This is a genomic window from Actinomadura sp. NPDC048955 (assembly GCF_040649435.1).
Lineage (GTDB): Bacteria > Actinomycetota > Actinomycetes > Streptosporangiales > Streptosporangiaceae > Spirillospora > Spirillospora luteofluorescens.
Genome location: NZ_JBEZJI010000050.1, coordinates 1 through 53,574, shown reverse-complemented (window position 1 = coordinate 53,574; position 53,574 = coordinate 1). Strand labels below are relative to the sequence as shown.

Here is a 53,574-nt window from a genome sequence, read left to right as displayed (position 1 = left end):
CGCTTGCCGTCGCGCAGACCCATCTCGGTGTAGCGGCGGAACTCCCCGGCGGCCTCGCCGTCGTCGCGGTAGGCGTCCGGGAACAGCCGCGCCAGGACCGGATCGTCCGACTTCGTGGCGTTCTCGGCGATGCCGAGGGACGCCAGCTCGCCGTCCTCACCGGCCTCCTCGCCGAGGAGGGCGAGCAGCTGCTCCATGAGGGCGCGCAGCAGCGCGGTCTCCTCCGGCTCCAGCCGCACCCGGAAGCCGTCGCGCTTCTTCTTCACATGGCTCATCGGCTCAGTCGTCCCGTTTCACGGTCGCCCACAGTCCGTAGGAGTGCAGGATCTCCACGTCCCGCTCCATCTCCTCGCGGGTGCCGTTGGCCACCACCGCGCGGCCCTTGTGGTGCACGTCGAGCATCAGCTTCTCGGCCTTGGCCTTGGGGTAGGCGAAGACGGCCTGGAACACGTACGTGACGTACGACATCAAATTGATCGGGTCGTTCCAGACGATCGCCAGCCAGGGCCGGTCGGCGCTCACGTCCTCCGCCGCCTCCGGCCGCTTCGACTCCACCGGTGCGGGCGCCGTGCTCATGGCGCTCATTGGCCGGATCTCCCCTCTCTTCTCTCGCGCGGTCCCGCCCTGGAGGACGCGGCCGCCCGCCGCATCCGATGCTATGCGCCGCTCCCCCGCGCCGTGTGACGGCCCGCGTCACCATGGTGCCCGCAGTCGGCCCTAAAGTTCCACTTGTGGACCTTGGTGACGGCACGGCCCTGCTGACCGACCAGTACGAGCTGACCATGCTGCAGGCCGCCCTGCGCAGCGGGACGGACGGCCGCCGCGCGGTCTTCGAGGTGTTCGCGCGGAGCCTGCCCGCCGGGCGCCGGTACGGGGTCGTCGCCGGCACCGGGCGGCTCCTGGACGCCATCGAGACGTTCCGCTTCGGCGACGCCGAGCTGGAGTTCCTCAGCGAGAACGGCATCGTGGACGAGCCCACGGTGCGCTGGCTGGAGAAGTACCGCTTCACCGGGAACGTCTGGGGCTACCCCGAAGGCGAGTGCTACTTCCCCGAATCGCCGATCCTGATGGTCGAGGGGACGTTCGGGGAGGCGGTCCTGCTGGAGACCCTCGCCCTGTCGATCCTCAACCACGACTGCGCGATCGCGTCCGCCGCGTCCCGGATGGCGCAGGCCGCGCAGGAGCGTCCAATCATCGAGATGGGGTCGCGGCGCACCCACGAGCGCGCCGCCGTCGCCGCCGCCCGCGCCGCCTACATCGCCGGGTTCACCACCACGTCCAACCTGGAGGCGGGCAGGCTGTACGGCGTCCCGACCGCCGGGACGAGCGCCCACTCCTTCACCCTCCTGCACGACAGCGAGCGGCACGCGTTCGAGGCGCAGCTCGCGGCCCTCGGCGAGGGCACCACGCTGCTGGTCGACACCTACGACGTCGAGCGGGCCGTCCGGACGGCGGTGGAGCTGGCGGGCCCGGACCTCGGCGCCGTCCGGATCGACAGCGGCGACCTCGGCGTGATGGCGCGGCGCGTCCGCGAGCAGCTCGACTCCCTCGGCGCGCACGGCACCCGCATCGTGGTGACCGGCGACCTCGACGAGTACGGCATCGCGGCGCTCGGCGCGGCGCCCGTGGACGGGTACGGCGTGGGGACGTCCCTGGTCACCGGTTCCGGCGCCCCCACGGCGTCGCTCGTCTACAAGCTCGTCGCGCGGGCGGACGGCCCGCGGGAGGACGCCCCCATGCGCGCGGTCGCCAAGCGCTCGACGGGCAAGCCGAGCCGCGGCGGCCGCAAGACCGCCGTCCGCCGCGTCGACGGGCACGGCGTCGCCTACGCCGAGACCGTGTTCACGACCGAGCCGACGCCCGGCCCCCACGACCGCGTCCTCCAGGTGCCGCTGGTGCGGGACGGCGAGGTCGTCGGACGCGAGGCGCTCGGCGACGCGCGGGAACGCCACGCGCGCTCGGTCGCCGAACTGCCTCCGACGGCGCGCCGGCTGTCCAAGGGCGAGCCCGCCGTCCCGACCGAGTTCGTCAACGGCGGCCCGCGCCGTTGAGCCGTCCCGCGTGGGGGAACAAGGCTGGGGTACGGTCGGTGCAGATCCGGTGGGGCAACCGGTAAAGGGAGCGGTCATGGGCAAGAAGGCTCTGATCATCGTGGACGTGCAGAACGACTTCTGCGAGGGCGGTTCGCTGGCCGTCGGCGGTGGCGCGGCGGTGGCGACGGCGATTTCCGAGTACGTGGCCGCGCACCGGTCCGAGTACGCGCACATCGTGGCGACCCGCGACTTTCACCTCGACCCGGGCGGCCATTTCTCCACCGAACCGGACTTCGCCGACACCTGGCCGCCGCACTGCGTGATCGGCACCCCCGGCGCCGACTTCCACCCCAACCTCGCCCTCGCCCCCATCGAGGCCGTGTTCAGCAAGGGCCGCGAGACCGCCGCCTACAGCGGCTTCGAGGGGTTCTCCGACGACGAGACCCCGCTCGCCGACTGGCTCGCCGCCCGCGGCGTGGACGCCGTCGACGTCGTCGGCATCGCCACCGACCACTGCGTCCGGGCCACCGCGGTGGACGCCGTCCGCGCGGGCCTGCGCACCACCGTCCTGCTGGACCTCACGGCCGGGGTCGGCAAGGCCACCGTCGACAAGGCGCTGGACGAGCTCGGGCAGGAGGGCGTCGTCCTCGCCGGCGCCCCGGTGGTGACCGCCTGACCATGCCCCCGAACCCCACAGAGCCCCTGGTCATCCTGGTCGCCGGCGTGTCCGGCAGCGGCAAGACCACCATCGGCACGCTCCTCGCCGAACGCCTCGGCTGGGAGTACGCGGAGGCGGACGCGTTCCACTCCGAGGCCAACGTCGCCAAGATGCGCGCGGGCCACCCCCTCACCGACGAGGACCGCCTCCCCTGGCTGCGCGCCATCGCCGCGTGGATCGCCGACCGCCTCGCCACCGGCCGCCCCGGCGTCGTCACCTGCTCCGCCCTGAAACGCGGGTACCGCGACATGCTGCTCGACGGTCACGAGGACGTCCGCCTGGTCCTCCTGGACGGCGACCGCGACACCATCGCCGCCCGCATGCGCTCCCGCAAGGGCCACTTCTTCAAGGCCGACCTCCTCGACTCCCAGTTCGCCGACCTCGAACCCCCGGCCCCCGACGAGAACATCATCACCGCCCCCATAACAGGCACCCCCGAAGAGACGGTCACCCACATCCTCAAGGCCCTCGCCCTGACCCCCGCCTCCCCCTGACCTCATGCCCATGACGGTGATCGCCTGACGTCACTTCCGGGTGCCGTGCAACGAGACCGGGTCGTGGCGGCCCGCACGCCCGGTTCGGCGATCACACCTGCTCCACCACGGCCACGCGTCCCAGATCGGAACGAAGAGAGACCCGGCTGGTGCCGGGCCTCTCGGTGTGCGGGGCTTCGGCCGGCGCCGAAGCCTTGGTGAAGGGTGACGGCCGGCGGCCGTTGCCCGTGGCTGGTCAGGTGCTCTTGCGAAGGGTCTCGCGCCAGCACTCGCCCAAGATCCACAGGGCTCGGTCGTCCCAGTCGCCGTGAACGTCGACGTTCCCTCCCTTGGGGGAGATGGTGAGGGAACTGGGGGCGGCCGCCTCGACCTGTACGGACCCGCCGTTGGTGTAAGCGGCGAGTTCACCGCTGGTCTTGCCGACCTTGATCGAGCTCCACCAGCCCTTGGTGGACAGAACGGCCGTGGAGTTCGTGGGGATCTCCTCGACACTGATGCGCCCGAAGGCGGTCAGTTGGACGCGCCCGATCGGGCCGGTGGTGGTGATCCGACCTCGCGTGTACGCCTGGATGAGGTAGGCGAAATCGCGCGGAACGCGGACGGTGACCGCCGTGACCAGCGCGCCCCATGCCCACAGGCGGTCACAACGGACGAAGCAGTATCCGTTGGTGGTGGGATCCAGGATGACCCCCTCGGGGATCCTGCCGAGTCCGAGGCCGCTCAGGACGACCTGGACGTCCGGGCGGTCTTCGGCGACGATGGTCATCGCACCGAATCCGCCCTCGAGAATCGGGCTGAGGCCGGGTTGCACGGTCAGAAGGCGCTGCTTGAGAAGACGACGCATGTCGTACTCCTTGAGTGTTGTGGTCTGGGTTGTGTCGCACACGCGCCCATGCGCGGTTGCTGATGATCACCGTCCGCATGATGGCTCCCTCCGCAACCAGGCGATCACCGCCCCTTGCCGGCAGCACGAGGGGACGGACGCCGCCCGCGCATCGGAGGTCCCCAACGTGTCCAGACAGCGAGCTCTCCAGGCATCAGTGGCGCCGGTAGCCGGAGAACGCACCTGTGGCCGCGTCGCCCTTATCGCGTCAGTGCGAAATACCCTCTACGCCGGGTGACACAGTGCGCGCTCAGTGGACAGACCGTGGGAAGCTCCAGGCCAGGGAGACTGTTACGGCCGGGTGAGTTTGGCGGCCACGGCGTCGAGGACCCAGTCCAGGCCGGTCGCGAAGGATGTCTCGGCGTCCACGTCCGTGCCGTCGTGCACGGCCTTGGCCAGGGCCGGGAAGCGGCCCGTCGCCAGCATCCTCGTCATGTGCGGGCCGGAGGCGCGCTGCCAGTCGAGTGTGGACAGGCCCGTGGCGCGCTCGGCCCGCAGGTTCGCGATCTCGAGCCTGGAAAGCCCTGGTCGAGTAAACGGCTCGCGATTTCGCACGTCTGGCTCGGACTGGAAGACCCTCAACCGCCCTGGGCCCGGCTTCCCGCTGTCCGCGTCGGCGTCCAGGGCGTAATGATCACTCCGCTGATCTGGAGTGTTCACGCTGCCTGGCGTTGAAGCGCGCCTTCTTCTGGCGGTTGCCGCACGTGTTCATCTCGCACCACCTGCGGGTGCGGCTCTGGCTGGTGTCGAAGAAGGCGGCCCGGCAGGTCGGTGATGCGCACAGGGCCAGCTTCCCGTCTCGTTCACCTGCGAGGATGCTGACCGCATCGGCGGCGATCACGCTGAGGGCGTCCTCCACGCGGGACGCCGGGCCGAGCCGCCATCGCCGCGCGCCCTCGGGGGTCAGGATCGCGGCGGCCCGCCCCTCGACGCTGCGGTCATTGATGACCTGGACGGCGGGCGCGGGGAGAGCGTCCTGGGTCGCGGCCGCCGTCGCGGCGAGGTGAATCGACTCCCTCAACTCCCAGGCGAGGTCAAGTTGGGCGGCGGTGCAGGAGTCGACGCCGAGGCCGTTCACCGCCAGCCAGTCGACAAGTCGTCGCGGGACGGGAATGCGCTCCACAGGGTCGCCACAGCGCTCCGTCAGGGTCGCCGTGAAGCTCGTCGCCAGCACGGTGCCGAGGCGGAAGTCGGGGAACCCAGCGCGCATGGAACCACCTTAGCCGGTTGCACGTCGCCGGAGGCGCTGCTAGAACCGTCTTAGCCGGTTCCGCTAAGGCCAGGAGGTCTCATGCCGCACCCGACCAGCGACGTTCGAGCTTTCGAAGCCCGCGCGACCGACGCCGACCTCGACGATCTGCGCGCGCGGCTGGCCGCGGCGCGGCTGCCGGAGGCCGAGACGATCCGTCGCACCGCGCCCGGCCCTCGCCGATGGGACCAGGGCGTACCTCTCGCCGACCTCGTCGATGTCGTGGACTACTGGCGCACCGGGTACAGGTGGCGGTCGTTCGAAGAGCGCCTCGACCGCATCGGCCAGTTCCGCACGACCATCGATGATCTGGGCGTCCACTTCCTGCACCGCCGATCCGCGCGCGCGGACGCCACTCCTTTGATCCTGACGCACGGCTGGCCGGGCAGCGTCGCCGAGTTCGTCGACGTGGTGGACGAGTTGGCAGATCCGAAAGACGCGGACGCGCCCGCGTTCCACGTCGTGGCGCCGTCGCTACCGGGCTTCGGCTACAGCGACAGGCCGGCCGTCACGGGGTGGGGGACCGAAAAGATCGCGGCCGCGTGGGTGGAACTGATGGAACGGCTCGGCTACAGCAGGTTCCTGGCCCACGGCGGCGACTGGGGAGGCAATATCACCACGGTCCTCGGCGGCAGGTTCCCGGAGCACGTCCTCGGCATCCACACCCTGTTCGCGGAGGCGCCGCCCGGCCTGCCAACGGACGGGCTGACGGCGGCCGAGCGCACATGGGCCGAGGACACCCGCGATTTCTGGCGCCACCGCGCGGCGTACGCGAAGCAGCAGGCGACCCGCCCCCAAACCATCGGCTACTCGCTCGTCGACTCACCGGTCGGGCTCCTCGCCTGGATCCTCGACAAGTTCGCCGAATGGTCCGACACCGAGGACAGCCCGTTCGAGACGATCTCCCGCGACAGAATCCTCGACGACGTCACCCTCTACTGGCTGACGCGGACCGGCGCGTCCGCGGCCCGCATCTACTACGAGAGCCACAACTCGCTCGACCCCGAACTCCGGGTCGACGTCCCGTCGGCCATCACGATGTACCCGCGCGATGTCGAGAAGTGTCCGCGCCCCTGGGCAAAGGAGCGGTACCGCCAGATCGTCCGCTGGAACTCGCCCGAGAAGGGCGGACACTTCCCGTCGCTGGAGGTTCCCGAGTACTTCGTCAAGGACCTGCGGGAAGGTCTCGCGGCGGTGCTGGCCGCCACCCGGTGAGGAGTCAGTGACGCGCCCCTCCCGGGTGGTTCAGCCGTCCAGAGCTAGGCGTTCTTGATGGCCGCACTGAGGCGCCGGAGCGCCTGGGGGGTGAGGAGAAGCTTGGGGCCGTCCGGGTCCTTGCTGTCACGGACGGCCACGACCTCGCCGACGCGGGGGACCTCGACGCAGTCGCCGCCGTTGTTGGAACTACGGGCCGCCTTGCGCCATACGGCGGTACTCAGGTCCACGTTTTCTGTCCTGACTTCGTCGTGCAGAAGATGAGATCGGCCCACGGGACACGCAGCGGACTGTACGAACGCGTCCCAGCTAGGCCCTGTCCGGGCGATCAAGCCGGGTTCAGTCTTCGGGAATCCGCACCGACAAGGCGCTGCGGAGCTACCTCTGCCGGATCAGACGGTGATCGGCTTGCGGTAGCGGACGTGCTCATTCTGGCGCCGGAACCCTACGCCCTCGTAGAGGTCGTAGGATCGGTGCGGATTCGCGGTGCCGGTGTACAACCGGGCAGTCTCTGCACCGTGCTCGCGAAGGCATCGCAGCCCGTCCAGTAGCAGGGCTCGCCCAAGTCCCAGACGCCTTGACTCTTTCCGGACGCTCAATTCTTCGACTTCCCCCACGGTGGCGTCCTGCCGATGGATGGAGCACAGGGCGACACCGGCCATATCTTCCCGATCCCAAGCAGCCCGCCAGCAGGTCGGGTCGGCCGTGGCGAGGAAGCTCTCGAACGTCCACCTCTCGGTGAAGGCGGCCTCCGCATATGAATCGACGACCGTTTTCCAGGCCGCGCGGTAGCTGCTTGGATCGACGGCTCCGACTCGGATGCCGGCTGGCAACGGCTTGCCGTCGGGGAGCTGTCGGAGATCGGCCAGCTCCAGCTCTACCAGGCTGAAGACACGTCGGTATCCCGAGTCGAGCAGTAGCGCCGTTGCATCCTGTTCAGAGGCCATGGCGTTCGCGCCGAGCACGGCCGTCTGTGCGGTTCCATGCTGTTGCACGAGCTGGCGGATACGGCTTTCTGCCCAGTTGAGCATGGCTGAGCCGATGCCCTGGCCGCGGTGCTCGGGCAACAGGTAGCCGCGGTGCAGGTACAACCACGTCCCGTCCCGCTCCTGCCACCGCCTGATCGTCGAGTAGCCGACGACACCACCGTTGTGCTCCACCAATGCCTGGTTCTCGGATGGGTCGTCGAGCTTGGCGGAGGCTTCGGCGATCTCGGCTGCCGTCGGGAGACCTTCCACAACCGAGCGGGCGTCGATCCGGTCCCGCTCTGCACAGCCGAGCCGCACAGCGGCCATGGCTCTGTGGTCTTCGTGGCCGTGATATGGCCGGAGGACGTAGCCAGGCAACTGTTCTAGCGATGCAAGCCCGTTGCCGCTGTTCACGCTCACACCAAGACCCCCGTTACGTTGGATATGCGGCGTCATCGATCACGGAAGCGTAGGCCGTGCCGATCAGACGGCAGAACTCGTTTTCCGCAGCATGACCGTTCGCGGAGATTTGACGGACGAGGCGTGGGACCGGCTGCGGCCGTTCCTGCCCATGAATAACGGTCGGTGCGGCCGGTGGCGGGACCACCGTCAGGTTATCGACGGCATCCTGTATCGGGCACGGACTGGGGTGCAGTGGCGTGACCTGCCGGAACGCTTCGGTCCGTGGAAGACGGTCTACGAACGGCACCGGCTTTGGTCGGCTCTTGGCGTCCAAGGCCGCCGCATGATCGTTGGTTGTCCACACAACACCTGACTATCAACGTCGGCCTCACCCACTTGTGCGCCACCGGAACCAGTAGTCGACTCCGTCGACGCGGTAGCGGGCACCTGCATCGAATCGCACCTCACCCACAAGCCGACGAACACCCTCCGGCAGATGACGGTAGGGCGCGAGGAGGGAATCCAACTCGTCGTAGCGGGGATCGATCCCTCCGTTCCCCGGATGGCTAGCCGACTCGACCGTCCCGGCTTCATACCGTTCGTTCCACCTGGCGAAGATCGCCCACTGCTCGCGCTCCATCGTCATCGCCGCCTCGCTCGCGGGCCACACGAAGTACTCGCCGGCATCATCGGCGTAGTCGAGACTCTCGAAGTAGTGCGAAGCACCATTGATGACCGCGAGCCCTTTGCGCGGCCCGTCGTACCACTCCAACTCGGCGTACACCCGCTCGAAGCCGTCCGCGATCAACTGCTGTTCGTCCCAGGTCTCAGCCACGTCGGGAGGCTACCAACCAGCGGTCTCCGCATCCCTAATCACGATCTACGGCTGGAGTACTAGGCGTGCTTGATGACCTCACCGAGGCGGCGGAGCACCTGGGGGGCGATGAGGAGCTTGGGGCCGTCCGGGTCCTTGCTGTCACGGACCGCCACGGCGTCACCTACACGGGCAACCTCGACGCAGTTGCCGCCGTTGTTCGAGCTGCGGGAAGCCTTGCGCCACACGGCGGTGCTCAAGTCCATTTTTCCTGCGCCACCTTCGCTATCAGTTCGAGAGACTGGTCTACGGGATACGCGGCGGACTGGATTGACGCGAACAACCCGGCGAGCCGATTGAGTTCGGCGCGGTCCGTGGTCGTGTCGCCGTTGATCGGGTTGTCTTTGTAGCCTACCTCGCTTCCGTCCGGGAGGGTACCGATGGCGAATGCGCCGCCGATGCCTTCGTGCAGGCGAAGCGGAATGATCTGGATGCGCACGAGGCGGGACGAGACCTCGATAAGGCGCTGGAGTTGTTCGCGCATCACCTCGGCTCCACCGGCGTCGCGATAGAGCACGCTCTCGTCCAGCACGTAGAGGAGGTGCGGCGGCGTCCGGTCCCCGTTCAGGATGCCCTGCCGCGCCAGTCGGGCCTCAAGGGCCGCCTCGTCGTCGAGGATGGCGGCGGCGTAGGCGGGCACTTGGAGCAGGCCGGGCACGATCAAAGGCTCGTAGCTCCGGATCCTCTCGAACTTCGGTTCCTGCATGGCCCAGTCGACGAACCATGCGGGGACGGCGTTGGTTCCCTTGTAGAGGCCGTCCCACAGGTGGGTGAGGGCTTCGCGGGTGTCGAGGACGCGATCGGCGTGGACGGCTAGGAGCCGATCAGGCCGAGACTCCCCCCGCTCCACGGAGCCGACCGTGCTCTTCGAGTAGGGCGCGCTCTCCTGGATGAGTTCGCAGAAGGCGGCGATGCTCAGGCCCGCCGCCTCTCGATAGCGCCGTAGCTCGGACCCGAGGAGCGCGTTCGGCGACTCCCACGGCCGCAGATCGTTCGGACGCTGTCCCATCGCTGTTTCTCCCTTGCTTCGAATGACCGGCGATGACCGGCATCGACCGGCTATGAACGGCGAATGACCTGCGGATGCGCACACCATGGGCACGCTTTGCAGTTCTGGCGATACTCAGGGTGACATACAGGCGATGATTCGACCACTGGATTTCGGAAACAGATTTCTGGAGGTCGAATTCATGATCGATTCGGGAACGGCGGCAGAAGCCGTCCTGATCGAATCGTCGGAACATGCGCCACAACAGGCGCGCTCCTGGGTCGCCGACGTTCTCGCCAAGTGGCGCCTAGGCGACGACTACATCGCGAGGACCGTGGTCACAGAATTAGTCACGAACGCCTATAGGCACACCGACACGAAAGCCATTCCCGTACGTCTGGTCTTGGAAAACGGCTACTTCGTGGTGGAAGTGGAGGACAGGTCCGATGTGGCACCGGTTCTCCTGGGCGAGGACGACGCGGCGGAGTCCGGGCGGGGGCTGCTCATGGTCGCCCTGCTCGCCACCGAGTGGGGCGTCCGGATGCTGGACGGCGGCGGGAAGGTGACATGGGCTCGGCTTCACGGGTGAAAGTGGCACGCAGCCGCCTGGTGATGGGGTGGTGGCGTGTCCGGTTCGGGCATGCCACCGCCGAACGGCACCTTGACGTCCTGGCCGCCGCGACGCACGCTCACGGCTGGTCCCCACCTCAAAATCTACGTGGAGTCGCCGCCGGTGCTGTGGGTCTTCCCCGAGGGCGCCGGAAGCCTTGCGGTCAGCGTCACGGCGGAACGTGCCGGCGGGCGGTGGGGCTACCGCGTCTCAGGGGCGCTGCGGTACCCGTGCGACGGCCCTCAGCGCGTGGCGGGCGTCCTCAGCGACGTCCTCTGGGATCGCCTGGGCGCGCGCCTCGCCGTCGGCTCTGTCGCGGCGCCGCGGTGACACGGCGGCGCTTGGCTGCCGTTCAGTTCGCGGCGCAGGGCCGCGATGTCCGCGGCGGCGGTGCGGTCCTCGCGGGGGTCGCCGGTCTTGCGGCGGCGCTCGTTGGCGATCTGGTCGGCCTGCCGCTTGCGCAGCAGCGCCGACACCTGGTCGGGCTCCAGCAGGCCGGGGATGCCGAGGAACTCCTCCTCCTCGGCCGACCCCGGCTCGGCGTTCATGCCGAACCCGCCGCCGTCGTAGAGCACGCGGTCGAACGTTGGGTGTGGGCTGACGGAGCCGGAGGCAGCGGCCCGGCTGCGACGAGCCGACCATCACGCAGGTCGACGACGGCGCTCGCGACACGGACGTCCGGCCGACGGGACCGCCTGGATCACCTTGCGCGGGGCGACCGGTCACGGACGGTGCAGAGCAGGCACCTCACCTTGCGAGAGGTGCGACACTCAACCGGAGGGTTCTCATGAACCGCGAAACCGCAGAACTGAAACTCGTGCTTCAGATCATCGCAGGCCTCGGTGGGTTCGCTCTCATCGGCGGCATCATCGGCACCCTGCTCGGTGTCATCATCGGCCTCATCGTCGGGGCGAGCGTTCCCCTGAGCCTCGGCGTCTTCATCGGCGCCGTCGTCGTGGGGCTCGGCGCCTTCGGCGGCGGAAAGTTCTACATCTGGTTCGCATTCCGCAGGCCCCGCTCCAGGAGCAACCAGGCCGTCTGAGAGGACGGCCCCATGTGAGAGGCTCGCGCCTCTCCGCACCACAAACGAGGGCCTGGCTGAGCCAGGCCTCGTTCTGCTTCCGGATGCGAGGGGTCGACCGCTACAGCGCAAGCTCCGACGTCAACGGCCGTAATCGCACAATGGCGTCCGGACGCTGGACGGTGAGGGAAGGCCTGGCGCCGGAAGCCTTGCGGTCGGCGTCACGGCGGAACATGCCGGCGGGCGGTGGGCCTACCGGGTCTCGGGGGCAATGCAGTACCCGTGCGACGGCCCTCAGCGCGTGGCGGGCGTCCTGGACGACGTCCTCCGGGATCGCCTGGGCACGCACAGCGCCGCCGACTCTGCGGCGGGCTCAGCCGCGACGCGGCGGTGACGCGTCAGCTGCGGCGCTTGGCGGCCCAGTCGCGGATCTTGGCTATGCGTTCGCGGATCTCCTCCGCGCTCGCCTGGGGAACGGGCGGGCCGCCGCAGGCGCGGCGCAGCTCGTTGTGGATGACGCCCTGCGGCTGGCCCGTGCGGTGGTTCCAGGCGTTGACGAGGCCGTTCAGTTCGCGGCGCAGGGCCGCGATGTCCTCGGCGGTCGTGCGGTCCTCGCGGGGGTCGCCGGTCTTGCGGCGGCGCTCGTTGGCGATCTGGTCGGCCTGCCGCTTGCGCAGCAGCGCCGACACCTGGTCGGGCTCCAGCAGGCCGGGGATGCCGAGGAACTCCTCCTCCTCGGCCGACCCCGGCTCGGCGTTCATGCCGAACTCGCCGCCGTCGTAGAGCACGCGGTCGAACGTCGCGGACGCCTCCACCGTCTCGAACGGCAGCTCCTCGCCGACGTCGGGGGTGTCCTTCTCGCGGTTGGCCTCGGCGAGGAGGTCGTCGTCGAGGCCGTCCTCGCGGACGGGGCGGTCGAGGACGTGGTCGCGCTCCTCCTCCATCTCGGAGGCGTGGCCCATCAGCGTCGGCACCGACGGCAGGAACACCGACGCGGTCTCGCCGCGCTTGCGGGCACGGACGAAGCGCCCGATGGCCTGCGCGAAGAACAGCGGCGTGCTGGTCGAGGTGGCGTAGACGCCGACGCACAGCCGCGGGATGTCGACGCCCTCGGACACCATGCGGACCGCGACCATCCAGCGGTCGTCGGTCTCGCCGAACGCCTTGATCTTCTTGGACGCGGTCGGGTCGTCCGACAGCACGATCGTGGCGCCCTGCCCCGTCACCGCGCGCAGCATCTTGGCGTAGGCGCGGGCGGCCTCGTGGTCGGTGGCGATGACCAGGCCGCCCGCGTCCGGGATGACGCGGCGCAGCTCGGTGAGGCGGCGGTCGGCCGCGGCCAGCACCTGCGTGATCCAGTTGCCCTTGGGGTCGAGCGCCGCCCGCCACGCCTGGGACGTCTGGTCCTGGGTGAGCGGCTCGCCGAGGGTCGCGGTGATCTCGTCGCCCGCGCGGGTGCGCCAGCGCATCTCGCCCGCGTAGGCCAGGAAGATCACCGGTCGGACGACGCCGTCGGCGAGGGCGGGGCCGTAGCCGTAGGTGTAGTCGGCCTGGCTGCGCCGGACGCCGTCGGGCCCCTCCTCGTACTGGACGAACGGGATCGGGTTGATGTCGGTGCGGAACGGCGTGCCGGACAGGGCGAGCCGCCGCGTCGCCGGCTCGAACGCCTCCCGGACGGCGTCGCCCCACGACAGGCCGTCGCCCGCGTGGTGCACCTCGTCGAAGATGACCAGCGACTTGCGCGCCTCGGTGCGGTTGCGGTGCAGCGCCGGGCGCGCGGCGACGGTCGCGTACGTGACGGCGACGCCGTGGAAGTCCTTGCCGACCGGGCCCTGCCCGTTCTGGTACTCGGGGTCGATCCTGATGCCGACACGGGCCGCCGACTCGGCCCACTGCCGCTTGAGGTGCTCGGTCGGGCACACGATCGTGAGCGAGGCGACGACGCGGCGCTCCATCAGCTCGCGGGCGAGCCGGAGCGCGAACGTCGTCTTGCCGGCGCCCGGCGTCGCGACGGTGAGGAAGTCGCGGGGGCCGGGCGCCGTTCCGTCCACGCCGAAATACGCCTCCAGCGCCTGCTGCTGCCAGGCGCGCAGGGAGGACGCGGTCCCCCAGGCGGCCCGCTCGGGGAAGGCGGGGGGCATGCTCGATGCGGCGAAGGTGCTCACGGTCATTGAAGGCTACCGAGCCGCACCGACAGATCGTGCCGCGCCCGGCGCACCTGTGCCGAGATCCACACGGTGGCGGCCGGCCTTGCGGGACCGGTACGCCGCCCACACCGCCCGGACACGGCGGCCCTGACCTGCGGTGAAGCCGCGCATGCAGGCGTCGTGGGCGTAGTCCATGAAATTGTGGATCGGATCGCGGCCGCGCTGCGGGCACGAGTCGCGTCCCTGCGGGCAGCCCTGCGCCGGCTCCGCTTCGTACGGGGTGTCGGCCACCCCGTCGCCCGGCGACACGCACCCGCCCTCGAACGTGTGCATCAGGCCGAGCCAGTGCCCGATCTCGTGGACGGCCGTGAACCCGTGGTTGAACGGCGCGTACGACCCGTACGGAAGGCTGCGGAAGTCGACGATGACGCCGTCCAGGCGCGGGTCGCGCCGGTACCACTGCGGGAAGGTGGAGAAGCCCAGCACGTCGGACCCGACGGCGGCCGTGTAGAGGTTGAGCGTCCCGCGGCCGCCCTTGCGGAGGCGCCGCTTCATCGGGCCCTCGTTGCGCTGCGGGTTGTGGAACCAGGACGGGTTGTCAGTGCGGTCCAGGGAGTCGAGCCGGAACCTGACGTGGGTGTCGGAGCCGCCGAGGCGTCCGCCGTAGGCCGCGTTCAGCGTGGCGATCTGCCGCTGGACCGCCGCCGTGGACAGCCGCCCCGAACTCCCGCTGTGGACGACGTGGAACCGCACCGGCACGACGAGGCTCCCCGTCGCCCGCCGCTGCGACTCGCGGCGGGCCGAGCCCGCGAGCGGTCCGTCGAAGAGGCGCTGGTCGAGGAGGGCCTCGTCGGACGTCCCGAACCGGTCGAGGAGCGTGCGGCGGAGGTCGGCGAGCATGGCGGCCGCCTGCTCGTGGCCGAGGTCGGCCCGGTCGCGCGCCAGCGCCGACCGCGCCGTCCCGCCCGGGGCGCCCCTCCCGCCGACGGAGGCCGTCCCGCCCCCCGTGCCCGCGCGGCCGGGGGCGCAGTCGTCGCCTCGCGCGGCCGGAGCGACCTTCGCCCGCTCCCACTCCCCCTCACTCACCGAACCCGGAACGGCACACACCGTGACCGACAGTGCGCACAGTGAAACCCCGGCCAAGCGCCGCATTCAATCCCCCGATTGTTCAGGGACGTCCCTTTCGGGGCGTCCCGCGATAAGAAAGGCCGAGGTCCCGCGGCACATGACCGCAGGACCTCACGCGCGCACGCCTACCCGGCGGCGCGCCCTCGGCCGCCGTTCAGCGGCCGGTCACTCCTCGCCCTTGCCCCCGCCGGACTGCATGGACTCGTAGATCTCCTTGCACTCCGGGCAGACGGGGTACTTCTTCGGATCCCGGTTCGGCACCCAGACCTTGCCGCACAGCGCGATCACCGGCGTGCCGGTCACCGCGCTCTCGGTGATCTTGGCCTTCTTCACGTAGTGGGCGAACCGCTCGTGGTCGCCGTCACCGTGGGAGAGGTCCGGTTTGACATCGCTCTGGGTGTCGCTGTCAGGAAGGATCTTCGTACTCACACCGTTCACCTTAGTTCAGCGTCGGGTCCTCGGGGAAAGTGGCGACGAAGGCCAGGTCGCCGCCCTGCCTGCGCAGCACGTTCTGCCACAGCCGCTCCGGGTCGCCGGCGAACACGTCCCCGGCCTCGGCGGGCACCAGGTACCACGAGCCCTCCTCGACCTCGGTGCGCAGCTGCCCGGGCGACCAGCCCGCGTATCCGGCGAACACGCGCAGCTGCAGCAGCTCCGCCGCGAGCAGGCCGGGCGGGGCCTCCAGGTCGACCAGGCCCACCCGGGCGACCTCGGTGCCGCCGTCCAGGGCGCGCCAGCCGAGCGGCTCGTCCTCGCCGGGGAGCCGGGCCAGGGCGAGCGCGTTCTCCAGGGCGACCGGCCCGCCCTGGAACACCACGGCCGGTCCCGTCACGAGCTCCGCCCACGGCGGCAGGACGCGGTCCACAGGAATCTCGGTCGGCCGGTTTAGGACGACTCCCAGGGTTCCCCCGTCGCCGTCGTGCTCGACCAGCAGGACGACGCTGCGCCGAAAGTTCGGATCCTCCAGCTGCGGCGTGGCCACCAGCAGGAGCCCGACCCTGATCCCGTCTTCCATGGATCCCATGATGCGTTGCCCGGACCTCCGGCGGCACGCCTCCTCGCTCGTTAGCCTGTTACGCATTCCTATCGATGGGGATATCGGCACCACAAGGTCCTGGGTTAAGAATGATCTAGGATCATCGGCCACCCGCTTGGTGCGGGCCGGGAGGACAGCGATGCAGTTGCCCAGGGTCGTCATCGCCGCCGTGTTCATCGTGATCGGGGCGCTGATCGCGATCCCGGCCCTGCTGGGGTCGGACGGCTCGGCGTCGCCGACCTCAGCCACGGAGTCCACGAGCCCCAGCCCGAGTACGTCCAGCGGCTCGCCGTCCGCCTCGGGCAAGCCCACGCGGACTCCGACGCACACCCCGTCCCGCACGCCGAGCCGCACGCCGGCTCCGGCGCGGCCGGTGACGGCCACGATCGGATCGGTCTCCTGCCCGGACCGCACCGTCAACGTCAAGGTCCGCAACACCGGAACCCAGACCGAGGACTTCTCCGTCGAGAAGAACGACGACACCGCCGCCGTCCCCGGCAAGATCGGCCCCGGCACCACCCGGACGGTCGCGGTGAAGCTGCGCGAGGACCGCAGCACCCGCATCACCGTCCGGTGGGCGAACCGGCAGATCGGCAGCACCGCCGCCAAGGCGAACTGCAAGAAGGCGGGCGGCGCCGCGCCGCGCGAGACGCCGCCCGGGAAGCTGCCGCACACCGGCCCCGACACCGTCCTGTGGGCGCGGGCCGTGACCGGGATCGCCGTCATCCTGACCGGCGCGATCATCTTCTGGTGGGGCGGCACCTGGCCGCGCCGCCGCGAGCACATGTTCGCGGGCAGGAAGTCGGACTGAGCGCAGCCGCGGGCCCGCCCTCCGGACCCGCCTCCGGCGGCGCCTACGCCTCGGTGCGGGGGCGGCCGCCCGCGGCCTCGCGGACGGCGCCGGCCACGCGGGTGCTGACGTCCGGGTGGAAGACGCTCGGCACGATGTAGTTCGGGCCGAGCTCGTCCGGGGTGACGACCTCGGCGAGGGCCTTGGCCGCGGCGGCGAGCATGTCGAGGGTGACGCCGCTGGCCTGGGCGTCCAGGAGGCCGCGGAACACGCCGGGGAACGCCAGCACGTTGTTGATCTGGTTCGGGTAGTCGCTGCGGCCGGTGGCGACCACGGCGGCGTGCTCGCGCGCCTCGTCCGGCGAGACCTCCGGCTCGGGGTTGGCGAGGGCGAACACGATCGCGTCGCCGCTCATCGTGGCGATGTCGTCGCCGTTCAGGATGCCGGGGGCGGACACGCCGATGAACACGTCGGCGTTCTTCACCGCGCCGCGCAGGTCGCCGGAGTAGCCGCCCTCGTTGGTGTGCTCGGCGATCCAGCGCAGCGAGTCGTCGAGGTCGTCGCGGCCCTTGTGCACGGCGCCGGCGTAGTCGCAGACGACGAGGTTGCGGGCGCCCGCGTGCATCAGCAGCTTCAGGATGGCGGTGCCGGCCGCGCCCGCGCCCGCCATCGTGATGCGCACGGCGCCGATGTCCTTGCCGACGACGCGCAGCGCGTTGGTCAGCGCGGCGAGCACGCAGATCGCGGTGCCGTGCTGGTCGTCGTGGAAGACGGGGATGTCGAGCAGCTCGCGCAGCCGGGCCTCGACCTCGAAGCAGCGCGGCGCGGAGATGTCCTCCAGGTTGATGCCGCCGAACGCGGGCGCGAGGATCTGCACCGTCCGGACGATCTCGTCGGTGTCCTGGGTGTCGAGGCAGATCGGCCACGCGTCGATCCCGGCGAACCGCTTGAACAGCGCCGCCTTGCCCTCCATGACCGGCAGCGCGGCCTCCGGGCCGATGTTGCCGAGGCCGAGCACCGCCGAGCCGTCGGTCACCACGGCGACGCTGTTGCGCTTGATCGTCAGCCGGCGGACGTCCTCGGGGTTGCGGGCGATGGCCAGGGAGACGCGGGCGACGCCGGGCGTGTAGGCCATCGACAGCTCGTCGCGGTTGCGAAGCGGCACCTTCGACTGCATCTCGATCTTGCCGCCGAGGTGCATCAGGAACGTCCGGTCGCTGACCTTGTGGATCTTGACGGAGTCGATCCGCTCCAGCGCGCCCGCGATCGCCTCGGCGTGCTGGGTGTCGCGGGTGGCGATCGTGACGTCGATGCGCAGGGTCTCGTGGCCGGCGGTGTTGACGTCGAGGGCCGTGACGATGCCGCCCGCGTTCTCGACCACGTGGGTGATCTGGCTGACGGCCCTGCCGCCGGCCGGGACCTCCAGCCGGACGGTGATGGAGTACGACACGCTTGGCACGCTCGCCACGACAGCTGCTCCCTATTTATACGGGTTTGTCCATATCCGAGCGCGCTGCTCCCAGGAGACGGTGCGTCCGGGGCGCGGCCGCGGATCCGCCGGATCGGCCCCGTGGAAGTGCTTCACCCGTGGAAGTGCTTCACGTGGCCGCACGGGCGCGGTCATCAGTCAACGAGCATACGCTCACCATCGCGGTCAGGTGTCCCGGTCGCCCCAGCTCGGCCCGCTTCGACGGCCACCCGCGTACGGAACACGCGCCGGAACTGGGCCACGCGCCGAGAACAGCGGCCCGGACCGAAACGTCGGCCCGGGCCGGAACGGCGGTCTGCTCAGAACAGGGCGGACTGGAGGCCGCGGCGGGCCTTGCCGACGCGCGGGTCGTCCGGCGGCAGCAGCTCGAACAGCGACAGCAGGTGCTTGCGCGCCGCGTCGCGGTCGTCGCCCGCGCCGCGCCGCACCGCGCCCACCAGCCGGTCGAAGGCCTCGTCGATGCGCCCGGACACCATCTCCACGTCGGACGCGCTGATCTGCGCCTGGACGTCGCCGGGCTTCTCGGCCGCCTCCTGGAGGACGCGCTCGGCGTCCAGCGACCGTACGCGCAGGCTCAGCTCGACCAGGGCGAGGCCCTGCTTGGCCTCGCCGTCCCTCGGGTCGGCGGCGAGGATGCGCTCGAACGCGAGCTTGGCACCGTCCAGGTCGCCGCGCTGCAGGGCCTCCTCGGCCGCGGAGTACACCGGGTCGGCGGCGGGGGCCTCCTCGCCGGGGGCCGGCTGCTCGCCCTCGGGGGCGTCGGGCAGGATGCCCTCCTTGCGCAGCGCGTCGAAGAGCTGGTCGATGGCCTGGCGGACCTGCGGCTCGGGCGCGGCGCCGTTCAGGAACGGCAGCAGCTGCCCGGCGACGACCGCCGCCACGAACGGGATGCCGCGCACGCCCATCTGCTGCATGTAGGCGCCGAGCTGCGGGTTCGCGTCGACGTCGACCTTGGCCAGGATCCACTTGCCGGCCGCCTCGGTGGCGAGCTTCTCCAGGATCGGGCCGAGCTGCTTGCACGGACCGCACCATTCGGCCCAGAAGTCCACCAGGACGGGGACGGACTGCGACCGCTCCACGACCTCGGTGTTGAAGGTCTGGTCGGTGACGTCCACGACGTAGGGGCCGCCGGGCGCGCCCTGAGCCGGCGCGCCGCCGCCCTGGGCGCGGCGTTCCTGCTGCTTCCTTGACGCGGCCTGGCGCGCTCCCAGGTCGATGGCCCCGTGCAACGAAAAGTCCCGAGAAGGCATGGGTCCATCCTGCCCCATGACCACCCCCGGCCGTACGTCCGTACGCTCCCAGCGGAGCGCGGCGTCCGCGCAGGACGGCCCGCGCGCCGGGACGGCCGCGCACATAGACGGCATATCCAGAGAATTGTCCGCCTTTTTATTCCCTTTCCCGCCACGCCCCGGGCAAAGAGTTCCGTCGTCCTGCCGTAAAGGCGATTAGATTGCTGACAGCCATCACCAAGCCCGGTTATAGTCACGATGTCGATGCATTGCGGCCCGGCAAAAGCGACCGGGTCGGAGCCGCCGGGGGGCGGCCCGGCCTGCGGGCGCGCCGCGTGGCGGGTTGGGGGACCCGAGGCCACCGGCGCGGCAGGCGCCCCGTCCGGCCGCCGCGACAGCATGACGAGCAATGGGGGGAAACTTGTGATCGCGGAGCATTCCGTGATCGTGGCCCGAGGAATGGGTGTCCGCCGCGGGGGGCGGTGGCTCCTGCGCCCGGTGACCTTCGGCATGCCCGAAGGCGTGGTCGGCCTGGCCGGTCCACCTGGTGCCGGTAAATCCACTCTGCTGGCCACGTTCGCGACCTTGCGCAGACCGAACACCGGCGCGCTGCACATTCTCGGGCACGACATCACGAACGCCGCCGGGCAGCGGGCCGCCCGCGCCGGAATCGGTTATCTGCCGGCCCGCTTCTCGCGCGCGGAGGGCATGACGGCCGGCGAGTTCGTCGCCTACGCCGCCTACTACAAGCGGACGAGCGCGTCCGCCGCGCAGAGCATGATCCGCCGCTTCGACCTCACCGAGGCCGCCGGGACGGAACTGGCGCTGCTGCCGCCGGACGTCCGGCTGCGCGCCGGGCTGGCCGCCGCCTGCGTCCACGAGCCCGGCCTGGTGCTGCTCGACGACCCCTTCGGCGAGCTGTGCGCCGCCGCCGAACCCTGGCCCACGGGCGCCGCGGGCCCGGGACGGCACTCGCTCACCGCGGCCATGGCCGAGCTGATCCCCGTGCTGCGCGCGCTGGCGCCGACCGTGGTCGTCACCGCCGACGCCACCGAGACGCTCACCGGCTGGTGCGACCGCCTCTTCACCCTCGCCCGCGGCCGGCTCGCCGAGCAGCCCACGCACTCGGCCACCGCCCGCCGCGGCCGCTCCCCCGCCGACCGGCGCGCCCCCGCCCCGCGGGGATCCGCCGGCCAGCGGGGCCCCGTCGGCCCGCGCGGCGCCCTCCACCCGCAGACCGTCGACGCGATGACCCCGCGCCGCCCGGCCCGCCGCGCGCTGCCGCAGGTGTCCCTGCCGCAGCTCGCGCTGCCGCACCTGTCCCTGCCACAGCTTGCGAAGGCGCGGGCGAGGCGGTCGCCCGCCGAGAGCGCCACCGGTGTCTGACCTCGGGCGGGTGCTCCGGCTGGACGCCCGCCGCACGGCACTGCTCGTCGCGGTGCCGGTCCTCACCGCGCTCGCGACGGCGGCGGCGTGCCTGTCGCTGAGCCCGGCGGTCGCGTACTGGGACAACAGCGTCGTCGCGCTGGTCAACGCCGTCCGCTTCCTCGGCCCCGCCGCCGCGGGCCTGGCCGCGTGGACGGCCGTCCGGGAACGCCCGCTCGACTACCTGCGCGACCTCACCGCCCGATCCCCCGCGACCGGCGTGCTGTTCGACCTGCTGCTGCTGTCGTCGGCCACGCTGGTCGCCTACGTGGTGGCCACGGCGGTGGTCGTCGCCGTCACCCTCGTGCACGCGCACGCCGGGCAGCCCCAGCCGCTCGGCGTGGTCTCGGGTGCGGGCGCGCTCGTCCTGCACGTCGTCGTGGGCTACCTGACAGGACGCGTCGCACCGCACCGCGCAACCGCGGCCCTGGTGCTCGCCGCGACGTCCCTGTGGGCCGCTCTGCGCGTCCCCGGCATGTCCTGGTGGAGCCTGGTGCCCCCCGCCGCGCTCTCCCGCGTCCAGCTGTTCACCACCCTGCGCCCCGAGGTGTTCGCCGTCCAGGTCCTCTGGGCCGCCGGGCTGACCACCGCGCTGATCCTCGGCTACGTGATGTGGGCGACGCGGCGGTTCCTGCTCGTCCTGCCCCTGACGATGGCGCTGGCCGCGACCGTCTCCGCCACCCTCGGCCTGCATCGCTCCGGCGGGACGGTCGCGCCCGCCCAGGCGAAGCCGGTGTGCCGGACGTGGCCCATCGAGGTCTGCGTGCACCCCGCCCTTCGGGACGCGCTGCCCCAGCTGATGGCGGCGGCCACCCCGCTCGCCGCGCGGCTGAACGGCACGCCCGGCGCCTTCAGGAAGGTGGAGCAGCGTCCCGCCTGGATGCCCGCGACGGTGGCGGACGGCGTCGCCTCCGTCCATCTCGACGAGAACCTCTCACCCGGATACGCGTCCCGCGCCGTCCGGCAGATCAGCGAGGCGCTCAAGGACGCGCAGGCCTGCGCGTCCGGCGACGGCTACCGCGCGCTGGTCGACGCGTGGCTTCTCGGCGACGAGCCTCCAGCCGCGGCCGGCACGGGCGCGGGGCACCGGTTCGCGTCCTGGACCGAGCAGCGGCGCCGCGACTGGCTGCGGCTCCACTTCGCCGAGTACCGCTCCTGCGCGCTCGGCCCCCGGGATTTCCGCGCTCCCCGCACCACCGAGAGCCGCCTCCACGACGCGCGGGATTCCCGTCCTGCGTGACCGCGACCGGACCCCCCGGCCGGCCGCGGTCACGCAGGAGGTCAGGCGCCCCGCCCGGCCGGCTCCGGCTCGGCGGCGGGCCGCGTCCAGTGCCGCTCCACGAAGAACGGCGCGACGGGCAGGACGGCGGCGCCGAGCGCGAGGACCGTGCGCCCGAGGTCCCAGCCGAGCTGCTCGCGGACGAGGAAGACCAGGCCGACGTAGGCCATGAACAGGACGCCGTGCACCGGTCCCATCACCTGCACGCCGACCGGCGCGTCCGCCCCGTACTTCAGCGGCATCGCGACCAGCAGCAGGAGGAGGAACGAGAACGCCTCGGCTACGGAGACGAACCGGAAAACACGAATCATGTCCACGCCCCCCTCAACGGCGCGGCATCGGCCCGCGGTTTCCGCGCCTCCTATGACCTCGCTCACACGACCGTGCGCAAACCGTGACGTATGCGGACCCCGCCGGACCTCTAGTGTGTCCGCGTGGACTGGAGCCTGCTGACCTGCGCGCGCAAGGGACACATCACCTACGCGCCGGACGAGGAGAAGCTGCGCGAGCGGCTCGTCGTCTCGTCCCCCATCGGCGAAGCGTGGCGCTGCCTGCGCTGCGGGACCTACGTGCACGGCGAGCCGCACGGGAAGGGCCCGGCCGACCGGGCGCCGCTGGTCAAGCGCGGCCGGGAGCTGCGCGACGCCTTCATCATGCGGTTCTTCGCGGTGGAGCGCGGCATCCGCGGCCTGATCGTGCTGGTCGCCGCGTACGGGGTGTGGCGCTTCGCGGGCAGCCGCGGATCGATCGAGCGGATCTTCGAGAAGGAGATCCCGCTGCTGCGCCCCATCGCCGACCAGGTCGGCTGGGACCTCGACCACTCCAAGGTCGTCACGTCCGTCCGGCACGTGTTCGACCTGGACGCTCGGACGCTGCGCTGGCTGGCCGTCGGCCTCATCGTCTACGGCGCGATCGAGCTGATCGAGGCGGTCGGGCTGTGGCTGCTGAAGCGCTGGGGCGAGTACTTCGCGGTCGTCGCGACGTGCTTCGGGCTGCCGATCGAGATCTACGAGCTGGTGGAGAAGGTCACCGCCCTGCGCGTCGGCGCGCTGGCGCTCAACATCGGTCTCATCGTCTACATCGTCGTCACCAAACGGCTGTTCGGTGTGCGGGGCGGCCGCGCCGCCCACGAGGCGCATCTGCGCAGCGAGTCGCTGATCGAGGTGGAGCAGGCGACCCACGAATCGGACCTGCGGCACCCGTCCGCGCCCGCGCCCGAACCCGCCGGATGAGGTAGCGGACGCCGCTGCCGGGAATGTCGGTTACATGGCTCGCTCGGAAACGAAGAACGACGCGAAGAACGACGCACCCGTCAAGTCGTCCCCCGGCCGGTCCCGCCCCCCGCGGCGCGGCCTGCTCACCCCCGTCGCGATCGTCGCGGCCACCGTCGCGCTCGTCCTGCTCGGCCAGCAGGCGCTGCACGGCCTCCCCCACTGGCTGAACCCGTTCGGGGTGGAGACCAAGGACCGCAGCGGCCCCGTCCTGCTGAAGTCGATCCGCGACCTGCACCGCTACGAGGCGGCCAGCGGCAACTTCCAGGTCGTCGTGGACCTGGAGAAGGACGCCAAGTTCCTGCCGTCCTCGCTGCGCGGCAAGCGGACCCTGTTCGTCGGCAACGGCTCGGTCGACGCCTACGTGGACTTCTCGCGGCTCGGCTCGGGCGCCCTCAAGGTCAACGCGGACCGGACGGTGGCGACGGTCACCCTCCCGCCCGCCCAGCTGGAGAAGACGAACCTCGACACGAAGAACAGCTACGTCTACGCGACCCAGCGCGGCGTCTTCGACCGCTTCGGCGACTTCTTCAGCAGCAACCCGAACAACCAGCAGCAGCTCTACGTCCTGGCGTCCCAGAAGATCCAGACCGCCGCGGACCAGAGCGGCCTGAAGCAACGCGCCGACGCCAACACGAAGTCGATGCTGGAGAACATGCTCAAGGCCCTCGGCTTCACAACGGTGACCATCACCCCCGCCTCCCAGTGAGGCGCACTGACCCCAGCCACCACCGCAACCCCGCAACGACCCCAACACTCGCGATCGCGTCCGAAGGCAGGTTCGAGCGAAGCGAGAACCTGATCGCGCAGCGAGCCGCCAGGCGAGTCGGAGCGATGCAGCGATCGCCCGTGGTCCGATCCGGCGCGAGCCTCTAGGCGAGCGCCGGAGTCGGGACACGAATAAGCACGGCATCACCCTGGCCGCCGCCGCCGCAGAGGGCGGCGGCGCCGGTGCCGCCGCCGCGGCGCTTCAGCTCGTAGGCCAGGTGCAGGAGGATGCGGGCGCCGGACATGCCGACCGGGTGGCCGACCGCGATGGCGCCGCCGTTGACGTTGACCTTCTCGGGGCCGACGCCGAGGTCGCGCATCGACTGGATGCCGACCGAGGCGAAGGCCTCGTTGATCTCGATGAGGTCGAGGTCGTCGACGGTGAGGCCCTCCTTGCCAAGGGCGTGCTTGATCGCGTTGGACGGCTGGGACTGCAGCGAGTTGTCCGGTCCCGCGACGTTGCCGTGCGCGCCGATCTCGGCGAGCCAGGTGAGGCCGAGCTCCTCGGCCCGGGCCCTGGACATCACCACGACCGCCGCGGCGCCGTCGGAGATCTGCGAGGCCGAGCCCGCGGTGATCGTCCCGTCCTTGCTGAACGCCGGGCGCAGCCGGGCCAGGCTCTCGGCCGTGGTGTCGCCGCGCACGCCCTCGTCGGCGGAGAACACGACCGGCTCGCCGCGCCGCTGCGGGATCTCGACCGGGGCGATCTCCTCGTCGAACACGCCGTTCTTGATCGCCTCGGCGGCGCGCTGGTGGGAGCGGGCGGAGAACTCGTCCTGCTCCTCGCGGGAGATGCCGAGCTTGGCGTTGTAGCGCTCGGTGGACTCGCCCATGGAGACGCCGTCGAAGGCGTCGGTGAGGGCGTCGTGGGCCATGTGGTCGAGGACCTCGACGGAGCCGTACTTGTAGCCGCCGCGCGACTTCGGCAGCAGGTGCGGGGCCTGGGTCATCGACTCCATGCCGCCCGCCACGACGATGTCGAACTCGCCCGCCCGGATGAGCTGGTCGGCCAGCGCGATCGCGTCCAGCCCGGAGAGGCAGACCTTGTTGATCGTGATGGACGGGACGCTCATCGGGATGCCCGCCTTGACCGCCGCCTGCCGGGACGGGATCTGGCCCGCGCCCGCCTGCAGCACCTGGCCGAGGATGACGTACTGCACCTGGTCGCCGGACACCCCGGCCCGCTCCAGCGCCGCCTTGATCGCGTGCGCCCCGAGGTCGGCCGCGGAGAAGTCCTTCAGCGAGCCCATCAGGCGCCCGATGGGGGTGCGCGCTCCGGCGACGATCACGGACGAGGTGGTCATATGGGGGCCTCCAGGGTGGTGCTGCGGCGACGTTTGCCACGATACCCACGGGAGCGGTGTTCGGTTCCGTTCGCCCCCGCCTGGCCGTCCGAGGAGGGACAAAGCCCATGCTGACCCGTATCGACCACATCGGCATCGCCTGCCGTGATCTGGACGCGACCGTCGAGTTCTACAAGGCGACCTACGGCTTCACCGACGCGCACTTCGAGGTGAACGAGGAGCAGGGCGTGCGGGAGTGCATGCTCAAGATCAACGACACGGGGGACGGGGCGGCGAGCTACCTGCAGCTCATCGAGCCGATCCGGGAGGACTCGGCCGTCGCCAAGTGGATGGAGAAGAACGGCGAGGGCGTCCACCACATCGCGTTCGGGACGGACGGGACGGTCGCCGGCGAGGCCGCCGGCATCGCCGGCAAGGGGGTGCGCGTGCTGTACGACGCGCCGCGCAACGGGTCGATGGGTTCCTTGATCAACTTTTTGCACCCCAAGGACTGCCACGGCGTCCTGACGGAGCTGGTGCAGAAGCGTCCGGCCGCCGAATGATCTTGTAGGCCGGGGGTGGCGGGGGCGCGCCAGGATCGTGACGTGTTCGATATCACGGTCATGGACCGTGCGGCCTGGACCGCCGCTCTGTGACCGTTCGGACACATCTGGTGTATTTGCACCCCCCACACCTGGGCCGCTGCGGGCCCGCGACATGCCCGAACAAAAGGGACATTCCACGCAGCGCGTCAAGATGAGCCCCCAACACGGCAGTGTCCGGAGTACGCTTCATTCGCCGGAAGAGGTCTGGGGCAAGTGCGTCCGTCATGCCAGGCGATCAACCGGTCCCCGGAACCACCCGTAGCCCCGTCACATCAGGATTGAGCCACATGCAGTCCGACATCGACGCCCAGCTCAGCAACTTCTTTGAAGACACGCCCCCGCGCGAGTTCGACGTGGTGCTTCGCGGCTACGACCGGCACCAGGTCGACGAGCACATCAAGCAGCTCGACAACGAGGTGCGGCAGACCCGCGAGCAGACACAGGCCCTGCAGCGCGAGCTGTCGGACGCCCACCGTCAGCTGCAGGAGCAGGAACGTCCGACCTACTCCGGCCTCGGCGCCCGCATCGAGCAGCTGCTGCGACTCGCCGAGGAGCAGGCGACCGAGCTGGTCCAGGCGGCCCGCTCCGAGGCGAACGAGATCAAGGCCGCGGCCAAGGTCGACGCCGCGGAGCAGCGCGCCACCGCCGAGAACGACGCCTCCGAGCTGCGCGCCAACGCCCAGCGCGAGGGCGACGACATGCGGCAGGCGGCCGAGCGGGAGGCCGAGGAGGTCCGCACCTCCGCCCGCCGCGAGGCCGACGAGCTGACCTCCACCACCGAGCGCGAGGTCGCCAAGCTGCGGGCCACCGCCGACCACGAGGTCGCCGAGAAGCGCGCCGCCGCCGAGCGTGAGATCGCCAAGCTGCGCACCACCACCGAGCGCGAGGTGGCGCAGCTGCGCGCGTCCACCAAGCGGGAGCGCGACGAGATCCTCACCACGGCCAAGCGGCAGGCCGACGAGATGCGGGCGCAGGCCCAGCGCATCCTGGAGGAGAGCGAGGCCCAGCGCGCCCAGGCCGAGGCCGAGTTCGAGATCCAGCTCGCCGCCCGCCGTGAGGAGGCCGACCGGCAGGACGCCGAGCGCCACTCCGCCGCGCAGGCCGCGACGCAGAAGCTCGTCGCCGAGGCCGAGCAGCGCGCCGCGTCCGCCGAGCAGCGCGCCGCGAAGGCGACCCAGCAGGCCGAGCAGACCCGGCGCGAGGCCGACTCGCACGCCAAGCAGCTGATGGCCAACGCCCGCAAGAACTCCGACAACGTGATCGCCGAGGCGAAGTCGCAGGCCGAGCAGCTGCTCGCCGAGACCAAGTCCGAGGCCGACCGCGTCCGGACGGCGGCGCAGCGCCAGGTCGACGAGCTCACCCGGCAGCGCGACAGCATCACCAGCCACCTCAACCAGCTGCGCCAGCTCATCGGCGGCGTCGCGCCGACGATGGGCTCCGAGCCCGAGCTCGCCGCGCCCCCGGAGAAGGCCGCCATCCCGGCGGCCGAGCCGAAGCCGGCCCCGGCGCAGCAGGCCCAGCCCAAGCAGCAGCCGGCCGCCAAGGCCGCGCCCGCCAAGCCGGCCCAGGCCAAGAAGTCCGAGGAGGACGACGAGGACTGGTGGCAGGAGTGACCCCTTAAGGGTCGGGCATGACGGAAAGCCTGGAGGCGGTGAAACGCCTCCGGGCTTTCCGTCGTCTCAACCCCGTAGACGCACGACAGAGGAGACCGGCGTGCCCGACGAGACCCCCCACGACGACGGCCGCGAGCCCGCCCCCGGCGAGGGGCGGTCCGCGACCGGCCGCCGGGTCCCCGCACCGGCTCCCCCCGCCGACGAGACCGAGAACGACTCGGACGTGAGCGGCACCGGCAAGACCGACACGACCGACACGACCGAACCCGGCGAGGCCCGCGACAGCGGAACCCGCTCCCCCAGGACGAGCGCGGGCGAGACCGGCTCCGACGAGACGGGGGACAGCGGCTCCGGCGAGGACGGCTCGTCCGAGAGCGGCTCCGGTGGGAGCGGCGAGGACCGCCCTGAAGCGCCCAGTGGTGCGTTGATACCCGAGGAGATCGAGCAGCCCGTGGGGGAACGCGACCCGGCGACCGGCGCCCCGGTCACCCTCCCGGCGGCGCAGCAGGCCACCGAGCCGGTGCCGCCCGAGCCCGGCGCGCCCGACCCGGCGCACGACGTCGAGCAGCGCAAGCGCGAAGCCGGCGTCGACCACCTGTTCCCGTTCGGCAAGCCCGGCCAGCCGCTCGGCCGCGCGCACCCGTTCGTGTTCGGGTTCACCGCGGCGCTCGGCGTCATCACCGCCTGGATGCTGGTGAAGGCCGCGACGAACGCCAAGTCGGTGATCGTCATGATCGTGGTCGCGATGTTCCTCGCGGTCGGGCTCAATCCGGCGGTGGAGCGGCTGCGCAGGTTCGGCCTCCCGCGCGGCGCCGCGGTCGCCACGGTGTTCCTGATCGTGATCCTGTTCTTCGCCGGGTTCGTCGCCTCCCTCGTCCAGCCGGTGTCCGAGCAGGTCACCGAGCTGCGGCACAACATCCCCGAGTACGTCCAGCAGCTGCAGAACAACAGGACGCTGGCCGACTGGGACAAGCGCTACGGCCTCCTGGAACGCGCCGAGAAGACGGTGAACGGCGACGGGTTCCAGAAGGGCCTCACCGACACCGCCACCGGCATCGGCAAGGTCGCGATCAACGGCATCTTCCAGACGATCACGATCCTGATCCTGACGCTGTACTTCCTCAGCTCGCTGCCGCAGATCAAGACGTTCTTCTACCAGCTGGCGCCGCGCACCCGGCGGGCCCGCGTCGCCCTGCTCGGCGACGAGATCCTCGACCGGATCGGCGGCTACGTCGCGGGCCAGTTCACGATCGCGCTCATCGCGGGCGTGTGCTCGTACATCTTCCTGTCGATCCTCGGGGTGAAGTACGCGCTCGCGCTGGCGCTGATCGTCGCGGTGACCGACCTCATCCCGCTGATCGGCGCCACGATCGGCGCGGTGGTCGTCTCCCTGGTGGCGTTCCTGACCGGGACCACCACCGACCTCATCGTCTGCGCGGTCTTCTACGTCGTCTACCAGCAGGTGGAGAACTACGTCGTCTACCCGCGGGTGATGAAGAGGACCGTGGACGTCCAGCCGGCGGTGACGATCGTGGCGGCGCTGGTCGGCGCGGCACTGCTCGGCGTGGTCGGGGCGCTGCTGGCGATCCCGACGGCGGCCGCGATCTCGCTGCTGATCCGCGAGGTCGTCATGCCGCGCCAGGAGACCCTCTAGACCGCGCGCCGAGCCGGGCGCGCCCGGCTCAGCGCGCGGTGCGGGCGAGGGCGGCGGCGAACTCCGCCACCGCCTGGTTGAACAGGTCCGGCTGCTCCACCGCGCACAGGTGCCCGGCGCGCGAGATGACGAGCGTCTCGGCGTTCGGCATCGCCTCGGCCATGGCGCGGGCCTCGTCCTCAGTGGCCAGCGCGTCCTCGTCCCCGATCATGACGAGTGCGGGGACGCGGAGGCCGCGGAGCGTCTCGAAGGAGTCCGCGCGTCCCGCCATGGCGCGCTGCGCCCACGCGGCCGCGAGCGGCGGCGCCGCCTGGACGAGGCCGCGGACCCGCCCGTAGATCAGCGCCCGCTGCCGTAAGGTGGTGGGGCCGACGAGGCCGGGCAGCACCTCGTCCACGAGGACGCGGGTGCTGCGTTCGCCCTCCAGGGCGCCGGCCTGCCGCAGCCGGTTCTCCCGCGCGGGGGCGGTGTCGGCGGCGGCGCGGGTGGCGGCCAGCACGAGGCCGAGGACGAGGTCGGGGTGCCGCCGGCACAGCGCCATCGCCACGTACCCGCCCATGGACAGCCCGCCGACCACGGCCCGCCGGACGCCGAGCGAGCGGCACGCGCGGGCGACGTCGTCGGCCATGGTGTCGACGGACGGTTCGTCGTCGCCGAGCAGGGAACCGCCGAAGCCGCGCAGGTCGGGGGTGATGACCCGGAACCGGCCGGCGAGGCCCTCCCGCTGGGCGAGCCACATCGCCGACGACAGCGGGAAGGCGTGCAGCAGCACGATCGGCGTGCCGGTCCCCACGTCCCTTGCGTACAGCTGCACCGTCATTGGGCAATGGTCGCCCGCTGGCGCGGCCGGTGGGACGGAGTGGCCGCGATCGGCCGCAAGCGTTTATCTGTCCGTTTCATCCCATTCAGTGGGGAGCGGGGAGGCGGCCGGCGCGACCCGCTTGACGATCTCGTTCAGCACGATCCGGACGTAGGGCTCGCCCACCCAGAGGTGCTTGGCGTTGTCCACCGCGATCACCTCGGCCTGGGGAACGCGCTTGAACCGCTCCCGCGCCTCCGCCGGGCGCAGGTAGTCGTCGAACTCCGGCACCAGCGCCACGAGGGGCCGCCCGTCGGCGCCCCACGCGTCGAGGTCGGCGTCACCGGCCCTCTTCAGCGGCGGCGACAGCAGGATCGCGCCCTCGACCAGCGGGTCGCGTCCCCACTTGAGCGCCAGCTCGGTGCCGAACGACCAGCCGAGCAGCCACGGCCGCGGCAGGTCGTGGTACTCGGTGTACTCCAGCGCCGCCGCCACGTCGAACCGCTCGGTCTCGCCGTCGCCGAACTCGCCCTGGCTCGTGCCGCGCGCCGACGTCGTCCCCCGCGTGTTGAAGCGCAGGACGGCGAGGTCGGCGAGCGCGGGCAGCCGGAAGGACGCCTTGCGCAGGACGTGGCTGTCCATCATGCCCTCGGCCGTGGGCAGCGGATGCAGGCAGACCAGCGTCGCCACCGGCGGCCGCTCCGGCGGCAGCGCCAGCTCACCGACCAGCTCCAGGCCGTCGGACGTGTGCAGCGTGATGTCCTCGCGCCGCGCCGGCAGCACCGAGGCCGCCCTGATCTCCGCCATCGATCTCTCCGTCTCTCGTTCGGCCGGGCGGCGTCCGCCGCGCTCCGGACGCCGGTCGTCAGTAGCGCGGGGCGTTGCGCGACCGCAGGACGCGCGGCGTCCGGCGGTTCCGGGCCTGCCAGCAGGGCCGGTGCCAGTGCCGCCGGTCGTCGCCGCCGTCACCGGCCCGCCACGCGACGACGTGGCCGACGCCCGGCGCGATCTCCTGGTCGCATCCCGGGCAGCGGTACGGCTTGGCCGCCCCGGCCCCGGAGATCGACCGCACGATCCACTCGCCGTCCGGCCCCTCCTCGGTCTCCTGAGCCCACGACGCGCCTCCGCCCCGGGCGGGACGTCCAGATGCGGCACGGCGGTTCTTCCGGGGGCTCATGCCCTCAAGCATAGGAACCCCCGGCCACCCCCACGGGCCGCCCGGGACGTGACGTGCGGCTAACGCAGCGGCTTTCCGGCGGTCGCGTGCTCCACGAGGAGGGGGGCCGGTGCGAGGGCCGGGTCGCGGGTCTCGGCGTGCAGGGCGCGCAGGACGGTGACGGCGCGCTCGGGCCCGATGCGGTCGAGGTCGGCGATGGGGCCCGTCGGGTAGCCGCAGCCGAGCCTCATCGCGGCGTCGATGGAGTCGGCGTCGGCGTATCCGGCGCCGAGCATGGCGGCGGCGTCGTTCAGGTACGGCAGGCGCAGGGCGTCCACGATGAACCCGGCGCGGTCGCGGCAGCGGACGACGGTGAGGCCGAGGCGCGCGAGGAGGTCTTCGGCGCGGTCGGCGACGTCCGGCGCGGTCGCGACCGTGGCGGACATCTCCGCCAGGGCGCCGGCCGGGTCGGGAAGGTGCAGCCCGACGACGTCGGACGGGCGCCCGGTGGCCATGGCCTGCCGGATCGCGGAGCCGTCCACCGAGGTGACGGCGATGACCGTGCCGGGCGCCGCGGCCCGGACGGCGGCGGACAGCAGCGCCCGCGCGGCCTCGGGGTCCTCCGCCGCCTCGATGATCAGGTCGCAGCCGGCGAGCTCGGCGGCGGAGTCGCCGACCCGTGCGCCCGCCCGGTCGCACAGCGCGGCGACCGCGTCCGCGAGCGGCCCGACGCCGACGACGCCCACGGTCGGCGCCGCGGCCTCGGACGTCTCCTCTTCGGCGTTGCCCGACTTGTCGTAGGTGTAGAAGCCGCGGCCGGTCTTGCGGCCGAGGAGCCCGGCGGTGACGAGTTCGCGGAGCAGCGGCGAGGCGGCGTGGCGGCGGTCGCGGGACTCGGCGTAGATCGCGTCCAGCACCTCGAGGCAGGTGTCCAGGCCGATCAGGTCCATCAGGGTGAACGGGCCCATCGGCAGGCCGGCGCCCGCCTTCATCGCGGCGTCGATGTCGTCGCGGGTCGCGTGCCCGGTCTCCAGCATGGTCGCGGCCTGGTTCAGGTAGCCGAACAGCAGGCGGTTGGCGACGAACCCGGCCCGGTCCCCGATCGTCACCGGCGTCTTGCCGAGTCCCTCGACCAGGGCGGCGACCCGGGCCACGGCCTCCGGCTCGGTGAGGACGGTCCCGATGACCTCCACGAGCTTCATGACCGGCGCCGGGTTGAAGAAGTGCACCCCGACGATCTTGGTGGGACGGCCGGTGGTCGCCGCGATGTCGGTGACCGACAGGGAGGAGGTGTTGGTGGCGAGGACGGCGTCGTCCCGGCACACGCGGTCGAGTTCGGCGAACACCGTGCGCTTCAGGTCGAGCCGCTCGGGGACCGCCTCGATGACGAGGTCGCAGTCGCCGAGGTCGGCGAAGTCGGTCGACAGCGTGATCCGGCCGAGGATCTCGCGCTGGGAGTCCTCGCTCAGCTTGCCGCGCTTGACGGCCCGTCCGGTCGAGGACTCCAGGTTGCCGCGGCCGCGCTCCAGCGCCTCCCGGTTCACCTCGATGCCGACGACCGCGAGGCCGCCGCGTGCCAGCACCTCGGCGATGCCCGCGCCCATCGTGCCCAGTCCGACGACCCCGACCCTGTTGAACGAACCACCAGTCATGGACGGCAGTCTTGCAGAGCGGTCACCCGCCGCCGCTGCCGGGTACGAGGGGTACGTGCGCTTCGGAATCTTCCTCCTCGCCGCCCGTTTCCCCGGTCAGGACGACGCCGCCGCCCTGTCCCGCACCGTCGAGGCCGCCGTCGCCGCCGAGCGCGCCGGGTTCGACGACGTGTGGCTCGCCGAACACCACTTCATGTCGTACGGGGTGGTCCCGTCCGCGACCGTCCTGGCCGGGCATCTGCTGGCCGTCACCTCACGGGTCCACGTCGGGACGGCGGTGAGCGTGCTGTCCACCCAGCATCCGGTCGCGCTGGCCGAGCAGGCCGCGATGCTGGCGGTTTTGTCAGGCGGCCGTTTCCGGCTGGGTGTCGGGCGCGGCGGGCCGTGGCGCGACCTGGAGGTGTTCGGTACGGGCCTCCCCCGCTACGAGCACGGCTTCGCCGAATCCCTCGATCTCCTCTTGGCGTGGCTGCGTTCCGACCGTCTCGCGTGGTCGGGCGAGCACTTCGCCTTCCGCGAGGTGCCGGTCGTCCCGCGGGCGCCCGTCCCGCCCCCGGTGACGGTCGCCTGCACGTCCGCCGCGACCGAGGCGCTGGCGGCGGAACGCGGCCTGCCGATGCTCCTCGGCATGCATGTCGGGCCGGACGAGAAGGCCGCCGCCGTCGCCCGGCACGGCGACCCGTCCCTCCCGCACGTCTCCACCCATGTCGCCCAGGTCGCCGACACGCGGGAGCAGGCGGTCGCCGCCCTGATGGACGGGATGCCGCGCTGGCTCGGCCCCGGCCTGGAGGGATACGTCGCCGTGGACGACCGCCCGCGCCCGTCCCGCGATCCCGTCGCCTACGCGCGCCTGATGTGCGACCTCCATCCGATCGGCTCCCCGGACGACTGCGCCGAGTCCCTCCTCGCCACGGTCGAGCGAACCGGCATGAGACACCTGATCCTCCTGGTGGAGGCCGCCGGCTCCCGCGCCGCCACCCTGGAGAACATCGCCCGCCTGGGCCAGGAAGTCCTCCCCAAGGTCCGCGCCGCCACGTGAAGAACCGGCGGTCACGCTCTTCGGCGCGGGGCGCCCCTTCTGGGACATCGTGCAGAAGGACGCGAAGGACACCGGACGGCCACGAACAGGTCCTTGTCCCCATCGCCATAGGGCGCACGGCACGCCAATAGGACCGGAGCGCTGCAAGGAGTGAGGTGGGTGCAGTCGCGGAGTCCGACCGCCGGCGCCCTGCCGCAACACACGCGCGCGGCGCGCCGAACGAGTCGGCGCGCCGCGTGGGGGAAGGCGGGTCAGCAGTCGCGGAGTTCGGGGGACTGGTTGAGGATCTGTTCGCGGGCCGTGACGAACGTCCGGTAGGCGGAGGAGTCTCCGGTGGGGAAGACCGCGACGCGGTGGCAGTTCTGGAACGCCAGTCTCACCCCGAAGTAACGTTCCAGCGCGCCGCGCATGGCGTCGCTCGCGAGGACGCGGAGGAGCTGGCCGCGCGCCTTCTCGTCCGGCGGCGGGGTGAGGTTGTCGGCGAAGTCTCCGCCGTCCACCTGGAGCCGGGCGACGAGGCCGCTGACCATGTCCCAGGCGTAGGGCAGGGAGGTCCTGATGCACTCGACGAAGTCCGCGTCGCCGACCTCGCCCTTCTGCGCCGTCTCCAGCAGTTCCGGGGTCACGTCGAGAGACATGCGGGGTCCTTTCACAGACGGAGGATGAACACCCACCAGCAGACGGTAATCACGGACCCGGGAGAATTCCAGGCTTGACAAAGGTTTTCATTCCGCTATGACCGGGCCCCGGCCGGGCGGCCGGGGCCTTGGTCATCGCACGGGCGCGGCCTTGGTCATCGCGCGGGCGCGGCGCCGTGCTGGCGGCGCCGCCGCGCGGCCGGCCGGGCGGCGAACCGCTCGGCGCGCTCGGCCCAGTACTCGCGGGCCCGGCGCACCAGTCGTGCGTCCCGCTCGGCCGCGGCCTCCGCGCGCAGCGCGCGGGCCCGCTCGCTCATGAGCGACTGCATGATCTCTTGGTGGTACACGGCCCCTCCCGAATGGTCCGGGCCGATCGGCACGGCCCGACATCCAAGAGACTCTCGCTAAGGCCCTAGGCCCCACATGGGCACGACGCCCTATATCGCCCGGTCAACGGTCTTAGGCCTGCTTAGGGCGGACGCCCCGGCACCGGTGGCATGATCGCGGTATGGGCGAACCGCTGGCGGGGCTGGACGGTATCGACTGGGCGGGCCTCGACCACGCCTACGGCTCGGCGGAGGACGTGCCCGGCCTTCTCCGCGCTCTTTCCTCGTCCGACGAGGAAAAGCGGGAGGCGGCGGTGGGCGAGCTGTTCACCAACATCTTCCACCAGGGAAGCCGGTACGGCGCGTCCGCGGCGGCGGTCCCGTTCCTGGTCGCCCTCGCGGCGGACCCGGACACCCCTGAGCGCACCTGGCCGCTCTACCTGGCGTCCGCCCTGGCGATCGGTTACGACGAGGCACACCTGCCGTCCGGTGTCGACATCACGGCCTGGCGCGAGGAAACGGCCCGGTTGCGCGTGACCGAGCCCGCTGCCGAGAAGCGCCGGCTGGACGCGTGGGTCGCGGAGGCGGCGAACGAGCAGGAGCGCCTCTACCGGGAGGCCGAGCGAGACCACTTCGACTTCGCGCGGGTACTGCGCCTCATCGAGGCGGACCTCGCCGCCTACGACGCGGTTCGCGCCGAGTTGCCCACCGTGGCGAGCCTGCTCGGCGACGGCGACTCCGAAGTGCGGGCCGCCGCCGCGTACACGGCGAGCTGGTTCCCCGAGGAGGCCATCGCCACGCTCCCCGCGCTGGACGCGCTCCTCGACGTCGAGCACGACCCGGACGTCATCGCGCACGCGATCGTCGCCGCGGGCCTGCTGGACGGCCGCGCGCTGCTCCCCCGTTTCCGCGAGCACCTGGCCGGCGCCGAACCGCTGCCGCGCTGGGCCGCCGCGATCGCGCTCGCCCGGCTGGGCGCCGCCGACGCGCCCGTCATCGCCGAACTCGCGGCCTCCAGCGCGTCCTCGCCGGACACGGACGCCCCGGAAGTCGCCTACCTGGAGGGTGACCTGCGCCTCTACTCGGCGCTGGCACTGGCCGAACTGGAGGAGGCACCGCCCGATGCGGTCGACGCCGTCCTCGACGGCCTGTCCCGCACGTCCGACATGGAGTCGTTCCCGATGGCCGGGGCGGCGCTGAGGCTGACGTTCGGCACACCGGCCGTCCCGCTCCCCCGGTTCGCCGACCTCGCGCCGGCGCAACAGCGGACGGTCCGCACGATCGCCGAACTGCCGCCCGAGAGCTGGCGGTGGGGCAATCTGCTGGAGATCCTCCGCGCCTGGGGCCTGCCCACCGTCCACGACGAGTGCCGCCGGTACGCCGGTCTCGCCTGAAGCAGGCCGGACGTCGCACTAAGGTGATGCACCGTGCGTCTCGTTATCGCCCGCTGCAGCGTCGACTACGCCGGCAAGCTCACCGCCCATCTGCCGATGGCCCTCCGCCTGATCCTGATCAAGGCGGACGGGAGCGTGAGCGTGCACGCCGACGACCGCGCCTACAAGCCCCTCAACTGGATGAACCCGCCCTGCTCGCTGCGCGAGGAGGTCTACGAGGAGAACGGCGCCGTCGCACGCTGGACCGTCACGCACGGCAAGTCGGGCGAGCGGCTGATCCTCACCATCGAGGAGCTCCTGCACGACACCAGTCACGAGCTGGGCATCGACCCCGGCCTCCAGAAGGACGGCGTCGAAGCGCACCTGCAGGAACTGCTCGCCGAGCACATCACGACCCTCGGCGACGGCTACACCCTGATCCGCCGCGAGTTCCCCACCGCCATCGGCCCGGTCGACATCCTGTGCCGCGACGCCGCCAGCGCCACCGTCGCCATCGAGATCAAACGCCGAGGCGAGATCGACGGCGTCGAGCAGCTCACCCGCTACCTGGAGCTGCTGAACCGCGACCCGCACCTGGCCCCCGTCCGCGGCGTCTTCGCGGCCCAGGAGATCAAGCCCCAGGCCCGCGTCCTCGCCACCGACCGCGGCATCACCTGCGTCACCCTCGACTACGACGCCCTCCGCGGCATCGAGCACGAAGGCACCCTCTTCTGACGGCCCCCTTCCCTGCGGCTCAAGGCCGGCCATGCGACCGCCGAGCGTCCGGTGACGGCGAGGCGGGGGTGACAGGTCAGGAATCGGGGAGCAGCGCCGCCAGTTCGGGCTTGAAGAGGTCCTTCACTTTTCCGTAGGGGATGGGGAAGACGTAGGCACTCGTGCGGTTCAGATCCACTCCCCCGATGGGCCCACCGAAATCCTGTCCGCTGTAGACGAGGTCGAACTGCCGTTCACCGAGGAACGGCAGCGCCCGCGGGGGCGACTCAGGTCGCCGGGAGGTCGGGTAGAACGCCTCGCGGTGGAAGGGGTTGAAGAAACCGCCCGAGCCGGAGAAGCCGATGGACAACTGCCGCTTGCCGGGTCCTTCCGGAATCCCGTCCCACAGCCGGGTCATCCCGGCCTCGCCGAACGAGGCGGGCTTGAAGATGTCGTCGGCCGTCAGCGCGCGGCCGGTGCGCAGGTCGACGGTGACGCCGAACCCCGGGTAGTCGCCGGGGCCCTCGCCGCAACTGCGCTGGAACTTCGGCACGTAGCGCACCGACACGAGGTCCGGGCCGGTCAGCCCCTTGACGACGCTCGTGCCGAGCAGGTTCATCCGGCCGCCGCATGCGGCGCGCGCGGCGGCGGTCTTGCCCCATTCCTTGTAGAAGATGATGGCCTGATCCAGAGGGACGCGCAGGGCCTTGTTGGCCTTGGTCTGGACCGATGCCTTCTTCATCCCCTCGACCCGGGCGTACTGGCCGCCCTGGACCTTGAGCACCCGGTCGGCGTAGGTCCGGTTCAGGGAGGCGAGGGTGATCTGGGGCTGCTTGGCGGCCTCCGGGCGCGTCGTCTCGTAGGCGACCGCGCCCACGGTCCCCGCCGCGGTCACCCCGGCGACGACCAGCGCCGCCTTGGCCACGCTCGCCTTGGCGAGGAAGCCCGCCGCGGTGTTCCCGGCGCCTCCCGCGCTCGCGGCGCCCGCGCCCCCGGTCCCCGCCGCGGCGCCGGCGGCGGTCGTGCCCGCCGGCGCCGAGATCCCCGCGGCGGCGAGCGGGAACAGCATGGACAGCCCCGCCGCCATCGCGGCCAGCGTCCGGATGCCGCGGCCCTCCCAGTCGTCCCCGTAGGCCGCGCGGGCGACGCTCTCCAACTCGGCGACGAACTCCATGGCCCCGGCGTGCCGCTCCGCCGGGTTCTTCGCCAGTCCCCGCGCGACCAGCGGGCGCAGCGGGACGGGGAAGTCCTCCAGCGGGACTGGGGCGGCGAGGTGCTGCGCGCGCAGCCCGACGACGCCGTCCGCGCGGAACGGCCGCCGGCCCATGACGCATTCGTAGAAGACGCAGGTCGCGGCGTACACGTCGGCGGACGGGCCGGCCTCGCCCGCCTCCCACTGCTCCGGCGCCATGTAGGACGGGGTGCCCGACCGCGACGCCGAGCCGGCGGCCGACGCGATGCCGAAGTCGATGAGCTTGCTGCGCCCGTCCTCGGGCACCACCACGTTGGCGGGCTTGTAGTCCCGGTGGACGACGCCCACCGCGTGCGCCGCCGCCAGCCCGAGCAGCGACCCCTTCAGGACGGTCAGCGCCGCCTGCGGATCCAGCCGGCCGTGCTCGGCGAGGACCACCTTGAGCGAGACCCCGTCGACCGCCTCCATCACGAGGGCGGCGCCGTGCTCGCCCTCCACCAGCTGGTAGAGCCGGGCCACGTGCGGGCTCTCCACCCGGGCCAGCATCTCGGCCTCGCGCCGCAACGACTCCAGCGGGGCCGGGTCCGGCCCGACGACGACGTATTTCACCGCGACCGGGAACCCGGTCTCCTCGTGCCGCGCCAGAACGACGCGTCCCTGCGCCCCCGCCCCGAGTTCCCGCACCTCACGAAACCCGGAGATCTTCCACTCGCCCACGTACGCTCCTCGCCGCCCCGGCCTTGTTGATCATGTGACGCAACGGTCCGCGACGATGTTCGGACCCTCGCGGGGAGCGTGGACGAGGTCGGCCGCCTGTAGTGCCCCGGCAGCCTCCGCCGTTTCCGGGATGGATTCCGGTGAGGTCATCACATTTCCGAGGGCCGCTTCGCCATATGGGCGAGAAGCCGAGATTCCAAGGGATGGTGGGCATGACCGCACGGCACAGAATGCGGACCGTTCCATATCCGAACTCGCAAACCGCGTCGACCCGCACGATCAAGAATTGAAGAGAATCCTCTTGACGCAGTGCTCCTCTTCTGGACAGTTCTCAGTGGCCGCCTAGGGCGGCCCGCCGAGAGGCGAACTCGATCCAGATAGGAGGAGGGCCGATGGAAACGGCCTTTTTCGAGGAGATGACCGTTCGCGACCTGCTTCGAGCAATGGCGACCGGTCTGCTGACCGCGGAGGAGCTCACCAGGCGATGCCTCAAGCGCATCGAACGGCTGAACCCCGTACTGCACGCGGTCATCACCGTGAATCCGCACGCACTGGCACGGGCACGCAAGGTCGATCGCCTGCGGGCCTCGCGCTTTCCGCTCGGACCGCTCGCCGGGATCCCGGTCCTGGTGAAGGACAACATCGACACCTTCGGGCTGCCCACGACGGCGGGTTCGGAGGCCATGCGTCACGCCCTGCCGCATCGCGACGCGGAGCTGGTGAGCCGGCTGCGCGGAAGCGGCGCGGTCATCCTGGGCAAGACGAACCTGTCGGAATGGGCGGGCTATCGCACGAGCGCCGCGCCCAACGGCTGGAGCCCGGTCGGCGGCCAGACCAGGAATCCCCACGTCCTGGACCGGACACCTTTCGGTTCCTCCAGCGGTTCCGCGGTGGCGGCGGCGGCGAGCCTGGCTCCGGTGACCCTCGGAACCGACACCTTCGGTTCCATCATCGCGCCCGCCGCGACGAGCGCCGTGGTGGGCTTCAGACCGTCCCACGGGCGGGTCAGCGGGGCCGGCATCGTGCCGATCTCGCCGCGACAGGACACGGCCGGGCCGATCACCCGGAACGTGGCCGACGCCGCCGCGATCTTCGAGGTGATAGCGACCCCCCGCTTCGCCTGCCGCCTGGAGAAGAGCCTTCCGCCGGGGACCAGGATCGGCGTGTGGCGCGGGAACAGATCGGCCGGCGCCCATCCGGACGTGGATCGTGTTCTCGCCGAAGCCGCGGTGAAGCTGCACGAACTGGGCGTGAGCCTCGTCGAGGTGAACGTCTCCGCACACGACCCGTCCGGGGTGCTCCCCTACGAGTTCAAAAAGGGCGTCAACGCCTACCTGGGCTCGGTCGGCGGCGAACATCCTCGTGATCTCGACGAGCTGATCGCCTTCGGGAGCCATCCCGCCGAGCGGACGTCCGAACTCGGGCTGACCAGGTTCGAACGAGCCCTGAATTCGGACCGTCCACCGCGGGAGTACCTGGAGGAACGCCGACGGATCACCGAGGAGACACGCGAGGGCCTCGACCGCCTGTTCAGGCGCCACCGCCTGGACGCGATCATGGCCCCGTCCAACGGCCGGGCTCCGAAGGACTCCGAGCTCGTCCGTCCCTGGGTCTTCTCCGGCGGGCCGGCGGCGGTCGGAGGGTATCCGAGCATCACGGTCCCCGCCGGCTACGCGGACGCCCGGCTGCCGCTGGGGGTCTCGTTCATCGGACGCAGGAACCGCGACGAAGAGCTCCTGGGACTCGCCTACTCCTTCGAGCAGGCGACCCTGGCGCGCAAGCGGCCCCTGTACCTGCCCACGCTCCCGATCTGACGACCGGGCGCCTACGGCAATGAACACCGACCGGCCCCAGCCACCCGCTGGGGCCGGTTCGTCTTCCCGCTCCCCCAACTCGCGCCGCCCGGCGTCTCACATTTCCGGGGGCTGCTCCGTCATATCAGTGAGAAGCCGAGTTTCCTCACCGATCCCAAGGGGTGGACGAGCATGCCTACGCAGCGCGAGATCGACGAAGCCGAGATCCGGCAGCAGATCGACAGGATCGTCGAAGGGATCGAGGCCAAGGACCTCAAGGCCCTGGAGCGGGTCTACGCGCCGGACGTCGTCTCGTTCGACGTCGAACCCCCGCTCCAGCACGTGGGGGTCGCCGCGAAGCTGAAGAACTGGACGAACGTGTTCACGTTCTTCGAGGAGGTGTCCTACGAGGTCCGCGACCTGACCCTCACCGTGGGCGGGGACGTCGCCTTCGGGCACTGCTTCGGCCGGCTCAGCGGCAAGCTGGCGAACGGACCCGCGACGGACGGCATGTGGGTCCGCGCCACCTTCTGCTTCCGGAAGGCCGACGACGGCTGGCTCATCGCGCACGACCAGGCCTCCGTGCCGTTCGACATCGCGAGCGGCAAGGGAGTGGTCGACCTCAAGCCCTGACTCTCAACGCCGTGGAGGGCGCTCCTCCTAAGCCGAATCCACAGACCGCAACCCTGTGACCAGCCCCATCAGCCTTGACGTAATGCTCCTCCTCCGGACTGTTCTCGGTGGCCGTGTAAGGGCGGCCCCGCCTTAGGGCGGACGAAAACAAGATAGGAGGAGGGCCAATGGAAACGGCCTTTTTCGAAAGGATGACCGTCGGCGACTTGCTTCGAGCAATGGCGCACGATGGCCTGACCGCAGAAGAACTCACCGTCCGGTGTCTGAACCGCATCGAGCGTCTGAACCCCCTGCTGCACGCCGTCATCAGCGTGAATCCGTACGCGCCGGAGGAAGCCCGCAGGGTCGATCGGCTTCGGGCCTCGGGCTTCCCGCTCGGACCACTCGCCGGCATTCCGGTTCTGGTGAAGGACAACATCGACGCCCTCGGCCTGCCCACCACGGCGGGCTCCGAGGCTCTGCGCCACGTTCTGCCGCACCGCGACGCCGAGCTGGTGGCCCGGCTGCGCCGAAACGGCGCGATCATCCTGGGCAAGACGAACCTGACGGAGTGGGCCGCCTACCGCAGCAACGACGTACCCAACGGGTGGAGCCCGGTCGGTGGCCAGACCAGGAATCCCTATGTCCTGGACCGGTCGCCCTACGGGTCGTCCAGCGGTTCCGCGGTCGCGGCCGCGGCGGGTCTGGCCCCGGTGACCATCGGCACCGAGACCTTCGGCTCGATCGTCTCGCCCGCCGGGATGAACGCCGTCGTGGGTTTCAAGCCGTCCCTGGGACGGGTCAGCGGGGACGGCATCGTGCCGATCTCGCCGTACCAGGACACGGCCGGGCCGATCGCCCGGAACGTGGCCGACGCGGCCGCGGTGTTCCAGGTGATCGCCACGCCCCGCCGCGCGATCCGTCTGGAAACGGCCCTTCTGGCCGGGACCAGGATCGGCGTGTGGAGGGGTGTACGGAACAGCGGCGCGAAGCACTCAGATGTAAATCGTGTTCTCGCCGAAGCCACGGCGATGCTGCACGAACTGGGTGCGACCACCGTCGAGGTGGACCTGACCGTACCGGACACGTCCGAGGTGCTCTCCTACGAGTTCAAGGTGAGCATCAACGACTATCTCGGCACGGTCGGCGGCGACGGCCCGCACGACCTCGGCGACCTGATCGCCTTCCGGAGCCATCCGGACGAGCGGACGCCCGACCTGGGGCTGGCCAAGTTCGAGCAGGCCCAGGATTCGGACATGGCCCGCCGACCGAGCGACTACCTGGAAGAACGCGTTCAGATCACCGAGGAGATACACGGGAGCATCGGCCGCGTCTTCGGGCGTCACCGCCTGGACGCGATCATGAGCCCGACCAACGGCCGGGCACCGGAGGTCTCCGAGCGCGACTTCGCCTGGTTGCACTCCTGCTCTCCGGCGGCGGTCGGCGGATACCCGAGCATCGCGGTCCCCGCCGGCTACGCCGACTCCCAGCTGCCGCTGGGGGTCTCGTTCACAGGCCGCAGGAACCGCGACGAGGAGCTCCTGGGACTCGCCTACTCCTTCGAGCAGGCGACCCAGGCCCGCAAGCGGCCCCTGTACCTGCCCACGCTCCCGGCCTGACAGCCGAGCACGTGTGACAGGTGAACACCGACCGGCCCCAGCCACCCGCTGGGGCCGGTCCCTTCCGACATGGTCCTTCACGGATGCTGGACAGCAAGCGGCGTTGCCGGGACGATTCATGGCCGTGAACCAGGGCCTGCGCATACGACCAGCCGAACCGGATGACTACGACCGCATCGTCGGCGTGGTGGACGACTGGTGGGGACGGCCGGTCGCGTCGATCCTGCCGCGCCTGTTCCTCGATCACTTCCACCGCACGAGCCTGGTCGCCGAAGACGGCGCCGGCCCGGCGGGCTTCCTCATCGGATTCTTGTCGCCGTCGATGCCCGATACCGCGTACATCCACTTCGTCGGCGTCGCACCCCGTCTTCGTGGCAACGGCCTGGCCCGCCGCCTCTACCACCGGTTCTTCGACCTGGCCGCGGCCGAGCACCGCACCCGGGTGAAGGCGATCACCTCTCCGCAGAACCAGGGTTCCATCGCCTTCCACACCGCGATGGGCTTCACGGTCACCGGCCCCATCCCCGACTACGACGGCCCCACGGTCGACCGCGTCGTCTTCCAGCTCGAACTCTCCCCTGGGACGGGGTGATGCGCCGGCCGCCTCCTGCGGACCGGCTGGTCCCGCCGCCCACCAGCTCGCTCGTCAGGCGCAGCGCCGCCGATGCGCAAGGGCTATCGCTTCAGTTCGGCCAGCAGTGCCCGGAAGTCACGCCGATCAAGCATGAGATGCCCCGCCTCAGGCGCCTTGCTGTCACGAACACCGACCGCGCCTGGAAGAGCGGCGATCTCCACGCACTGAGCAGACGTTCCCTCAACAGATCGGCTCGATTTGCGCCAAACGGGGGTGCTCATGTCAACAGCTCCATCGCTCGCTGGATCATGCCCACTGTGGAGTCTACGGGCATGGCCTTTGCTCCGATACGTTCAAAGCGAGTGCGCAGCGCACGAGCCCCGTCCGCATCCATGACGAGGCGACCCCCGGTCGCTGCTTCGATGTAGCCGACCTCTCCTTCGCGAACGCTGATCACTTTGAACGAGCCTTCCAGAGCCTCTGAGGCTCCCGACTTCCCGGGGACGATGCGCATGATGCAATTAGGCTGCTCCGCAACTTCCAGAAGGTGGGCAAGCTGAGCTCGCATGGTCTCTGCTCCCCCCACAGGCCACGTCAGAATGTTTTCGGTTAGCAGCACCCACAACTCCGGCGGATCAGATCGAGCGAGGATTTCCTGTCGCGCAAGGCGCTCTGTGAGAGCACGCTCCACCTCCGCTTCGGTGTTCCGTCCAGACTGAAGAAGAGCTCGGGTGTAGTCCGGAGTCTGGAGCGGAGCTGGGACGAGTTGACCGTTGAACATGTGCATGATCGAGGCGCGGGACTCGAAGGCGGTGTAGCTCTGGAGCCACTGCGGGTCGGGGGCTAACTGGGCGAACCAGAGGGCGGTCGCGAAGAAGCCGCCGGTTCGCCATTCCTTGTCAAGCTTCGCGGCCTGCTTGTCCTTCAGGCGGGCCTCTCCGCTCTCCAGTCTGGTAATCGTGGCCCGCGAGCAGTTGAGGAGCTTGGCGACAGCGTCGCCGCTGAGGCCGCGCTCGATTCGCTGGAACCTGAGCTGGTAGGCGATCCACGCCCACATGCTCGACTTCGGGTCGGGGGGTTGGTTCGTCACCTGGTCTGACCTTTCGAGATCGCCAGATTTTCAGGCTTCACATGGTCACGCGACAACGCTACGTGCGCGAGCGCACTGTGTCACCGGAACTTGACTTTCTGTGAGGTGACCATGGCAGTCGAGCCGCAGACGCTCGTGATCAAGGCGGAGTTGGGGGCGGTGCGGGAGGCGCGGGAATTCGTCGCGCTCGCCTTCGGGGGGTGGGGGCTGGAGGACTTCGCAGCCCGGACGGTGGTCAGTGAGCTGGTCACCAATGCCATCAGGCACGGGTCGCGGGAAGGCGATCACGTCGTCGTCCGGGCTTACCGGTGGGAGGGCGGCGGTGTCGTGGTCGAGGCCTGGGATCGGTCGGATGTGCTGCCTGTCGTTCGTCCCGTCGACTTCGCGGCCGAGTCGGGGCGGGGGCTTCAGCTCGTTGAGGCGCTGGTGCGGCGGTGGGGTGCTCGTCCGCTCAACGAGGGCGGGAAGGTCGTGTGGGCCGAGGTCGAGGCCGTCGAGGTATGAGTGACGCGCTTCTGCTTCTCTTCCTGCAGCGGCTCTTTCCGAGGTGGTCGATCCGGCTGGAGCGGGGTGGTGTCTGGCGGGCCGAGGGGGACGTCCATATCTCGGCGTCGTCTCGGGAGGGGCTTGTCGGGGTTCTCGCCACTGTTGATCCTGATGGGGTGGCGGAGGCTGTTCGGGTGCTTGAGGAAGTCGGCCGGTGAGGTGGGCGTCGGGCTCCCCCGGTGTCGGACGGGGCGGGCATCATGGCGGGCATGACGTTTCAAGCCAGCGGCAGCTTCGACATCGAGGCGTGGGACGCCGACAAGCCCTACGACGAGCAGGGCGGCAACCGGATGACCCGGGTCCACGTGGGCAAGACCTTCCACGGCGACCTCGTGGGGACGAGCTCCACCGAGCTGATCACGGTGGAGACGCCGGCGGGGCCGGTCGCCTATGTGGGGATCGAGCACGTCCAGGGGATCCTGCACGGCCGCGAGGGGACGTTCGTCCTGCAGCACAGTGCGGGCAGCGAGGACGGGACGGCCGACACCCAGTGGCTGCGGTGGCTGATCGTCCCCACCTCGGGGACGGGGGAGCTCGCCGGGATCCGCGGCGTCGGGCAGATCTCCGTCACCGAGGACGGCGGGCACACCTGGGCGCTGGAGTACACGCTGGACTGAGCGCCGACCCGCGGCCGGTAATGTTCGGGTCATGCCCCCGGTCACCGGCGACGCCACGCGCGAGCGCATCATCGACGCGGCCGAAGCGTGCTTCGGCCGTTTCGGCGTGGCCAAGACCACGGTGGAGGACATCGCCGCCGCCGCGAAGCTGTCGCGGGCGACCGTGTACCGCAGCGTCACCGGCGGGCGGGACGAGCTGATCCTCGCCGTGGTGGTGCGCGACCTGCGGCGGTTCCTGGACCGGCTCGCCGAGCGGCTGCGCCGGGAGCGGTCGGTCTCGGAGGCGATCGTCGAGGGGACGCTGGACGCGGTGACCTTCGTCCGCGAGGAGCCGGCGATCGCGCACTTCCTCGTCCCGGAGGCGGCGGGGCACATGCAGGCGGCGGTGGCGGGGGCGGCCGAGCACGTGCTCGCGCTGTGCTGCGAGTACGTGCGGCCCCATTTCGAGCAGGCGCAGCGGCAGCGGACGCTGCGCGCCGACATCGAGGTGGAGGGGACGGTCGAGTTCCTCTTCCGCATCATCACCTCGCTGATCGTCATGGACCGGGACCGGGACGACGACGGGCTGCGCCGCTTCCTGCGCACCTACGTCGTGCCGGTCATCGCGGCGCCGACGTCCGGGCGGACGGCCTCCGCATGAGGACCTGGGACGGGACGCCGCGCGGTCCGCGCGGCGGGAAGGGCCGGGAACGATGAATGGCACTGCGCGCGAGGCGCGGGGAGGCGCGGCCGTCCGGCCGAGTCCGGTGTTCCTGGCGGTCGTGGCGGCGACCGTCCTGTGCGGCCTGATCGCCTGGCGGTACGGGACGATCCTCGACAAGCCGGGCCGGATCGCGCTGTTCGGGTTCGTGATCGCGGCGTGGGTCCTGTCGCTGTCCCTGCACGAGTTCGGGCACGCGTACATGGCCTTCCGGTCGGGCGACCGCAGCGTCGCCGCCAAGGGCTACCTCACGCTGAACCCGCTGAAGTACTCCGACGTCACGCTGAGCTTCCTCATCCCCGTGGTGTTCATCGTGCTCGGCGGCATCGGCCTGCCGGGCGGGGCGGTGTGGATCGACCGGCACGTGATCCAGGGCCGGCTGCGGCACAGCCTGATCTCGGCGGCGGGCCCGCTGTCGAACGCGCTGTTCGCCGTCATGCTCGCGGTGATCTTCAAGAACTTCGCCGACGCCGACCACGCGCTGTTCTGGTCGGGGCTGGCGTTCCTGGCGTTCCTCCAGGTCACCGCCACGATCCTGAACCTGCTGCCGATCCCCGGCCTGGACGGCTTCGGGATCGTCGAGCCGTACCTGCCGCGCCGCCTGGCGGACCAGGCGAACGCCTACGGCGGCTACGCGTTCCTCATCCTGATCGCGCTGCTGTGGCTGGGCCCGATCAACCAGGGGTTCTTCAACGTCATCTACTACCTCACCGACGCGATCGGCCTCGGCGAGTTCCCGTTCCGGGTCAACGGGTCGGTCGACCACTTCCCGATCGAACTGGGCCACTACCTGTTCCAGTGGTGGAAGAACTAGTCGTCAGCCTTCGGACGATGCTGCGGAGCTGCTCGGTGTAGTGCTCCTGGAACTCGGGTGACCGCGGGTCCATCCCGAAGACGTGGCGGACGGCGAGCGGCTTGGTGACCGGCGCCGACACCAGCGCCATCACGGCGAACATGATCGCGGCCGGGTCGAGGTCGGCGGGCAGTTCCCCGGCGGCCTGGCGGCGCTCGATGTCGGACAGGTCCTCCCGGGGGCCGGGCGGGATGTCGTCCAGGTCCTCGGTGAGGCCGCGCCAGGCGTTCAGCCTGGTGCCGCGCGGGTCGGCCAGGGCGTGCTCCAGGTACCGGACCACGATCTCGTCGAAGGGGGCGTCCGGGTCGTTGAACTCGGCCTCCCGCTCGAGCCAGCGGCGGTGGAGGTCGCAGTACAGCCCCTCCTTGCCGCCGAAGTAGTAGTTGATCAGCTGCTTGTTGACCCCGGCGCGGTCGGCGATGTCCTGGACGCGGGCGCCCGCGTAGCCCTTGGCCGAGAACTCCTCCAGCGCGGCGTCCAGCAGCAGGCGCCGCGACCGCTCGGCGTCGAGCGTGCGCTCGTCCGGGGCGGGGGCGCGCCGCGCCTGCTTCGTCGCCGGCCGTTTCGTCGGTTCCGTCACGTCGCCCATGGTAGCCGCGCTCCTGAGGAGTTCAACCATCTTGCTGTTTGACAACTTCATCCACCTGGTTGAAGCTGGGCCGCATGATCCTCGTAACCGGAGCGACCGGCAACGTCGGGCGCCATCTCGTCGGCGAACTGCTCACCGCGGGCGCCGCCGTCCGCGCGCTGACCCGGGACCCCGCCACCGCGAACCTGCCCAGCGAGGCGCAGGTCGCCCGCACCGACGAGATGCCGCTGGACGGCGTCACGTCGCTCTTCCTCAACCCGGCCGTGTTCTGGAACGGCCTAGGCGACCTGCTCACCCGCGCCGTCGACCACGGCGTCCGGCGCGTGGTCATGCTGTCGTCCGCCGCCGCGCTGGACGACGACCCGTCCAACACGCTGGCGGCGCACCACCTCGACATCGAACGGGCGATCGAGGCGACCGGGGTGGAGTGGACGTTCACCCGTCCCGGCGAGTTCGCCTCCAACGCGCTGGGATGGCGCGAGGCGATCCGCGCCGGCGAGCCCGTCCGCGAGCCGTACGCGGCCGCGCGCAGCACGCCGATCCACGAGCGCGACATCGCGGCCGTGGCGGCGAAGGCCCTGCTCACCGATGCCCTGGTCGGCGCCAGGCCGGTGCTGTCCGGCCCCGAGTTGCTCACCCATCCGGAGATGGTCGGACTCATCGGGGAGGCGTCCGGCCGCCCGGCGCGGTTCGAGGAGGTCGCTCCCGAGCGGGCGCGGGAGGAGATGCTCGGCCGCCCCTACATGCGCGAGGGCCTGGTGGACGTCCTGCTCCGCCTGCGCGGCCGCGCCGTCGACCATCCGATGGAGCCGACCGGGGAGGTGGAGCGGATCACCGGCCGCCCGGGCCGGACGTTCAAGGAGTGGGCCGCCGACCACGCCGACGACTTCCGCTGACCGGCTCCCGCGGGGCCGCGAGCCTCAGTGCTCGCGGCCCCGCACGCGCTCGGAGCCGCGCTCGGAGCCGCGCTCGCCGAGGGTCTCGATCTCGCGCGCGGCCCAGTCGAACCAGTCGCGGCGCATCGCGGCGAACCGCTTGCCGTACTCGATGACCAGCCGCCCGTAGACCGACAGGTCGTCCTCGCCCCAGTCGACGTTCTTCTCCAGGGCGGCCAGCTCGTCGAGGTAGCTCCCGAGCCCCGCCACGTGCGCGCGCATGTAGTGCTGGGCCTCCTCCGGCTCGACCAGCCCGAGGAAGAAGACCCGCAGCAGCGACTCGTCCTTGCGGCTCCCCTTCGAGGGGACGTCCACCAGCCAGTGGCGCAGCTCCGCGCGACCGGACTCGGTGATCCGGTACGCCTTGCGGCCGCGCGGCCCCTCCTCGGCGACCTCGATCAGCCCCGCGTCGGCGAGCTTGCCCAGCTCGCCGTAGAGCTGGCTCTGCCGGGCCGGCCAGACGTTCCCCAGCGAGATCTCGAACATCTTCAGCAGGTCGTAGCCGCTGGCGCCGTCCATCTCGGCGATGAGCCCGAGGACCGCATGTCGCAAACTCATGCCCGCACCCTAACCCTTCACAGTTGACATGTCGAAATTGGAATGTCTATCTTCGACATGTCAAAGTTGGAATGTGAAGCCAGGAGCCTCCGGCCATGCCGAAGTACTACGCCCGAACCTTCCTCCCGTGGATCCTGCTCGCCGTCGTCAGCGGCCTCGACGACCGGGCCGGCGCCGCCGCCGGGCTCGCCGCCGCGCTGGCCCTGCTCGGCCAGGACCTGCGCCGGGGCCACCGCGCCGACTCGCTGATCCTGGAGATCTCCACCTCGGTGTTCATGGCCGCGCTCACCGCGCTCGCGTTCGCCGCCCCCGGCTCCCCGGTGCTGGACTACGGCGCCTCGCTCGCGATCGGATGGCTGGCGCTCACCGCCTGGGCGACGCTGCTGCTCGGCCGCCCCTTCACCGCGGGCATCGCGCGCCGCCAGGTCACCGCGGAGATCGCCGCGACGGACGTCTTCCGGAGCATCAACCGCGTGCTCACCACCGTGTGGGCGGCGAGCTTCACGGTGCTGGCGGCCGCCCTCGGCTGCGTCCAGCACTGGACACCGGACGCGACGGCGCTGCTGGTCGCCGTCAAGGTCGCCGGCTTCACGGTCCCGGCCGTCGTCACCGCGCGGTACCCGGAGGCCGCGCGCAGGCGCCACCTCACCCGGCTCGGGCTACCGTTGACGGAGGCGCCCGCCACGTCGCAGCCCGAGCCGTCCTCCCGCTGACCTCCCGCCGAGGAGCGGCCCGGAAAGGAGCACCGAGATGGGCGAGAACACCACCGAGCGCCCCGCCACCTGGCTGGACGGTCACCTGGCCCCCGTCCCCGACGAGACCGACGCCCGCGACCTCGAGGTCACCGGCGTCCTGCCCCCCGAACTGACCGGCCGCTACCTGCGCAACGGACCGAACCCCAAGCCCGGCGAGCCGAGCGGGCACTGGTTCACCGGCCACGGAATGATCCACGGCATCCGGCTGCGGGACGGCCGCGCCGAGTGGTACCGCAACCGGTGGGTGCGGACCGACGCCTACCTCAACGAGACGCCGTTCGTCCGCGACGACCTCACCTTCGACCGCCGCTCGGTGCAGGCCAACACCCACGTCGTCCCGCACGCGGGCCGGATCTGGGCGCTGGTGGAGGCCGGGTTCCCCTACGAGGTGACGCCCGAGCTGGAGACGGTCGGCGCCTGCGACTTCGGCGGGCGCCTCACCAGCGCCATGACCGCGCACCCGAAGGAGGACCCGGTCACCGGCGACCTGCTGTTCTTCGGGTACGGGGCGTTCGAGCCCTTCCTCACCTACCACCGGCTCGCGGCGGACGGGACGCTGGCCGAGAGCCGCGAGGTCGCGGTGGCGGGCCCGACGATGATGCACGATTTCGCGATCACCGAGAACCACGTGGTCTGGCTGGACCTGCCGGTGGTGTTCGACGTCGACCTGGCGCTGACCGGATCGACCGGCATGCCCTACGTCTGGGACGACGCGTACGGCGCCCGACTCGGGGTGATGCGCCGCGACGGCGCGGGCGAGGTCACCTGGTACGAGATCGACCCTTGCTACGTCTTCCACGTCGGCAACGCCCACGAGGACGCCGCCGGACGGATCGTGGTGGACGGGGCGCGCTACCGTCCCGAGAACTTCGTGACCCTCTGGGAGGACATCGGCGGGACCGTCGACCCCGCCACCGGGGCGGCGCGCTCGAAGAACGCGCACCTGCACCGCTGGGTCCTCGACCCCGCGACCGGCCGCGCGACCGAGGAGCCGCTCGACGACCGCGGCGTCGAGTTCCCCACGCACGACGACGCCCGCACCGGCAGGGAGCACCGCTACCTCTACACGGTGGGCGAGGAGTCGATCGTGAAGTACGACCTGCGGGGGCGGGGGACGTCCGCGCACGCGTTCGGCGAGGACGCCCACGCCGGCGAGGCGGTCTTCGTCCCGGCGGAGGGCGCCCGCGCGGAGGACGAGGGCTGGCTGCTGTCGATCGTCACCCGCGGCTCGGCGTCCGAGCTGCTGGTGCTGGACGCGGCGGACCTGTCGCCCGCCGCGAGCGTCCGGCTGCCGCGCCGGGTCCCGGCCGGATTCCACGGAAGCTGGATCCCGGACGCCCGGTCCGGCGCCTAGGGTGGTTTACTAGCCGGTACTGCCGCGCAAGCAGTCACTTACCAGGCCCCTCCCGGGAGGTTCCCCATGTCCGTGGCCACGGAGAACACCGAGACGTTCGCGTCGCTGAACCCGGCCACCGGCGAGGTCGTCGCCGAGCACCCCGTCCAGGACGGCGCCGCCGTGGCCGCGGCGGTCGAGCGCGCCCGCGAGGCGGCCGGCTGGTGGCGCGCCCTCGGCTGGAAGGAGCGCCGGCTCCGGCTGCTGAACGTCAAGGGCTCGCTCGCCCGCAACCTGAACCGGATGGCCGAGCTCATCCACCAGGAGACCGGCAAGCCGGTGCAGGACGCCCAGCTTGAGACGATCATGGCGATCACCCATCTGGACTGGGCGGCGCGCAACGCGCAGAAGATCCTCGGGCCGCGCAACGTCTACCCCGGGCTCATGGCGATCAACCAGCGCTGCGTCCTGGAGTACCAGTCGCTCGGCGTCGTCGGGGTCATCGGGCCGTGGAACTACCCGATCTTCACCCCGATGGGCTCGATCGCCTACGCCCTCGCCGCCGGCAACGCCGTGGTGTTCAAGCCGTCCGAGTACACCCCGGGCGTCGGCGTGTTCCTCGCCGAGCTGTTCGCCGCGGTGATCCCCGAGCACCCCGTGCTCCAGACGGTCACCGGGCTCGGCGAGACGGGGGCGGCGCTCGCCTCGTCCCCGCACGTCGACAAGATCGCCTTCACCGGCTCGGCCCGCACCGCCAAGCGGGTCATGGCCGCCTGCGCCGAGAACCTGACCCCGATCGTCGCCGAGTGCGGCGGCAAGGACGCCTGCATCGTCGACGCCGGCGCCGACCTCGACGCCGCCGCCGACGCCGCGCTGTGGGGCGCCATGTCGAACGCGGGCCAGACCTGCATCGGGGTCGAGCGCATCTACGTGGTGGACGAGGCGTACGACAGGTTCCTCGGCAGGCTGACCGAGAAGGCCCGCGACCTGCGTCCCGGCTTCGACCGCGAGGCCGCCTACGGCCCCATCACGATGCCCTCGCAGCTCGACGTCATCGAGCGGCACATCAAGGACGCGCTGGACAAGGGCGGCAAGGCGGTCGTCGGCGGCGCCGAATCCGTCCGCAAGCCCTACGTCGAGCCGGTGGTGCTGACGAACGTCCCGGACGACTCGTCGGCCGTGTGCGAGGAGACGTTCGGTCCCACGATCACCGTCCACCGCGTGAAGGACATGGACGAGGCGGTCGAGAAGGCGAACAGGACCAGCTACGGCCTCGCCGGGACGATCTTCTCCGGCGACAAGTCCCGCGCGATGGACGCCGCCCGCCGGATGCGGTCGGGCATGACGTCCATCAACGCCTTCGCCGCCTTCGCCCAGGTCGCGGCCCTGCCGTTCGGCGGCGTCGGCGAGTCCGGCTTCGGCCGCATCCACGGCGCGGACGGCCTGCGCGAGTTCGCCCGCCCGAAGGCCATCACCCGCCAGCGGTTCGCGACCATGAACCTCACCACGTTCGCCCGCACCGAGAAGGAGATGGCGCGCGTCCTCGGCATGATCAACATGATCCACAACCGCCGCTACAAGCGCTGACCCGGGAACGCCCCCGCCGGTCCGCGGCGGGGGGCGGCGCCTAGACTCGACATCATGAACGCCCCTGTGCGGAGCCGCCTCCAGGTGACTTTGGGTGCGCCGCCTCCGCCGCCGCCCGGCTTCCGGGCGTTCACCGCCGCTGACGTCCCGGCGCTGGCCGCCCTGATGTGGGACGCCTACCGCGGCACCCCCGACGAGGCCGACGTGGGGGACGTCCAGGGCGCCGTCCGCGAGATCCACCTCACCATGGCCGGCGAGTACGGCACGTTCCTTCCCGAGGCGTCCTTCGTGGCCGAGTACGAGGGCCGCCCGGTGGGAGGGGCCCTCGTCACCCTCTACAGGGACGTCCCCCTCCTCGCGTTCCTGTTCACCGCCCCGGCCCACGCGGGCCGCGGCCTGGGCCAGGGCCTCGTCCAGGCCGTCATGCACGCCCTGGCCTCGCAGGGCCACGACACCCTCACGCTGGCCGTGACCCGCCGCAACCGCCGCGCCCGCCGGCTCTACGACCGCCTCGGCTTCGTCGAGACCGTCTAGGTCCGGCTAGTTGTGATGTCCAGGGAGGTTGGTCAGCCGGGTGATCGGTGGCTGGTCTCCGATGGCGGAGTGGGCGCGGTGGTGATTGTAGAAGTGGAGCC

Annotated in this window: 59 protein-coding genes and 2 pseudogenes (1 of these 61 only partly in view); 31 read left to right on the top strand and 30 right to left on the bottom strand. The window is 71.1% G+C overall.

Annotated features, from left to right (window positions below):
- Together AB0C84_RS34345 and clpS are read right to left on the bottom strand one after the other, a co-directional pair.
- A protein-coding gene (locus AB0C84_RS34345; protein WP_361074509.1) for a DUF2017 domain-containing protein crosses the window boundary here: on the bottom strand, positions 1 to 275 show its 5' portion. 253 nt of this gene lie to the left of the window's left edge; only the first 275 of its 528 coding nucleotides appear in the window; it begins with the start codon at positions 273 to 275; the stop codon falls past the left edge of the window.
- 4 nt (positions 276 to 279) lie between these two features.
- A complete protein-coding gene (gene clpS / locus AB0C84_RS34340) occupies positions 280 to 576 on the bottom strand; it encodes an ATP-dependent Clp protease adapter ClpS (protein WP_179846469.1) in 297 nt (98 codons plus the stop codon).
- Positions 577 to 698: 122 nt separating this feature from the next.
- Between clpS and AB0C84_RS34335 the strand changes: the two genes are divergently transcribed.
- The 3 genes from AB0C84_RS34335 to AB0C84_RS34325 all read left to right on the top strand — a co-directional run bounded on the left by AB0C84_RS34335 (position 699) and on the right by AB0C84_RS34325 (position 3,245).
- Positions 699 to 2,051: a nicotinate phosphoribosyltransferase gene (locus AB0C84_RS34335; protein WP_361074537.1), complete on the top strand. Its 1,353-nt coding sequence runs from the start codon at positions 699 to 701 to the stop codon at positions 2,049 to 2,051.
- Positions 2,052 to 2,127: 76 nt separating this feature from the next.
- Positions 2,128 to 2,709, top strand: a complete 582-nt coding sequence (locus tag AB0C84_RS34330) for a nicotinamidase (protein WP_361074507.1) — start codon at positions 2,128 to 2,130, stop codon at positions 2,707 to 2,709.
- A gap of 2 nt (positions 2,710 to 2,711) precedes the next feature.
- Entirely contained in the window at positions 2,712 to 3,245 is a 534-nt protein-coding gene (locus AB0C84_RS34325; RefSeq protein ID WP_361074505.1) for a gluconokinase, GntK/IdnK-type, read from the top strand.
- Positions 3,246 to 3,480: 235 nt separating this feature from the next.
- Here the strand turns inward: AB0C84_RS34325 and AB0C84_RS34320 are convergent, their stop codons facing one another.
- The 3 genes from AB0C84_RS34320 to AB0C84_RS34310 all read right to left on the bottom strand — a co-directional run bounded on the left by AB0C84_RS34320 (position 3,481) and on the right by AB0C84_RS34310 (position 5,338).
- Positions 3,481 to 4,089 carry a hypothetical protein gene (locus AB0C84_RS34320; RefSeq protein ID WP_361074503.1) on the bottom strand — a complete coding sequence of 203 codons (609 nt, stop codon included), beginning with the start codon at positions 4,087 to 4,089 and terminating at the stop codon, positions 3,481 to 3,483.
- A gap of 330 nt (positions 4,090 to 4,419) precedes the next feature.
- Positions 4,420 to 4,683: a TetR/AcrR family transcriptional regulator C-terminal domain-containing protein gene (locus tag AB0C84_RS34315; RefSeq protein WP_361074501.1), complete on the bottom strand. Its 264-nt coding sequence runs from the start codon at positions 4,681 to 4,683 to the stop codon at positions 4,420 to 4,422.
- A 79-nt stretch (positions 4,684 to 4,762) separates the two neighbouring features.
- Entirely contained in the window at positions 4,763 to 5,338 is a 576-nt protein-coding gene (locus tag AB0C84_RS34310) for an ABATE domain-containing protein (protein WP_361074499.1), read from the bottom strand.
- Positions 5,339 to 5,419: 81 nt separating this feature from the next.
- On the opposite strand from AB0C84_RS34310, the gene AB0C84_RS34305 reads away from it, so the two are divergent.
- Positions 5,420 to 6,592, top strand: coding sequence for an epoxide hydrolase (locus AB0C84_RS34305; RefSeq protein ID WP_361074497.1), 1,173 nt, complete (start codon positions 5,420 to 5,422; stop codon positions 6,590 to 6,592).
- 44 nt (positions 6,593 to 6,636) lie between these two features.
- Here the strand turns inward: AB0C84_RS34305 and AB0C84_RS34300 are convergent, their stop codons facing one another.
- Both AB0C84_RS34300 and AB0C84_RS34295 read right to left on the bottom strand, forming a co-directional pair.
- Positions 6,637 to 6,822 carry a DUF397 domain-containing protein gene (locus AB0C84_RS34300; RefSeq protein ID WP_361074495.1) on the bottom strand — a complete coding sequence of 62 codons (186 nt, stop codon included), beginning with the start codon at positions 6,820 to 6,822 and terminating at the stop codon, positions 6,637 to 6,639.
- Between the two features lie 162 nt (positions 6,823 to 6,984).
- Positions 6,985 to 7,974, bottom strand: coding sequence for a GNAT family N-acetyltransferase (locus AB0C84_RS34295; RefSeq protein ID WP_361074493.1), 990 nt, complete (start codon positions 7,972 to 7,974; stop codon positions 6,985 to 6,987).
- Positions 7,975 to 8,071: 97 nt separating this feature from the next.
- Between AB0C84_RS34295 and AB0C84_RS34290 the strand changes: the two are divergent.
- Positions 8,072 to 8,293 (top strand): annotated as a pseudogene (locus tag AB0C84_RS34290) (transposase); the annotation flags it as partial.
- Between the two features lie 57 nt (positions 8,294 to 8,350).
- Here AB0C84_RS34290 and AB0C84_RS34285 read toward each other — a convergent pair.
- The 3 genes from AB0C84_RS34285 to AB0C84_RS34275 are packed head-to-tail and all read right to left on the bottom strand — an operon-like array spanning position 8,351 to position 9,845.
- Positions 8,351 to 8,797: a hypothetical protein gene (locus tag AB0C84_RS34285; protein ID WP_361074491.1), complete on the bottom strand. Its 447-nt coding sequence runs from the start codon at positions 8,795 to 8,797 to the stop codon at positions 8,351 to 8,353.
- Positions 8,798 to 8,856: 59 nt separating this feature from the next.
- Positions 8,857 to 9,042: a DUF397 domain-containing protein gene (locus tag AB0C84_RS34280; protein ID WP_361074489.1), complete on the bottom strand. Its 186-nt coding sequence runs from the start codon at positions 9,040 to 9,042 to the stop codon at positions 8,857 to 8,859.
- A complete protein-coding gene (locus tag AB0C84_RS34275) occupies positions 9,033 to 9,845 on the bottom strand; it encodes a helix-turn-helix transcriptional regulator (RefSeq protein WP_361074487.1) in 813 nt (270 codons plus the stop codon). Before AB0C84_RS34275 ends, AB0C84_RS34280 begins: the two co-directional genes overlap by 10 nt.
- 133 nt (positions 9,846 to 9,978) lie before the next feature.
- On the opposite strand from AB0C84_RS34275, the gene AB0C84_RS34270 reads away from it, so the two are divergent.
- A complete protein-coding gene (locus tag AB0C84_RS34270) occupies positions 9,979 to 10,413 on the top strand; it encodes an ATP-binding protein (RefSeq protein WP_361074485.1) in 435 nt (144 codons plus the stop codon).
- 368 nt (positions 10,414 to 10,781) lie between these two features.
- Here the strand turns inward: AB0C84_RS34270 and AB0C84_RS34265 are convergent.
- Positions 10,782 to 11,021, bottom strand: a pseudogene (locus AB0C84_RS34265) (ATP-dependent helicase); the annotation flags it as partial.
- A gap of 200 nt (positions 11,022 to 11,221) precedes the next feature.
- Here AB0C84_RS34265 and AB0C84_RS34260 point away from each other — a divergent pair.
- Positions 11,222 to 11,476 carry a hypothetical protein gene (locus AB0C84_RS34260; RefSeq protein WP_361074483.1) on the top strand — a complete coding sequence of 85 codons (255 nt, stop codon included), beginning with the start codon at positions 11,222 to 11,224 and terminating at the stop codon, positions 11,474 to 11,476.
- A gap of 377 nt (positions 11,477 to 11,853) precedes the next feature.
- On the opposite strand, the gene AB0C84_RS34255 is transcribed toward AB0C84_RS34260, so the two are convergent.
- The 4 genes from AB0C84_RS34255 to AB0C84_RS34240 form a co-directional block, all read right to left on the bottom strand.
- A complete protein-coding gene (locus AB0C84_RS34255; protein ID WP_339156705.1) occupies positions 11,854 to 13,596 on the bottom strand; it encodes a DEAD/DEAH box helicase in 1,743 nt (580 codons plus the stop codon).
- 36 nt (positions 13,597 to 13,632) lie between these two features.
- Positions 13,633 to 14,688, bottom strand: coding sequence for a zinc metalloprotease (locus AB0C84_RS34250; RefSeq protein WP_361074481.1), 1,056 nt, complete (start codon positions 14,686 to 14,688; stop codon positions 13,633 to 13,635).
- Positions 14,689 to 14,895: 207 nt separating this feature from the next.
- On the bottom strand, positions 14,896 to 15,159 hold the full coding sequence (locus tag AB0C84_RS34245) for a DUF3039 domain-containing protein (protein WP_179846461.1): 264 nt from the start codon (positions 15,157 to 15,159) through the stop codon (positions 14,896 to 14,898).
- A gap of 10 nt (positions 15,160 to 15,169) precedes the next feature.
- Positions 15,170 to 15,745 carry a YqgE/AlgH family protein gene (locus AB0C84_RS34240; RefSeq protein WP_179846460.1) on the bottom strand — a complete coding sequence of 192 codons (576 nt, stop codon included), beginning with the start codon at positions 15,743 to 15,745 and terminating at the stop codon, positions 15,170 to 15,172.
- A gap of 160 nt (positions 15,746 to 15,905) precedes the next feature.
- Here AB0C84_RS34240 and AB0C84_RS34235 point away from each other — a divergent pair, with 160 nt between their 5' ends.
- Complete coding sequence (locus AB0C84_RS34235) at positions 15,906 to 16,577, top strand: hypothetical protein (protein ID WP_361074478.1); 672 nt, start codon at positions 15,906 to 15,908, stop codon at positions 16,575 to 16,577.
- Positions 16,578 to 16,620: 43 nt separating this feature from the next.
- Here AB0C84_RS34235 and AB0C84_RS34230 read toward each other — a convergent pair whose 3' ends face one another.
- Both AB0C84_RS34230 and AB0C84_RS34225 read right to left on the bottom strand, forming a co-directional pair.
- Positions 16,621 to 18,024, bottom strand: coding sequence for an NAD-dependent malic enzyme (locus tag AB0C84_RS34230; RefSeq protein WP_361074476.1), 1,404 nt, complete (start codon positions 18,022 to 18,024; stop codon positions 16,621 to 16,623).
- Between the two features lie 320 nt (positions 18,025 to 18,344).
- Positions 18,345 to 19,274, bottom strand: a complete 930-nt coding sequence (locus AB0C84_RS34225) for a tetratricopeptide repeat protein (protein WP_361074474.1) — start codon at positions 19,272 to 19,274, stop codon at positions 18,345 to 18,347.
- A 399-nt stretch (positions 19,275 to 19,673) separates the two neighbouring features.
- Between AB0C84_RS34225 and AB0C84_RS34220 the strand changes: the two genes are divergently transcribed.
- A complete protein-coding gene (locus AB0C84_RS34220; protein WP_361074472.1) occupies positions 19,674 to 20,660 on the top strand; it encodes an ATP-binding cassette domain-containing protein in 987 nt (328 codons plus the stop codon).
- Entirely contained in the window at positions 20,653 to 21,939 is a 1,287-nt protein-coding gene (locus tag AB0C84_RS34215; protein ID WP_361074470.1) for a hypothetical protein, read from the top strand. The genes AB0C84_RS34220 and AB0C84_RS34215 overlap by 8 nt, the downstream gene beginning before the upstream one ends.
- Positions 21,940 to 21,980: 41 nt before the next feature.
- On the opposite strand, the gene AB0C84_RS34210 is transcribed toward AB0C84_RS34215, so the two are convergent.
- A complete protein-coding gene (locus AB0C84_RS34210) occupies positions 21,981 to 22,289 on the bottom strand; it encodes a DUF3817 domain-containing protein (RefSeq protein ID WP_258941749.1) in 309 nt (102 codons plus the stop codon).
- A gap of 123 nt (positions 22,290 to 22,412) precedes the next feature.
- Here AB0C84_RS34210 and AB0C84_RS34205 point away from each other — a divergent pair, with 123 nt between their 5' ends.
- Together AB0C84_RS34205 and AB0C84_RS34200 are read left to right on the top strand one after the other, a co-directional pair.
- Complete coding sequence (locus AB0C84_RS34205; RefSeq protein ID WP_179846453.1) at positions 22,413 to 23,210, top strand: DUF2127 domain-containing protein; 798 nt, start codon at positions 22,413 to 22,415, stop codon at positions 23,208 to 23,210.
- 34 nt (positions 23,211 to 23,244) lie between these two features.
- A complete protein-coding gene (locus AB0C84_RS34200) occupies positions 23,245 to 23,958 on the top strand; it encodes a DUF4230 domain-containing protein (RefSeq protein ID WP_179846452.1) in 714 nt (237 codons plus the stop codon).
- A 163-nt stretch (positions 23,959 to 24,121) separates the two neighbouring features.
- Here the strand turns inward: AB0C84_RS34200 and AB0C84_RS34195 are convergent, their stop codons facing one another.
- Positions 24,122 to 25,321 (bottom strand): acetyl-CoA C-acetyltransferase, encoded by a 1,200-nt coding sequence (locus tag AB0C84_RS34195; protein WP_361074467.1) that lies wholly within the window; start codon positions 25,319 to 25,321, stop codon positions 24,122 to 24,124.
- Between the two features lie 107 nt (positions 25,322 to 25,428).
- Between AB0C84_RS34195 and mce the strand changes: the two genes are divergently transcribed.
- The 3 genes from mce to AB0C84_RS34180 all read left to right on the top strand — a co-directional run bounded on the left by mce (position 25,429) and on the right by AB0C84_RS34180 (position 29,172).
- On the top strand, positions 25,429 to 25,863 hold the full coding sequence (mce, locus tag AB0C84_RS34190) for a methylmalonyl-CoA epimerase (protein WP_179846450.1): 435 nt from the start codon (positions 25,429 to 25,431) through the stop codon (positions 25,861 to 25,863).
- A gap of 329 nt (positions 25,864 to 26,192) precedes the next feature.
- On the top strand, positions 26,193 to 27,518 hold the full coding sequence (locus tag AB0C84_RS34185) for a DivIVA domain-containing protein (protein ID WP_361074465.1): 1,326 nt from the start codon (positions 26,193 to 26,195) through the stop codon (positions 27,516 to 27,518).
- Positions 27,519 to 27,618: 100 nt separating this feature from the next.
- Positions 27,619 to 29,172: an AI-2E family transporter gene (locus tag AB0C84_RS34180; protein ID WP_361074463.1), complete on the top strand. Its 1,554-nt coding sequence runs from the start codon at positions 27,619 to 27,621 to the stop codon at positions 29,170 to 29,172.
- A 28-nt stretch (positions 29,173 to 29,200) separates the two neighbouring features.
- Here AB0C84_RS34180 and AB0C84_RS34175 read toward each other — a convergent pair whose 3' ends face one another.
- From AB0C84_RS34175 to AB0C84_RS34160, 4 genes are all read right to left on the bottom strand, one after another.
- Positions 29,201 to 29,992 (bottom strand): alpha/beta fold hydrolase, encoded by a 792-nt coding sequence (locus AB0C84_RS34175; protein ID WP_361074461.1) that lies wholly within the window; start codon positions 29,990 to 29,992, stop codon positions 29,201 to 29,203.
- Positions 29,993 to 30,055: 63 nt separating this feature from the next.
- Positions 30,056 to 30,778, bottom strand: a complete 723-nt coding sequence (locus AB0C84_RS34170) for an alpha/beta fold hydrolase (protein WP_258941745.1) — start codon at positions 30,776 to 30,778, stop codon at positions 30,056 to 30,058.
- 58 nt (positions 30,779 to 30,836) lie between these two features.
- On the bottom strand, positions 30,837 to 31,148 hold the full coding sequence (locus tag AB0C84_RS34165) for an ATP/GTP-binding protein (RefSeq protein WP_179846446.1): 312 nt from the start codon (positions 31,146 to 31,148) through the stop codon (positions 30,837 to 30,839).
- A 59-nt stretch (positions 31,149 to 31,207) separates the two neighbouring features.
- Entirely contained in the window at positions 31,208 to 32,779 is a 1,572-nt protein-coding gene (locus AB0C84_RS34160; protein ID WP_361074458.1) for a 3-hydroxybutyryl-CoA dehydrogenase, read from the bottom strand.
- Positions 32,780 to 32,834: 55 nt separating this feature from the next.
- Here AB0C84_RS34160 and AB0C84_RS34155 point away from each other — a divergent pair, with 55 nt between their 5' ends.
- Positions 32,835 to 33,818, top strand: coding sequence for an LLM class flavin-dependent oxidoreductase (locus tag AB0C84_RS34155; RefSeq protein WP_361074456.1), 984 nt, complete (start codon positions 32,835 to 32,837; stop codon positions 33,816 to 33,818).
- A 251-nt stretch (positions 33,819 to 34,069) separates the two neighbouring features.
- Here the strand turns inward: AB0C84_RS34155 and AB0C84_RS34150 are convergent, their stop codons facing one another.
- Positions 34,070 to 34,456: an SCO5389 family protein gene (locus tag AB0C84_RS34150; RefSeq protein WP_179846443.1), complete on the bottom strand. Its 387-nt coding sequence runs from the start codon at positions 34,454 to 34,456 to the stop codon at positions 34,070 to 34,072.
- Between the two features lie 155 nt (positions 34,457 to 34,611).
- Entirely contained in the window at positions 34,612 to 34,803 is a 192-nt protein-coding gene (locus AB0C84_RS34145; RefSeq protein WP_179846442.1) for a hypothetical protein, read from the bottom strand.
- Between the two features lie 161 nt (positions 34,804 to 34,964).
- Here AB0C84_RS34145 and AB0C84_RS34140 point away from each other — a divergent pair, with 161 nt between their 5' ends.
- Both AB0C84_RS34140 and nucS read left to right on the top strand, forming a co-directional pair.
- Positions 34,965 to 36,176, top strand: coding sequence for a HEAT repeat domain-containing protein (locus AB0C84_RS34140; RefSeq protein ID WP_361074454.1), 1,212 nt, complete (start codon positions 34,965 to 34,967; stop codon positions 36,174 to 36,176).
- A gap of 33 nt (positions 36,177 to 36,209) precedes the next feature.
- Positions 36,210 to 36,890, top strand: a complete 681-nt coding sequence (nucS, locus tag AB0C84_RS34135; protein ID WP_179846440.1) for an endonuclease NucS — start codon at positions 36,210 to 36,212, stop codon at positions 36,888 to 36,890.
- A gap of 76 nt (positions 36,891 to 36,966) precedes the next feature.
- Here the strand turns inward: nucS and AB0C84_RS34130 are convergent, their stop codons facing one another.
- Positions 36,967 to 38,778, bottom strand: a complete 1,812-nt coding sequence (locus AB0C84_RS34130; RefSeq protein ID WP_361074451.1) for a serine/threonine-protein kinase — start codon at positions 38,776 to 38,778, stop codon at positions 36,967 to 36,969.
- Between the two features lie 392 nt (positions 38,779 to 39,170).
- Between AB0C84_RS34130 and AB0C84_RS34125 the strand changes: the two genes are divergently transcribed.
- The 4 genes from AB0C84_RS34125 to AB0C84_RS34110 all read left to right on the top strand — a co-directional run bounded on the left by AB0C84_RS34125 (position 39,171) and on the right by AB0C84_RS34110 (position 43,394).
- A complete protein-coding gene (locus tag AB0C84_RS34125; RefSeq protein WP_361074449.1) occupies positions 39,171 to 40,592 on the top strand; it encodes an amidase family protein in 1,422 nt (473 codons plus the stop codon).
- A gap of 171 nt (positions 40,593 to 40,763) precedes the next feature.
- Entirely contained in the window at positions 40,764 to 41,204 is a 441-nt protein-coding gene (locus AB0C84_RS34120; protein ID WP_361074447.1) for a nuclear transport factor 2 family protein, read from the top strand.
- 218 nt (positions 41,205 to 41,422) lie between these two features.
- Entirely contained in the window at positions 41,423 to 42,802 is a 1,380-nt protein-coding gene (locus AB0C84_RS34115; RefSeq protein WP_361074445.1) for an amidase family protein, read from the top strand.
- A 118-nt stretch (positions 42,803 to 42,920) separates the two neighbouring features.
- Positions 42,921 to 43,394 (top strand): GNAT family N-acetyltransferase, encoded by a 474-nt coding sequence (locus AB0C84_RS34110; RefSeq protein ID WP_361074444.1) that lies wholly within the window; start codon positions 42,921 to 42,923, stop codon positions 43,392 to 43,394.
- An 83-nt stretch (positions 43,395 to 43,477) separates the two neighbouring features.
- Here the strand turns inward: AB0C84_RS34110 and AB0C84_RS34105 are convergent, their stop codons facing one another.
- Together AB0C84_RS34105 and AB0C84_RS34100 are read right to left on the bottom strand one after the other, a co-directional pair.
- Entirely contained in the window at positions 43,478 to 43,657 is a 180-nt protein-coding gene (locus tag AB0C84_RS34105) for a DUF397 domain-containing protein (RefSeq protein WP_361074442.1), read from the bottom strand.
- Complete coding sequence (locus AB0C84_RS34100; protein ID WP_361074440.1) at positions 43,654 to 44,466, bottom strand: helix-turn-helix transcriptional regulator; 813 nt, start codon at positions 44,464 to 44,466, stop codon at positions 43,654 to 43,656. The genes AB0C84_RS34105 and AB0C84_RS34100 overlap by 4 nt, the downstream gene beginning before the upstream one ends.
- A 111-nt stretch (positions 44,467 to 44,577) precedes the next feature.
- Here AB0C84_RS34100 and AB0C84_RS34095 point away from each other — a divergent pair, with 111 nt between their 5' ends.
- From AB0C84_RS34095 to AB0C84_RS34080, 4 genes are all read left to right on the top strand, one after another.
- Positions 44,578 to 44,970, top strand: coding sequence for an ATP-binding protein (locus tag AB0C84_RS34095; RefSeq protein WP_361074438.1), 393 nt, complete (start codon positions 44,578 to 44,580; stop codon positions 44,968 to 44,970).
- 251 nt (positions 44,971 to 45,221) lie between these two features.
- On the top strand, positions 45,222 to 45,629 hold the full coding sequence (locus AB0C84_RS34090) for a DUF3224 domain-containing protein (protein WP_258941732.1): 408 nt from the start codon (positions 45,222 to 45,224) through the stop codon (positions 45,627 to 45,629).
- A gap of 31 nt (positions 45,630 to 45,660) precedes the next feature.
- Positions 45,661 to 46,269 (top strand): TetR/AcrR family transcriptional regulator, encoded by a 609-nt coding sequence (locus AB0C84_RS34085; protein ID WP_361074436.1) that lies wholly within the window; start codon positions 45,661 to 45,663, stop codon positions 46,267 to 46,269.
- A 52-nt stretch (positions 46,270 to 46,321) separates the two neighbouring features.
- Positions 46,322 to 47,143, top strand: coding sequence for a site-2 protease family protein (locus tag AB0C84_RS34080; protein ID WP_361074434.1), 822 nt, complete (start codon positions 46,322 to 46,324; stop codon positions 47,141 to 47,143).
- On the opposite strand, the gene AB0C84_RS34075 is transcribed toward AB0C84_RS34080, so the two are convergent.
- The gene (locus AB0C84_RS34075) at positions 47,076 to 47,762 is read right to left on the bottom strand and encodes a TetR family transcriptional regulator (RefSeq protein ID WP_361074432.1); all 687 of its coding nucleotides are present in this window, start codon (positions 47,760 to 47,762) and stop codon (positions 47,076 to 47,078) included. The two genes, AB0C84_RS34080 and AB0C84_RS34075, sit on opposite strands and share 68 nt — an antisense overlap.
- An 83-nt stretch (positions 47,763 to 47,845) precedes the next feature.
- On the opposite strand from AB0C84_RS34075, the gene AB0C84_RS34070 reads away from it, so the two are divergent.
- Positions 47,846 to 48,667, top strand: coding sequence for an NAD(P)H-binding protein (locus tag AB0C84_RS34070; RefSeq protein ID WP_361074430.1), 822 nt, complete (start codon positions 47,846 to 47,848; stop codon positions 48,665 to 48,667).
- 24 nt (positions 48,668 to 48,691) lie between these two features.
- On the opposite strand, the gene AB0C84_RS34065 is transcribed toward AB0C84_RS34070, so the two are convergent.
- Positions 48,692 to 49,264 carry a PadR family transcriptional regulator gene (locus tag AB0C84_RS34065; protein WP_361074428.1) on the bottom strand — a complete coding sequence of 191 codons (573 nt, stop codon included), beginning with the start codon at positions 49,262 to 49,264 and terminating at the stop codon, positions 48,692 to 48,694.
- 95 nt (positions 49,265 to 49,359) lie between these two features.
- On the opposite strand from AB0C84_RS34065, the gene AB0C84_RS34060 reads away from it, so the two are divergent.
- The 4 genes from AB0C84_RS34060 to AB0C84_RS34045 all read left to right on the top strand — a co-directional run bounded on the left by AB0C84_RS34060 (position 49,360) and on the right by AB0C84_RS34045 (position 53,473).
- Positions 49,360 to 49,977, top strand: coding sequence for a hypothetical protein (locus tag AB0C84_RS34060; protein WP_179846424.1), 618 nt, complete (start codon positions 49,360 to 49,362; stop codon positions 49,975 to 49,977).
- Positions 49,978 to 50,014: 37 nt separating this feature from the next.
- On the top strand, positions 50,015 to 51,373 hold the full coding sequence (locus AB0C84_RS34055) for a carotenoid oxygenase family protein (RefSeq protein ID WP_361074426.1): 1,359 nt from the start codon (positions 50,015 to 50,017) through the stop codon (positions 51,371 to 51,373).
- Positions 51,374 to 51,439: 66 nt separating this feature from the next.
- On the top strand, positions 51,440 to 52,939 hold the full coding sequence (locus tag AB0C84_RS34050; RefSeq protein ID WP_361074424.1) for an aldehyde dehydrogenase family protein: 1,500 nt from the start codon (positions 51,440 to 51,442) through the stop codon (positions 52,937 to 52,939).
- Positions 52,940 to 52,993: 54 nt separating this feature from the next.
- A complete protein-coding gene (locus AB0C84_RS34045) occupies positions 52,994 to 53,473 on the top strand; it encodes a GNAT family N-acetyltransferase (RefSeq protein ID WP_361074422.1) in 480 nt (159 codons plus the stop codon).
- Positions 53,474 to 53,574 lie beyond the last annotated feature (101 nt).

Bases quoted from the DNA above. Each gene is read 5' to 3' on its own strand.
- clpS (WP_179846469.1), bottom strand. From the start codon at position 576: ATGAGCACGGCGCCCGCACCGGTGGAGTCGAAGCGGCCGGAGGCGGCG.
- AB0C84_RS34335 (WP_361074537.1), top strand. From the start codon at position 699: ATGGTGCCCGCAGTCGGCCCTAAAGTTCCACTTGTGGACCTTGGTGAC.
- AB0C84_RS34330 (WP_361074507.1), top strand. From the start codon at position 2,128: ATGGGCAAGAAGGCTCTGATCATCGTGGACGTGCAGAACGACTTCTGC.
- AB0C84_RS34325 (WP_361074505.1), top strand. From the start codon at position 2,712: ATGCCCCCGAACCCCACAGAGCCCCTGGTCATCCTGGTCGCCGGCGTG.
- AB0C84_RS34320 (WP_361074503.1), bottom strand. From the start codon at position 4,089: ATGCGTCGTCTTCTCAAGCAGCGCCTTCTGACCGTGCAACCCGGCCTC.
- AB0C84_RS34310 (WP_361074499.1), bottom strand. From the start codon at position 5,338: ATGCGCGCTGGGTTCCCCGACTTCCGCCTCGGCACCGTGCTGGCGACG.
- AB0C84_RS34305 (WP_361074497.1), top strand. From the start codon at position 5,420: ATGCCGCACCCGACCAGCGACGTTCGAGCTTTCGAAGCCCGCGCGACC.
- AB0C84_RS34280 (WP_361074489.1), bottom strand. From the start codon at position 9,042: ATGGACTTGAGCACCGCCGTGTGGCGCAAGGCTTCCCGCAGCTCGAAC.
- AB0C84_RS34275 (WP_361074487.1), bottom strand. From the start codon at position 9,845: ATGGGACAGCGTCCGAACGATCTGCGGCCGTGGGAGTCGCCGAACGCG.
- AB0C84_RS34270 (WP_361074485.1), top strand. From the start codon at position 9,979: ATGATTCGACCACTGGATTTCGGAAACAGATTTCTGGAGGTCGAATTC.
- AB0C84_RS34260 (WP_361074483.1), top strand. From the start codon at position 11,222: ATGAACCGCGAAACCGCAGAACTGAAACTCGTGCTTCAGATCATCGCA.
- AB0C84_RS34255 (WP_339156705.1), bottom strand. From the start codon at position 13,596: ATGCCCCCCGCCTTCCCCGAGCGGGCCGCCTGGGGGACCGCGTCCTCC.
- AB0C84_RS34240 (WP_179846460.1), bottom strand. From the start codon at position 15,745: ATGGAAGACGGGATCAGGGTCGGGCTCCTGCTGGTGGCCACGCCGCAG.
- AB0C84_RS34235 (WP_361074478.1), top strand. From the start codon at position 15,906: ATGCAGTTGCCCAGGGTCGTCATCGCCGCCGTGTTCATCGTGATCGGG.
- AB0C84_RS34220 (WP_361074472.1), top strand. From the start codon at position 19,674: ATGACGAGCAATGGGGGGAAACTTGTGATCGCGGAGCATTCCGTGATC.
- AB0C84_RS34210 (WP_258941749.1), bottom strand. From the start codon at position 22,289: ATGATTCGTGTTTTCCGGTTCGTCTCCGTAGCCGAGGCGTTCTCGTTC.
- AB0C84_RS34200 (WP_179846452.1), top strand. From the start codon at position 23,245: ATGGCTCGCTCGGAAACGAAGAACGACGCGAAGAACGACGCACCCGTC.
- AB0C84_RS34195 (WP_361074467.1), bottom strand. From the start codon at position 25,321: ATGACCACCTCGTCCGTGATCGTCGCCGGAGCGCGCACCCCCATCGGG.
- mce (WP_179846450.1), top strand. From the start codon at position 25,429: ATGCTGACCCGTATCGACCACATCGGCATCGCCTGCCGTGATCTGGAC.
- AB0C84_RS34185 (WP_361074465.1), top strand. From the start codon at position 26,193: ATGCAGTCCGACATCGACGCCCAGCTCAGCAACTTCTTTGAAGACACG.
- AB0C84_RS34175 (WP_361074461.1), bottom strand. From the start codon at position 29,992: ATGACGGTGCAGCTGTACGCAAGGGACGTGGGGACCGGCACGCCGATC.
- AB0C84_RS34170 (WP_258941745.1), bottom strand. From the start codon at position 30,778: ATGGCGGAGATCAGGGCGGCCTCGGTGCTGCCGGCGCGGCGCGAGGAC.
- AB0C84_RS34165 (WP_179846446.1), bottom strand. From the start codon at position 31,148: ATGAGCCCCCGGAAGAACCGCCGTGCCGCATCTGGACGTCCCGCCCGG.
- AB0C84_RS34160 (WP_361074458.1), bottom strand. From the start codon at position 32,779: ATGACTGGTGGTTCGTTCAACAGGGTCGGGGTCGTCGGACTGGGCACG.
- AB0C84_RS34150 (WP_179846443.1), bottom strand. From the start codon at position 34,456: ATGTCTCTCGACGTGACCCCGGAACTGCTGGAGACGGCGCAGAAGGGC.
- AB0C84_RS34140 (WP_361074454.1), top strand. From the start codon at position 34,965: ATGGGCGAACCGCTGGCGGGGCTGGACGGTATCGACTGGGCGGGCCTC.
- AB0C84_RS34125 (WP_361074449.1), top strand. From the start codon at position 39,171: ATGGAAACGGCCTTTTTCGAGGAGATGACCGTTCGCGACCTGCTTCGA.
- AB0C84_RS34120 (WP_361074447.1), top strand. From the start codon at position 40,764: ATGCCTACGCAGCGCGAGATCGACGAAGCCGAGATCCGGCAGCAGATC.
- AB0C84_RS34115 (WP_361074445.1), top strand. From the start codon at position 41,423: ATGGCGCACGATGGCCTGACCGCAGAAGAACTCACCGTCCGGTGTCTG.
- AB0C84_RS34110 (WP_361074444.1), top strand. From the start codon at position 42,921: ATGGCCGTGAACCAGGGCCTGCGCATACGACCAGCCGAACCGGATGAC.
- AB0C84_RS34105 (WP_361074442.1), bottom strand. From the start codon at position 43,657: ATGAGCACCCCCGTTTGGCGCAAATCGAGCCGATCTGTTGAGGGAACG.
- AB0C84_RS34095 (WP_361074438.1), top strand. From the start codon at position 44,578: ATGGCAGTCGAGCCGCAGACGCTCGTGATCAAGGCGGAGTTGGGGGCG.
- AB0C84_RS34090 (WP_258941732.1), top strand. From the start codon at position 45,222: ATGACGTTTCAAGCCAGCGGCAGCTTCGACATCGAGGCGTGGGACGCC.
- AB0C84_RS34085 (WP_361074436.1), top strand. From the start codon at position 45,661: ATGCCCCCGGTCACCGGCGACGCCACGCGCGAGCGCATCATCGACGCG.
- AB0C84_RS34080 (WP_361074434.1), top strand. From the start codon at position 46,322: ATGAATGGCACTGCGCGCGAGGCGCGGGGAGGCGCGGCCGTCCGGCCG.
- AB0C84_RS34070 (WP_361074430.1), top strand. From the start codon at position 47,846: ATGATCCTCGTAACCGGAGCGACCGGCAACGTCGGGCGCCATCTCGTC.
- AB0C84_RS34065 (WP_361074428.1), bottom strand. From the start codon at position 49,264: ATGAGTTTGCGACATGCGGTCCTCGGGCTCATCGCCGAGATGGACGGC.
- AB0C84_RS34060 (WP_179846424.1), top strand. From the start codon at position 49,360: ATGCCGAAGTACTACGCCCGAACCTTCCTCCCGTGGATCCTGCTCGCC.
- AB0C84_RS34055 (WP_361074426.1), top strand. From the start codon at position 50,015: ATGGGCGAGAACACCACCGAGCGCCCCGCCACCTGGCTGGACGGTCAC.
- AB0C84_RS34050 (WP_361074424.1), top strand. From the start codon at position 51,440: ATGTCCGTGGCCACGGAGAACACCGAGACGTTCGCGTCGCTGAACCCG.
- AB0C84_RS34045 (WP_361074422.1), top strand. From the start codon at position 52,994: ATGAACGCCCCTGTGCGGAGCCGCCTCCAGGTGACTTTGGGTGCGCCG.